Source organism: Dysgonomonas sp. ZJ279 (genome assembly GCF_011039205.1).
Classification (GTDB): domain Bacteria; phylum Bacteroidota; class Bacteroidia; order Bacteroidales; family Dysgonomonadaceae; genus Dysgonomonas.
Map to the genome: position 1 here is coordinate 1 of NZ_JAAKEL010000001.1, position 56,138 is coordinate 56,138.

General features: G+C 37.6%; 65 protein-coding genes (1 of these 65 running past the window's edge). 33 read left to right on the forward strand and 32 right to left on the reverse strand.

Translation table 11 applies throughout. The features are described 5' to 3' along the window. Nucleotides 1-137: 137 nt before the first annotated feature. Together G7Y57_RS00005 and G7Y57_RS00010 are read right to left on the reverse strand one after the other, a co-directional pair. On the reverse strand, nucleotides 138-884 hold the full coding sequence (locus tag G7Y57_RS00005) for a hypothetical protein (protein WP_165020127.1): 747 nt from the start codon (nucleotides 882-884) through the stop codon (nucleotides 138-140). Next, nucleotides 874-1,350 carry a terminase gpP N-terminus-related DNA-binding protein gene (locus G7Y57_RS00010; RefSeq protein WP_165020128.1) on the reverse strand — a complete coding sequence of 159 codons (477 nt, stop codon included), beginning with the start codon at nucleotides 1,348-1,350 and terminating at the stop codon, nucleotides 874-876. The genes G7Y57_RS00005 and G7Y57_RS00010 overlap by 11 nt, the downstream gene beginning before the upstream one ends. 181 nt (nucleotides 1,351-1,531) lie before the next feature. On the opposite strand from G7Y57_RS00010, the gene G7Y57_RS00015 reads away from it, so the two are divergent. The 19 genes from G7Y57_RS00015 to G7Y57_RS00105 all read left to right on the forward strand — a co-directional run bounded on the left by G7Y57_RS00015 (nucleotide 1,532) and on the right by G7Y57_RS00105 (nucleotide 16,208). Then, nucleotides 1,532-2,665: a Clp protease ClpP gene (locus G7Y57_RS00015; RefSeq protein WP_255491291.1), complete on the forward strand. Its 1,134-nt coding sequence runs from the start codon at nucleotides 1,532-1,534 to the stop codon at nucleotides 2,663-2,665. Nucleotides 2,666-2,699: 34 nt separating this feature from the next. Next, the gene (locus G7Y57_RS00020; protein ID WP_165020130.1) at nucleotides 2,700-3,605 is read left to right on the forward strand and encodes a hypothetical protein; all 906 of its coding nucleotides are present in this window, start codon (nucleotides 2,700-2,702) and stop codon (nucleotides 3,603-3,605) included. Nucleotides 3,606-3,638: 33 nt separating this feature from the next. Further along, nucleotides 3,639-3,968 carry a hypothetical protein gene (locus tag G7Y57_RS00025; protein WP_165020131.1) on the forward strand — a complete coding sequence of 110 codons (330 nt, stop codon included), beginning with the start codon at nucleotides 3,639-3,641 and terminating at the stop codon, nucleotides 3,966-3,968. After that, entirely contained in the window at nucleotides 3,968-5,209 is a 1,242-nt protein-coding gene (locus G7Y57_RS00030; protein WP_165020132.1) for a DUF2586 family protein, read from the forward strand. The genes G7Y57_RS00025 and G7Y57_RS00030 overlap by 1 nt, the downstream gene beginning before the upstream one ends. Next, nucleotides 5,209-5,622 (forward strand): hypothetical protein, encoded by a 414-nt coding sequence (locus G7Y57_RS00035; RefSeq protein ID WP_165020133.1) that lies wholly within the window; start codon nucleotides 5,209-5,211, stop codon nucleotides 5,620-5,622. Before G7Y57_RS00030 ends, G7Y57_RS00035 begins: the two co-directional genes overlap by 1 nt. A gap of 6 nt (nucleotides 5,623-5,628) precedes the next feature. Continuing rightward, entirely contained in the window at nucleotides 5,629-5,970 is a 342-nt protein-coding gene (locus G7Y57_RS00040) for a hypothetical protein (protein ID WP_165020134.1), read from the forward strand. A 213-nt stretch (nucleotides 5,971-6,183) separates the two neighbouring features. Next, on the forward strand, nucleotides 6,184-6,789 hold the full coding sequence (locus G7Y57_RS00045) for a DUF6046 domain-containing protein (RefSeq protein ID WP_165020135.1): 606 nt from the start codon (nucleotides 6,184-6,186) through the stop codon (nucleotides 6,787-6,789). 2 nt (nucleotides 6,790-6,791) lie between these two features. After that, entirely contained in the window at nucleotides 6,792-7,820 is a 1,029-nt protein-coding gene (locus G7Y57_RS00050; protein WP_165020136.1) for a hypothetical protein, read from the forward strand. A 91-nt stretch (nucleotides 7,821-7,911) separates the two neighbouring features. After that, entirely contained in the window at nucleotides 7,912-8,457 is a 546-nt protein-coding gene (locus tag G7Y57_RS00055) for a hypothetical protein (RefSeq protein ID WP_165020137.1), read from the forward strand. Next, nucleotides 8,454-8,774, forward strand: a complete 321-nt coding sequence (locus G7Y57_RS00060; protein ID WP_165020138.1) for a hypothetical protein — start codon at nucleotides 8,454-8,456, stop codon at nucleotides 8,772-8,774. Before G7Y57_RS00055 ends, G7Y57_RS00060 begins: the two co-directional genes overlap by 4 nt. Beyond that, on the forward strand, nucleotides 8,767-9,282 hold the full coding sequence (locus tag G7Y57_RS00065; RefSeq protein WP_165020139.1) for a phage holin family protein: 516 nt from the start codon (nucleotides 8,767-8,769) through the stop codon (nucleotides 9,280-9,282). Before G7Y57_RS00060 ends, G7Y57_RS00065 begins: the two co-directional genes overlap by 8 nt. Next, entirely contained in the window at nucleotides 9,260-9,772 is a 513-nt protein-coding gene (locus G7Y57_RS00070) for a glycoside hydrolase family 73 protein (protein WP_221412098.1), read from the forward strand. Before G7Y57_RS00065 ends, G7Y57_RS00070 begins: the two co-directional genes overlap by 23 nt. Next, nucleotides 9,769-10,158 carry a hypothetical protein gene (locus G7Y57_RS00075; protein WP_165020140.1) on the forward strand — a complete coding sequence of 130 codons (390 nt, stop codon included), beginning with the start codon at nucleotides 9,769-9,771 and terminating at the stop codon, nucleotides 10,156-10,158. Before G7Y57_RS00070 ends, G7Y57_RS00075 begins: the two co-directional genes overlap by 4 nt. After that, nucleotides 10,140-10,421, forward strand: coding sequence for a hypothetical protein (locus G7Y57_RS00080; RefSeq protein ID WP_165020141.1), 282 nt, complete (start codon nucleotides 10,140-10,142; stop codon nucleotides 10,419-10,421). The genes G7Y57_RS00075 and G7Y57_RS00080 overlap by 19 nt, the downstream gene beginning before the upstream one ends. After that, a complete protein-coding gene (locus G7Y57_RS00085) occupies nucleotides 10,418-11,281 on the forward strand; it encodes a hypothetical protein (RefSeq protein WP_165020142.1) in 864 nt (287 codons plus the stop codon). Before G7Y57_RS00080 ends, G7Y57_RS00085 begins: the two co-directional genes overlap by 4 nt. Beyond that, nucleotides 11,271-11,774, forward strand: a complete 504-nt coding sequence (locus tag G7Y57_RS00090; RefSeq protein ID WP_165020143.1) for a hypothetical protein — start codon at nucleotides 11,271-11,273, stop codon at nucleotides 11,772-11,774. Before G7Y57_RS00085 ends, G7Y57_RS00090 begins: the two co-directional genes overlap by 11 nt. A 73-nt stretch (nucleotides 11,775-11,847) precedes the next feature. Beyond that, the gene (locus G7Y57_RS00095) at nucleotides 11,848-12,645 is read left to right on the forward strand and encodes a tail fiber protein (protein ID WP_165020144.1); all 798 of its coding nucleotides are present in this window, start codon (nucleotides 11,848-11,850) and stop codon (nucleotides 12,643-12,645) included. A 4-nt stretch (nucleotides 12,646-12,649) separates the two neighbouring features. Next, a complete protein-coding gene (locus tag G7Y57_RS00100) occupies nucleotides 12,650-15,178 on the forward strand; it encodes a hypothetical protein (RefSeq protein WP_165020145.1) in 2,529 nt (842 codons plus the stop codon). 175 nt (nucleotides 15,179-15,353) lie between these two features. After that, nucleotides 15,354-16,208 (forward strand): DNA adenine methylase, encoded by an 855-nt coding sequence (locus tag G7Y57_RS00105; protein ID WP_165020146.1) that lies wholly within the window; start codon nucleotides 15,354-15,356, stop codon nucleotides 16,206-16,208. A gap of 43 nt (nucleotides 16,209-16,251) precedes the next feature. Here G7Y57_RS00105 and G7Y57_RS00110 read toward each other — a convergent pair whose 3' ends face one another. The 13 genes from G7Y57_RS00110 to G7Y57_RS00170 form a co-directional block, all read right to left on the reverse strand. Continuing rightward, nucleotides 16,252-17,538 carry an Ig-like domain-containing protein gene (locus G7Y57_RS00110; RefSeq protein ID WP_165020147.1) on the reverse strand — a complete coding sequence of 429 codons (1,287 nt, stop codon included), beginning with the start codon at nucleotides 17,536-17,538 and terminating at the stop codon, nucleotides 16,252-16,254. After that, on the reverse strand, nucleotides 17,535-17,909 hold the full coding sequence (locus tag G7Y57_RS00115; RefSeq protein ID WP_255491292.1) for a hypothetical protein: 375 nt from the start codon (nucleotides 17,907-17,909) through the stop codon (nucleotides 17,535-17,537). The genes G7Y57_RS00110 and G7Y57_RS00115 overlap by 4 nt, the downstream gene beginning before the upstream one ends. A gap of 3 nt (nucleotides 17,910-17,912) precedes the next feature. Continuing rightward, the gene (locus G7Y57_RS00120; protein ID WP_165020148.1) at nucleotides 17,913-18,539 is read right to left on the reverse strand and encodes an ATPase domain-containing protein; all 627 of its coding nucleotides are present in this window, start codon (nucleotides 18,537-18,539) and stop codon (nucleotides 17,913-17,915) included. A gap of 86 nt (nucleotides 18,540-18,625) precedes the next feature. Then, entirely contained in the window at nucleotides 18,626-19,219 is a 594-nt protein-coding gene (locus tag G7Y57_RS00125; RefSeq protein WP_165020149.1) for a hypothetical protein, read from the reverse strand. Beyond that, nucleotides 19,209-19,943 carry a DUF3164 family protein gene (locus G7Y57_RS00130; RefSeq protein ID WP_255491293.1) on the reverse strand — a complete coding sequence of 245 codons (735 nt, stop codon included), beginning with the start codon at nucleotides 19,941-19,943 and terminating at the stop codon, nucleotides 19,209-19,211. Before G7Y57_RS00130 ends, G7Y57_RS00125 begins: the two co-directional genes overlap by 11 nt. Then, on the reverse strand, nucleotides 19,909-20,139 hold the full coding sequence (locus G7Y57_RS00135; protein ID WP_221412099.1) for a hypothetical protein: 231 nt from the start codon (nucleotides 20,137-20,139) through the stop codon (nucleotides 19,909-19,911). The genes G7Y57_RS00130 and G7Y57_RS00135 overlap by 35 nt, the downstream gene beginning before the upstream one ends. A gap of 90 nt (nucleotides 20,140-20,229) precedes the next feature. Then, nucleotides 20,230-20,697 carry a hypothetical protein gene (locus tag G7Y57_RS00140; protein ID WP_165020151.1) on the reverse strand — a complete coding sequence of 156 codons (468 nt, stop codon included), beginning with the start codon at nucleotides 20,695-20,697 and terminating at the stop codon, nucleotides 20,230-20,232. Further along, nucleotides 20,687-21,625, reverse strand: coding sequence for an AAA family ATPase (locus G7Y57_RS00145; protein ID WP_165020152.1), 939 nt, complete (start codon nucleotides 21,623-21,625; stop codon nucleotides 20,687-20,689). Before G7Y57_RS00145 ends, G7Y57_RS00140 begins: the two co-directional genes overlap by 11 nt. Before the next feature lie 69 nt (nucleotides 21,626-21,694). Next, a complete protein-coding gene (locus tag G7Y57_RS00150; RefSeq protein WP_165020153.1) occupies nucleotides 21,695-21,889 on the reverse strand; it encodes a hypothetical protein in 195 nt (64 codons plus the stop codon). Between the two features lies 1 nt (nucleotide 21,890). Next, a complete protein-coding gene (locus G7Y57_RS00155; protein ID WP_165020154.1) occupies nucleotides 21,891-23,876 on the reverse strand; it encodes an integrase catalytic domain-containing protein in 1,986 nt (661 codons plus the stop codon). A gap of 65 nt (nucleotides 23,877-23,941) precedes the next feature. Next, nucleotides 23,942-24,154, reverse strand: coding sequence for a hypothetical protein (locus tag G7Y57_RS00160; protein ID WP_165020155.1), 213 nt, complete (start codon nucleotides 24,152-24,154; stop codon nucleotides 23,942-23,944). A gap of 1 nt (nucleotide 24,155) precedes the next feature. Further along, complete coding sequence (locus G7Y57_RS00165) at nucleotides 24,156-24,386, reverse strand: hypothetical protein (RefSeq protein WP_165020156.1); 231 nt, start codon at nucleotides 24,384-24,386, stop codon at nucleotides 24,156-24,158. A gap of 9 nt (nucleotides 24,387-24,395) precedes the next feature. Further along, entirely contained in the window at nucleotides 24,396-24,626 is a 231-nt protein-coding gene (locus G7Y57_RS00170) for a hypothetical protein (protein ID WP_165020157.1), read from the reverse strand. Between the two features lie 90 nt (nucleotides 24,627-24,716). Between G7Y57_RS00170 and G7Y57_RS00175 the strand changes: the two genes are divergently transcribed. Then, nucleotides 24,717-25,373: a helix-turn-helix transcriptional regulator gene (locus tag G7Y57_RS00175; RefSeq protein ID WP_255491294.1), complete on the forward strand. Its 657-nt coding sequence runs from the start codon at nucleotides 24,717-24,719 to the stop codon at nucleotides 25,371-25,373. 93 nt (nucleotides 25,374-25,466) lie between these two features. Here the strand turns inward: G7Y57_RS00175 and G7Y57_RS00180 are convergent, their stop codons facing one another. Both G7Y57_RS00180 and G7Y57_RS00185 read right to left on the reverse strand, forming a co-directional pair. Next, complete coding sequence (locus G7Y57_RS00180) at nucleotides 25,467-26,105, reverse strand: AAA family ATPase (RefSeq protein WP_165020158.1); 639 nt, start codon at nucleotides 26,103-26,105, stop codon at nucleotides 25,467-25,469. A 483-nt stretch (nucleotides 26,106-26,588) separates the two neighbouring features. Continuing rightward, entirely contained in the window at nucleotides 26,589-26,729 is a 141-nt protein-coding gene (locus G7Y57_RS00185) for a hypothetical protein (RefSeq protein ID WP_165020159.1), read from the reverse strand. Between the two features lie 864 nt (nucleotides 26,730-27,593). On the opposite strand from G7Y57_RS00185, the gene G7Y57_RS00190 reads away from it, so the two are divergent. The 4 genes from G7Y57_RS00190 to G7Y57_RS00205 are packed head-to-tail and all read left to right on the forward strand — an operon-like array spanning nucleotide 27,594 to nucleotide 32,844. After that, nucleotides 27,594-30,596 carry a glycoside hydrolase family 3 N-terminal domain-containing protein gene (locus G7Y57_RS00190; protein ID WP_165020160.1) on the forward strand — a complete coding sequence of 1,001 codons (3,003 nt, stop codon included), beginning with the start codon at nucleotides 27,594-27,596 and terminating at the stop codon, nucleotides 30,594-30,596. Next, nucleotides 30,574-31,419 carry a hypothetical protein gene (locus tag G7Y57_RS00195; RefSeq protein ID WP_165020161.1) on the forward strand — a complete coding sequence of 282 codons (846 nt, stop codon included), beginning with the start codon at nucleotides 30,574-30,576 and terminating at the stop codon, nucleotides 31,417-31,419. Before G7Y57_RS00190 ends, G7Y57_RS00195 begins: the two co-directional genes overlap by 23 nt. Then, nucleotides 31,406-32,116 carry a M15 family metallopeptidase gene (locus tag G7Y57_RS00200; protein WP_165020162.1) on the forward strand — a complete coding sequence of 237 codons (711 nt, stop codon included), beginning with the start codon at nucleotides 31,406-31,408 and terminating at the stop codon, nucleotides 32,114-32,116. The genes G7Y57_RS00195 and G7Y57_RS00200 overlap by 14 nt, the downstream gene beginning before the upstream one ends. 11 nt (nucleotides 32,117-32,127) lie before the next feature. Continuing rightward, entirely contained in the window at nucleotides 32,128-32,844 is a 717-nt protein-coding gene (locus G7Y57_RS00205) for a hypothetical protein (protein WP_165020163.1), read from the forward strand. 107 nt (nucleotides 32,845-32,951) lie between these two features. Here the strand turns inward: G7Y57_RS00205 and G7Y57_RS00210 are convergent, their stop codons facing one another. From G7Y57_RS00210 to pnp, 5 genes are all read right to left on the reverse strand, one after another. Continuing rightward, the gene (locus tag G7Y57_RS00210; protein WP_165020164.1) at nucleotides 32,952-33,860 is read right to left on the reverse strand and encodes a TraB/GumN family protein; all 909 of its coding nucleotides are present in this window, start codon (nucleotides 33,858-33,860) and stop codon (nucleotides 32,952-32,954) included. A 28-nt stretch (nucleotides 33,861-33,888) separates the two neighbouring features. Further along, a complete protein-coding gene (locus G7Y57_RS00215) occupies nucleotides 33,889-34,479 on the reverse strand; it encodes a hypothetical protein (RefSeq protein ID WP_165020165.1) in 591 nt (196 codons plus the stop codon). Between the two features lie 11 nt (nucleotides 34,480-34,490). Then, on the reverse strand, nucleotides 34,491-34,940 hold the full coding sequence (locus G7Y57_RS00220) for a sigma-70 family RNA polymerase sigma factor (RefSeq protein ID WP_165020852.1): 450 nt from the start codon (nucleotides 34,938-34,940) through the stop codon (nucleotides 34,491-34,493). A gap of 191 nt (nucleotides 34,941-35,131) precedes the next feature. Next, entirely contained in the window at nucleotides 35,132-35,773 is a 642-nt protein-coding gene (locus G7Y57_RS00225) for a DUF4136 domain-containing protein (RefSeq protein ID WP_165020166.1), read from the reverse strand. Nucleotides 35,774-36,110: 337 nt separating this feature from the next. Beyond that, a complete protein-coding gene (gene pnp / locus G7Y57_RS00230) occupies nucleotides 36,111-38,282 on the reverse strand; it encodes a polyribonucleotide nucleotidyltransferase (protein WP_165020167.1) in 2,172 nt (723 codons plus the stop codon). 247 nt (nucleotides 38,283-38,529) lie between these two features. Between pnp and G7Y57_RS00235 the strand changes: the two genes are divergently transcribed. After that, nucleotides 38,530-39,198 (forward strand): TonB-dependent receptor plug domain-containing protein, encoded by a 669-nt coding sequence (locus G7Y57_RS00235; RefSeq protein ID WP_165020168.1) that lies wholly within the window; start codon nucleotides 38,530-38,532, stop codon nucleotides 39,196-39,198. Nucleotides 39,199-39,259: 61 nt separating this feature from the next. Here the strand turns inward: G7Y57_RS00235 and G7Y57_RS00240 are convergent, their stop codons facing one another. After that, a complete protein-coding gene (locus tag G7Y57_RS00240; RefSeq protein WP_165020169.1) occupies nucleotides 39,260-39,841 on the reverse strand; it encodes a thermonuclease family protein in 582 nt (193 codons plus the stop codon). A 63-nt stretch (nucleotides 39,842-39,904) separates the two neighbouring features. Then, complete coding sequence (locus G7Y57_RS00245) at nucleotides 39,905-40,696, reverse strand: TrmH family RNA methyltransferase (protein WP_165020170.1); 792 nt, start codon at nucleotides 40,694-40,696, stop codon at nucleotides 39,905-39,907. Nucleotides 40,697-40,969: 273 nt separating this feature from the next. Between G7Y57_RS00245 and G7Y57_RS00250 the strand changes: the two genes are divergently transcribed. From G7Y57_RS00250 to G7Y57_RS00275, 6 genes are all read left to right on the forward strand, one after another. After that, nucleotides 40,970-41,629 carry a DUF5715 family protein gene (locus tag G7Y57_RS00250; RefSeq protein WP_165020171.1) on the forward strand — a complete coding sequence of 220 codons (660 nt, stop codon included), beginning with the start codon at nucleotides 40,970-40,972 and terminating at the stop codon, nucleotides 41,627-41,629. A gap of 160 nt (nucleotides 41,630-41,789) precedes the next feature. Further along, complete coding sequence (gene truA / locus G7Y57_RS00255; protein ID WP_165020172.1) at nucleotides 41,790-42,542, forward strand: tRNA pseudouridine(38-40) synthase TruA; 753 nt, start codon at nucleotides 41,790-41,792, stop codon at nucleotides 42,540-42,542. Between the two features lie 72 nt (nucleotides 42,543-42,614). Further along, a complete protein-coding gene (nhaA, locus tag G7Y57_RS00260; protein WP_165020173.1) occupies nucleotides 42,615-43,760 on the forward strand; it encodes a Na+/H+ antiporter NhaA in 1,146 nt (381 codons plus the stop codon). A gap of 6 nt (nucleotides 43,761-43,766) precedes the next feature. After that, nucleotides 43,767-44,666, forward strand: a complete 900-nt coding sequence (locus tag G7Y57_RS00265) for a DMT family transporter (RefSeq protein WP_165020174.1) — start codon at nucleotides 43,767-43,769, stop codon at nucleotides 44,664-44,666. 45 nt (nucleotides 44,667-44,711) lie between these two features. Continuing rightward, nucleotides 44,712-45,347, forward strand: a complete 636-nt coding sequence (locus G7Y57_RS00270; protein ID WP_165020175.1) for a DUF3256 family protein — start codon at nucleotides 44,712-44,714, stop codon at nucleotides 45,345-45,347. Further along, nucleotides 45,348-46,472 carry a YARHG domain-containing protein gene (locus G7Y57_RS00275; RefSeq protein ID WP_165020176.1) on the forward strand — a complete coding sequence of 375 codons (1,125 nt, stop codon included), beginning with the start codon at nucleotides 45,348-45,350 and terminating at the stop codon, nucleotides 46,470-46,472. It begins immediately after the preceding gene. Nucleotide 46,473: 1 nt separating this feature from the next. Here the strand turns inward: G7Y57_RS00275 and G7Y57_RS00280 are convergent, their stop codons facing one another. The 3 genes from G7Y57_RS00280 to G7Y57_RS00290 are packed head-to-tail and all read right to left on the reverse strand — an operon-like array spanning nucleotide 46,474 to nucleotide 48,401. Beyond that, the gene (locus tag G7Y57_RS00280) at nucleotides 46,474-46,758 is read right to left on the reverse strand and encodes a GNAT family N-acetyltransferase (protein WP_165020177.1); all 285 of its coding nucleotides are present in this window, start codon (nucleotides 46,756-46,758) and stop codon (nucleotides 46,474-46,476) included. An 8-nt stretch (nucleotides 46,759-46,766) separates the two neighbouring features. Then, nucleotides 46,767-47,354 (reverse strand): hypothetical protein, encoded by a 588-nt coding sequence (locus tag G7Y57_RS00285; RefSeq protein ID WP_165020178.1) that lies wholly within the window; start codon nucleotides 47,352-47,354, stop codon nucleotides 46,767-46,769. A 9-nt stretch (nucleotides 47,355-47,363) separates the two neighbouring features. Continuing rightward, the gene (locus tag G7Y57_RS00290; RefSeq protein WP_165020179.1) at nucleotides 47,364-48,401 is read right to left on the reverse strand and encodes a DUF2027 domain-containing protein; all 1,038 of its coding nucleotides are present in this window, start codon (nucleotides 48,399-48,401) and stop codon (nucleotides 47,364-47,366) included. Nucleotides 48,402-48,487: 86 nt separating this feature from the next. Here G7Y57_RS00290 and G7Y57_RS00295 point away from each other — a divergent pair, with 86 nt between their 5' ends. Together G7Y57_RS00295 and mltG are read left to right on the forward strand one after the other, a co-directional pair. After that, nucleotides 48,488-49,711 (forward strand): S-adenosylmethionine:tRNA ribosyltransferase-isomerase, encoded by a 1,224-nt coding sequence (locus G7Y57_RS00295; protein WP_165020180.1) that lies wholly within the window; start codon nucleotides 48,488-48,490, stop codon nucleotides 49,709-49,711. 8 nt (nucleotides 49,712-49,719) lie between these two features. Next, on the forward strand, nucleotides 49,720-50,739 hold the full coding sequence (mltG, locus tag G7Y57_RS00300; protein ID WP_165020181.1) for an endolytic transglycosylase MltG: 1,020 nt from the start codon (nucleotides 49,720-49,722) through the stop codon (nucleotides 50,737-50,739). Nucleotides 50,740-50,789: 50 nt separating this feature from the next. On the opposite strand, the gene G7Y57_RS00305 is transcribed toward mltG, so the two are convergent. The 5 genes from G7Y57_RS00305 to G7Y57_RS00325 form a co-directional block, all read right to left on the reverse strand. After that, nucleotides 50,790-52,205 carry an undecaprenyl-phosphate glucose phosphotransferase gene (locus tag G7Y57_RS00305; protein ID WP_185153905.1) on the reverse strand — a complete coding sequence of 472 codons (1,416 nt, stop codon included), beginning with the start codon at nucleotides 52,203-52,205 and terminating at the stop codon, nucleotides 50,790-50,792. Next, nucleotides 52,202-53,119, reverse strand: coding sequence for a CPBP family intramembrane glutamic endopeptidase (locus tag G7Y57_RS00310; RefSeq protein WP_165020182.1), 918 nt, complete (start codon nucleotides 53,117-53,119; stop codon nucleotides 52,202-52,204). The genes G7Y57_RS00305 and G7Y57_RS00310 overlap by 4 nt, the downstream gene beginning before the upstream one ends. 10 nt (nucleotides 53,120-53,129) lie before the next feature. Then, on the reverse strand, nucleotides 53,130-53,981 hold the full coding sequence (locus G7Y57_RS00315; protein ID WP_165020183.1) for an N-acetylmuramoyl-L-alanine amidase-like domain-containing protein: 852 nt from the start codon (nucleotides 53,979-53,981) through the stop codon (nucleotides 53,130-53,132). 2 nt (nucleotides 53,982-53,983) lie between these two features. Further along, on the reverse strand, nucleotides 53,984-55,651 hold the full coding sequence (locus G7Y57_RS00320; protein ID WP_165020854.1) for a formate--tetrahydrofolate ligase: 1,668 nt from the start codon (nucleotides 55,649-55,651) through the stop codon (nucleotides 53,984-53,986). Between the two features lie 135 nt (nucleotides 55,652-55,786). Beyond that, a protein-coding gene (locus tag G7Y57_RS00325) for an OmpH family outer membrane protein (protein ID WP_165020184.1) crosses the window boundary here: on the reverse strand, nucleotides 55,787-56,138 show its 3' portion. It continues 149 nt past the right edge of the window; only the last 352 of its 501 coding nucleotides appear in the window; its start codon lies beyond the right edge, outside the window; its stop codon occupies nucleotides 55,787-55,789.

The following is a 56,138-nucleotide window of genomic DNA, read 5'->3' on the forward strand; positions in this document are numbered from 1 at the left end:
ATTTTACCCTCTGTGTTAGTGTTTCATACACAAAGGAATTTATAATGTTAATATTTGTTAGTAAAATGCAGGGCTTTATTAGAAGCTCTAGCGGATTTTACTTAACCGGTGGTATACTTTTCAATTATTTTAGTGGACTACTTTTCAATTATATTATACAGTTTAGCCATAAATGAGTTTTTGTGTATCAGGTTATTGTTGAATACAAAACGTTCATGTCCTTTGTCAAAACAACCCCAAAGTGTACCAGTAATATAGTCTATACCTTCACGAATCAGCCTGTCATTATTGCATCGTTTGAGTGTATCTATATCATCACATCCAATGTAATCAGGTCTATGTTCACCATTTCTCAAACCTCGTGGATCCTGTCCAAAACCTAAAGCTGTAAATTGCACACCGCCTCTGGTTGTAAAGTTTCCTTTTGACCAATCACCGTGCTGAAATTGCTCACCATAATCATTAATGATCCTGTCATTGGTTTTTAAGCTAACTTGAATGTCAGCCAGTAGAGCTTTTGCTTTTTCTTCTGTTTCTCCGATAAGCAACATATACCAAATCTCCTTTTTGACCAGTGCCAAAAACAGAGGTATACCGAGCATAGTGTGTACAGATTTAGCAGATCCACGAAAGGCATCATTTAATAATTTGATGATGCTATTCTTAATAATCAGATCTGCTATTCGTTTATGAAATGGAGCACTCTCACAAGTTGCATAAGTAGGAAAATAATAAGCAAACCAGTTTAGATAATTAGCCTCCAACCTTTGTATACGTTTGAATTTCTCTTCTTGAGTTTCGTGTATATCAATGGTTGCAGCCTTTTGTATCCTTTTGGCATGCTCATCATAAGCCCTCTGTATCTTGTCGTAATTAGTTGCCATTCTCTTGCTCTATTTTGTGCATCAGGAACAATCGGTGATATTGTGTGTTTTCAGCAGCTAGTTTCGGATTCTTTTTACTAATGAAAAAATCAAGTTCCATCAATACATCACTACATACGGCTGGATTGGCTTTCTTACTGATATAGTCATAGGCTTTCATAATCTTACTAAGAGCATCAGCATCTACTTCTTTGATAGGATTACCTTCAGCATCTTTTCGTTCCTCACCCTTCATTACACGCATTGCAGCCTGTAGTAGTATTTTCTTTAGCTCAGAAGGTGCTGTAGTAAATAGATCCTTTGTCTCATCCCAGTTGTATTTATCACGCCAATCATAGATCGTTTTGATGTTACGTTCCAATTCATCAGCAATGGCTTGAGGCGAAATATTCTTTTCTGTATATAAATATTCAGCATAGCTTATTTCGCTCTGAGTAGCATTTCCTTTTGATGTCTTTTTAGCCATTTGTTGAACTTTTTACAAGCAAATTACCTGCAATAGGAGGTCTAAAACAAACACACCTTAAAGTCATTTTAAGGTTTCATAAAATGGCTTTATGATTCTATAAAATGGCTTTGAGAGTGATTTTGAGAGACTAAATAAGCACTATACTTTAGCGACATCGAATGAGTAAAAACATCAAATAATGATTATAAAAGAGCTCAATAAAAAACAAGCTGAAGTAAAGCTCTATGGTAACATAGGAAGTTGGTTTGCTGATGGTAACAGTTTCACGGCTCTATTAGAGGACTGCGAGGCTAGAGGCTATAAGGATCTGACTATACGCATGCATTGTTACGGCGGTTCTGTTTTTGAGGGTAATGTGATGTATAATGCTATGCAACGCTCAAAACTCAATATTACAATCATTATTGATGGTGTGGCTGCTTCTATGGGATTATATGTATTGCCAGCTATAGCTGAAGTGCATATAGTAGAAAATGGTTTTGGTATGGCACATCGTCCAGCAGCTGTTGAAGGTGGTGATGCTGATGCACACCTGGCATGTGCTAAACTTCTCCAGGATATGGAGAATAATTTTTTGAAAACACTTACAGAACGCACAAACTTAACTGCTGAAGATATCAAAGCGAAATGGTTTGATGGAAAGGATCACTGGCTCAATGCTGATGAGATGATTAAGTATGGATTTGCCAAAAAGAAGATCCCAGCCACTGCAAAAAGTATTCAGGTGCTGGATAGTGAAATTACACAAGAGTTGACAGCAGAAAGCATGTACAATCGTTTTGCTGCTTGTCTAGATATAAATTCAGATAATAATAAAAACGAAATTCAAATGAAACAATTATTAATCAATGCACTAGGTCTAGTAGGTGTAACAGCTGAAAGTACAGATGCTGAAATTGTAGCTGCTGCAAAAAAACAAAAAGAAGATCAAGCAACTGCACTAACTAATCTACAAGCTGAAGCTACTGCAAAAGCTACTGCAACTATCAAAACTATGCTTGATACTGCAAAAGTACCTGAAGGTGCATTGCGTACAAGCTACGAAGCTGTAGGTCTTGCACAAGGTGTGGATACACTTGCTACTATTCTTGGAGCAAAGTCAGGAGTTGTGACTCCTATGGCTAGCTACATCGTGCCTGAAGTGAAAACAACACTGGATGGTGGTGCAGTGGTAACACATGGAGCTGGAGCATCTGCTGTAAAACAAGATTGGAACTGGTATCAAGCAAACGATCCTGAAGCATTGGCAAAACTACCAGCTGAACAATTCAATGCTTTGTACAAAGCTGAATATGGAGTAGATCCAGCATAATAAAACGAATTACTAACAAATAAAATAAGAAAATATGCCTACTGTTTATAGAGAAGTCTGGACTGGTGAAGTGGTAAAAGGCTTTCAAGCTGGACTGAAAGATACATTTTTGGATGGTGTAAGAGATTACAGCCAGTATGTAACAGGAGATGATGAAGCACAAGTGATTCATGCATCTTACTTTGGAGTTGAACCTGATGTGTTAATTAATAACACAACCTATCCTATTGATGTGCAAGAGTTACATGGTAAAGATATCCCTATTTCGTTGGATAAGTACCAAACCAAAGCAACGCCTGTAACAGATGATGAGTTATATGCTTTGGCATTCAAAAAAATGGAAGCTGTAAAGCAAGCCCATTCTGATGTTTTGGTAAAGAGTCGTCTAAAAATGGCAATCCATGCATTTGCTCCCAATACCAATACTGTTGAACATCCTGTATTGAAAACTACAGGTGAAACTGTTGGTAATCGCAAACGTATGAGATGGGCTGATATTATTGCATTGCGATCTGCGTATGCTAAAGCTGGAATTGAAATAGAAGGCATACGTTTGGTTTTATGCCCTGATCATGTTAATGATTTGCTGATAGAAGAGACTTCAATGTTAGCTAAATCATACGCTAATTTTCAAGGAGGTGTCATTACTAATCAATTAGGATTGGAGTTTAGAGAATACTTTGCGAATCCATACTTCAATGTCGCAACTGGAGCAAAAGTTTCTTTTGGTGCTATCGTAAATGATGCAACTGACATGCAAGCTTCAGTAGCATTTCCTCTTGCAAAGGTTGGTAAAGCTACAGGAAAAACGAAGATGTATTTTTCTGAGTCTAAAACAGATCCTTTGACACAACGCAATCTTATCAACTTCCGAAACTATTTCATCGCATTACCTCTCATAGAAAAAGGGTTTGCTGCTATCGTTTCTGACATTGTATAAGAAAGTTTAAAACCACTTTAAAGAAAGTTTAAAATGAAAATAACAGACGAACAAAGAGCAAAAGCTCAAGAATTAGCAGAAAAGCTAAAAGTGAGTAAGCTATATGTAAATGACAAAGGAGAATATTTTACAAGTGAAAACTTGGCTCAGTTGTCAGTTGATGGTAACAAAAAGAAGTATCAAAAGTTAGACTTTGCTCCAGTAGCAAACGAGGAGGCTGATGATATTTTTGCTCAAATCAAAGCACTGCAAACAGTAGAAGAGGTACAGGCTATCCTGGATGCTGAAATAGAAGGTGCTGGAGATGCTGAACTAATGGATGCTTGTGAGGCTCGTATTAACGAACTAAAAGACGCTGAATAATGAGCTTGCGAGGTGTAACATTAAAAGAAGGTAGGATTGGTGCAAACGTTGCAGGTGATAGCCGTGAATTCGGCATCATCTGTAATGGTGTGGCAATTGCTGATAAAGTTCAGCTGGATACTGCTTACAAACTCTTACGCCCATCGGATGCTACAGCCATCGGTATAGATGCTGAATACGATGAAACAAACAAGGTAAGAGTGTTCAGGCATATCTCAGAATTTTATCGCCGTGCTGGAGAAGGTCGTGCATTGCATATAATGCTATTGTCTCAAGATATCAAGCCTGCTGATATGGGAGCCAAAGCTAAAATATTAGCCGTTGAAGCTGAAGGCAAAATATCAGATATGGTATTTGCTTACAATCCAGCTGCTGGTTATGTAGACACTTTGGTAGATGGTTTTAATGGAGATGTAAGAGCTGCTATTCCAGCATTCCAAGAATTTGCAGAATGGGCTGATGAGCATGATATGCCATTGCATACCATTTTTGAAGGTAGGGCTCTTGCTGATGATCTTGCTACTGTAATAGATCTAAGAGATATTAAAGTAGATGATATCGTATTGATGGCTGAAAAAGTTACTGGTGTATTTGGTCAAGATTGGAACTATGCAGATAGCCTTGATGATCTCGGTAAAAAGTTTGCTGATGTAGGTAATTATCTAGGTGTAATAGCTTCTCAAGCATGGAACCGTAATCCAGGAGAAGTAGAAACGCAAAATCTTAGTGATGCAACCCGTAAACTTTGGACTTCTGCTGGCTTGAGCAATCACAAAAAGTACAGCGAGGTATTTGAAAGTTTGGAAACGCTGAACGACAAAGGATATACTTTCCCTATCAAATATCAAGGTTTATCGGGTTACTGGTGGAACGATGGACATGTGTGTGCTCCTATCATTTTGGATGGTGAGGGTAATATGAACCAACACATGATCTATTACAGTCACACGATGGATGAATCGAAGCGTAATTTACGCCGTGTATTCCTTCCTGAAGTAAAGAAACCTGTACAGCTTGAGGACAAAAAGCTACCTAAAGGGATGCTTGGATACTACAATGCAACAGGTGATGCTGAATTCGATCGGATGGCTGGCAATGCACTTATCTCAGAGGGCAAAACATATACAGATGCTGATAGTGATCTGCTTATCGAAAAAGTGCTAAAAATAGACTTTGCCGTTGTGCCTACTGGCATGGTAAATGAAATTTTAGGAAGTATTAATCTTAAAAATCAAGCGTAATGGCACGTATAAAACGAATGGGTGAAGTCTATTCAGCTGGTGATGCAAAAGTTACTGTAGCTGGTATATATGACTTCGATCCGAGTGCTATATCCTACGGATACAAATACGCTCATGAATACCAACGAGGGCTGAAAAGAAAGCCTAGAGGCTGGAGAATGGGGGCTATTGAGTATGAGTCTAGTATGACTTTACCATTGGATATAGTTGCTGAACTAGAAAAGATGTTTGGAGATATCGCATTGATCAGACCATTTCCTGTCAACGTTACGTTTGCAAACTTCGAGAATGAAATGATCCATGACATCATTTGGATGAAATTCACAGGAAACAAACGAGATGTAACCAGCGATGGTGAACTAGAGAATGAGTTTGAAATGTTTGTGTTAGATATGAAACTAAATATAATTTAAAATAAAATGGCAAAAGAAGAAAAACTACCTGAAGGTATTACAGAAGCAATGATTAGCGATGCTAAAACAAAGCATGGAGCTGATAAAGTAAGAATACTATCCATCCCTGTTGATGATGATGCTACAGCATACAAAGATGTACTGGCAATCATACCAACAAGACGTATCATCGGTATGTATCAACGCTTTCAGGATAGCGATCCGCTGAAGGCTCAAGAGATACTGGTTAAAAACTGTTTGCTATCTCACAAAGATGAGATTATGGCTGATGATGGTTTGTTCTTTGGAGCATTGAACCTATTGGCTAAACTGATCCCAGTAAGAGAAGGCATCATAAAAAACTGCTAGAGCAACTTTCTGACATTCCTCCCATTGAGGATCTAGAGAGTTGCTTACAAGAAGGCAAAGTAGATGCTTTTTATAAGCAAACAGATGCAATGATCAGATTCTTTTTCAAAGAGAACCCTGATGAACTGGATGATTACGAATATGCTAAACGATACAAGGAGCTGATATGGCTAGGTAAAGAAGGTTTTTTAAGTGGTATAAAACTATAACGATATGTATTTTGATTTTGCAGGGAGGTACAGTACTGCTTTTGGATTTACTCCAGGACACATAAGCAATGCTCTTATAGAAGCTGGTTTCAATCGTGCTATTAAACAGCACCACGATACCAATTTTAAAGCATCTGTTTACGTGTTCGACAATAACACACATTTCGATGAAGTGATGCTGTATAACGATTCGGAGGAGTATCTATTTGCGTATCGTGAACTTGCTGAAGAATATAGTCAAGTGTTTGCCACGCCTCCGATACTTAGTTTACGAAGAGCTAAAAACTTAATCATTACACCGCTTGATAATAGCGATATAGAAGTAATCGAAAGATATTCTACAGAGCCTTATCAGATTACATTCAAGGGCTTGCTGATAGATATGGAAGATCACAATTTTCCACTAGACAAATTAGAAACTCTCAACAAGATATTTGAAGTAAACAGCATTTGGAAAGTATCAAGCGAGATACTGGCAGCTGTAGGTGTAGATTCAATCATCATTCAGGATATCAACATAGAATTTGTAGAAGGATATGAAGATACCATTGCATACACATTTGTAGCTAGAGCTACTAAATCAATCGAATATCAATTAATTAACGAATAAAAATGAAACGAATTTTAATAATACTGAGTGCCATGCTACTATTTATGAATATGACTGCACAAGTCCAGCTTGGTAATGTGTCGCTGAAGAATGTTAGCAGCTTTGAAATTGATGAGAACATCCTGGAGATGAGTAACACCGCAAAAATTGTGATACCTCGCAACTATGCAAAGCTAAAAGACAAAGCTATTCTGGAACAAATTCATGCAGGCGACAAAGTAACGCTTGATGTTGGTTACGATGGTGATTACAAGCGTGAATTTACTGGCTATATCCGAGAAATAGAAAGTGATATCCCTTTAGTGATCCATTGTGATGATGAAACATATCCACTCAGACAAACCAATTTTATAAAAAGTTATAAGGATGCAACATTAAAACAAGTATTGGCTGATATCATTCCTTCAGATATAAAATATGATTGCCCTGATGTGAGAATAGGAAAATACCAAATAGATAATGCCAGTGCGTTTGCCGTGCTTCAGGATCTGATGAAACATTACGGATTGTATAGCAGCTTACAGGAAGGAAAGATCAAGGTTGGTTTAGCCTATGATTTTGCCGAAAATACAGCCACCCATATTTACACCATCAATGCTCCAGCTGATAGACCATATCAGAAAAATGTAAGAAAGAACGATCTGAAATTTAAGCGAAAAGAAGATTTTAAAGTACGATACAAGGCTATTGCTCACAATGGGAAAATAAAAGGTAAAACAAAAAATACTGTTGTGATAGTCGGTAATAAGGAGAAAGATGCATCAGAGCGAACACTCAACTTTGCTGGTCCGATGACTGAGGCTGAATTACGTGAACGTGCTAATGCTGTAATGGCTAAAACTGTGTACGATGGCTATACAGGAGATATCACAGGCTTTGGTTTACCACGCACACATGCTGGTGATTCTTTGGAGCTTCGAGATAGTTTAGAGCCTGAACGTGCTGGCAGATACCTAATTGAAAAGGTAAATATATCGTATAGCTCATCATCAGGGTTCTCCAGGAAGAATACGTTAAGCTATAAGGTTTGATTTTAAGCCTTGAATGTGTTTTGAGGTGTCGATGTATAGGTAAGTAAGGTAAGATTGATTTAAAACGAGTTTAAAGGTATTTTAAAGTAAGATGTTACAACTGGATCAAGCAATACAAGAGGCTGTAAAGTCAATAGCTGGAAAAACCCAAATAAAAACAATTTGCTGGGGGGTGGCTAAAGATGTAACAGATATGAGCTGCACTGTAGAACGTGAAGAGGCTCCTGAAATATACGATGTATTGCTCAATGCGATTGATGATGACTTACAAAGCTATGTAACTGTATATCCTAAAGAGGGTAGCAATGTACTGGTAGCTATTATTGAAAATCTGAAAACAGAAGCTGTAATAGTTAGATGTTCAGAGGTTGAAAAAGTTAAAGTAAAGATAGGAGAACAAACATTATTGATAGATAAGAATGGCTTTGTTTTCAATGATGGAACGCATAAAGGTATGGTCAAACTTGTTGAAATGGTTGATTGGATGACAAAGATCTATACTGATATACAAACATTGACAAAACTCTTATCAACTCACCCTGTAGCGGGTTTTGGTTCTCCTCTTGCTTTAATATTCAATCCTACAGTACCTCCTCCCAATGTAGATATGTTTGAAAATAAAGATGTAAAGCAATGATAGGAATACTAGTAGACGAAAATAATGAGCTCCAGGTATCAGTGCAAAGAGATAAGCAAGGCTTAATTACTCAAGGCTTGGTACTGGGTAATATTGATTATCAGCGTTGCAAATTTATCATCATAGCTCAAAAAGGAGAATTCAAACAAGTGCCTACACTCGGATTAGGTATAGATATCTACCTAAAGAAACCAATTGCAGCACACGAAAAACAACGATTTATAACAGAACTAAAGTCTGAACTCTCATCCGATGGTGTTAAGGCACAAATCAGGATCGAAGGTAATGACATATCAAAATTTAGAATAGATGTATAGGATTACAAAAGAAATAGGACAATACATTGCAGATAAGATAATCCAGTATAGTATATCTATTGCAGGTGGCTTATTAGCAGCCTTTGAGGCTTCAATAGTTTATGTAGGATTATGTTATATCGCTATTGTTATTGATGTGATATCTGCATGGTGTTTATCTCGCAGGATTCACAAAAAGGATCCAAGCCTTTCGGATGGTAAATTCAAAAGCTCATATAAGTTTAGGATCCTAATAACTCTCATTGTTGTACAGCTGGCTATTATGGCTGGACACTACGTGGATACACTGGTAATGAATGGTGGTAATATGGCTCAAAACTTTGTGATTGTCTTTTTCTTATTCTACGAAGGTTGGAGTATTGGCGAGAACTGGAGTTCTGAGAATAGCAATCCTATGGCTAAAGTTTTTCAAAAGATAATGGTAAACAAAGCTGAGAGACATTTTAATGTTGATCTCAGCGAATTAAAGAAAGAGGATAAAGACAATGGCGAAAATGACACCCAGTGAATTTGTGAAAGCCTACTATTCGTATGCTAAACAAACAGAAGAAAAGACAGGTATTGATGCACGCTTTACATTGGCACAAGCTGCACTTGAGACTGGATGGGGTAAATCTGCTCCAGGTAATATGTTTTTCGGTGTTAAAGCATCAAAAGACACACCAGCTGATCAAAAACAACTAATCACTACTCGTGAGGTTTTGAAGTCACCAAACGTGCGTTTTCCTGAAGTTATATCTGTAACACCACGCTCTGATGGTAGATATGACTATAGAGTAAAAGATTGGTTTCGTAAATACGATACACCTGAAGGAAGTTTCACTGATCATACTCAGTTCTTCTTTAAGAACAAAAGGTATGCAAAGGCTCTTGAGTTCAAAATGGATCCATACAAATTTGCTGAAGAAATTGCAAAAGCTGGCTATGCTACAGATCCTAATTATGCAACCAGCTTGAAAGCTGTAATACGAACCATTGAAAAACATATTGAGAAATGAGAAAGCTAATTTATATGATACTATTCTGTACTGTACTGATGTTTAGCTGCAAGTCAACTGTATATGTACCAGTTGAGAGTATAAAGACAGAGTACCAGGATAGATGGCAAAAAGATTCGGTTTATCTACATGATTCAATCATGATCAAGATGAAAGGTGATACTGTTTGGCTGGAGAAGTACAAAACCCTCTATAAAGAAAAGCTTGTAAAAGATTCGATCTATATCACAGATAGCATTCAAGTACCTTATCCTGTAGTCGAATACAAAGAAGTTAATAAACTCACTAGCTTTCAAACAGTGTGCGTATGGTTTGGTAAGATCCTGATGGGCTTACTTGGTATTGGTTTAATAATATTGTTTTTGAAATGGAAACGATTGTTTTAGAAGGGCAAAGCTTATTTGATGTAGCAATACAAGAATGTGGATCCGTTGAGGGTGCATTTGCATTGGCTGTAGCTAATAATGTAAGTATATCAAATGAGCTACCTTCTAGCGAATCGCTTACAAAAACAGCTATTACTGCAAAAAGAGTAGTGGATTACTACAACCAAAAAGAATTAAAGCCTGCTACCTGGTCAACTGCTAAAGAGGCAAAACTTACAGGTATAGGATATATGACAATAGAAGAAAATTTCACAGTAAAATGACTATCGAAGCAATATATAACAGAATGACAGAAGCATTTATTAGTGATCCTGTAGTGATTGCTAAGTATGAGCTGGTAGAAGGTAAAACATTCAACGAGCAATTTTCGGCTGTTTCTATTGAGCGAATTATGTTTTATGATATTGCATCCAGTATGTTTTTCAACTATCAGGCATTCGACCAGCATGCTATTGATGTGAATAATATTCTTAGTCAGAAAAGAGCACACACACCCAATTGGTATGCTGGTATGGCTGTGAAGTTTCAGTATGGATATGATTTGGTAGAAGATACAGACACATACGATAATTCAGGATTAACAGAAGAGCAAATCAATGACTCTAGGATCGTAAAATTCGCAGCAGCTGTTCCAAGTATTAACAAAAGTATCCTATATATCAAAGTTGCAACTGGTAGCAACGAAGCTAAAAAGCCTTTAAGTGAGAATGAACTTACAGCTTTCAAAGCATACATAGAGCATATTCAGGATGCTGGTGTACACATTGAGATAATCAATGCTCCAGCTGATGAAATGTATATTGAGATGGATGTGTATTTCAACCCTCTCATATTAGACAAACAAGGTAAACGCCTGGATGGATCCAGTGATACTCCAGTACAGGAAGTGGTGAAAAAATATATACATAATCTGTTATTTAATGGATTATACACTAATGCAAAGCTTATAGATATGGTACAGACAGTTCATGGAGTTGAATTTCCTGAACTTAAAATAGCTGCTTCTCGCTATGGTCTATATGTCGATTTTAAAGAGATCGATGCCAAAGAAAAAGCCCATGCTGGATATTATACCATCAAGGATGAAAATTTACGATTAAGATTTTTGCCTTATGATCAATAGTGATTATTACAATATAGTATATACACGCATAGGAGTACTGTTACACCCTTCTTTCTTGAGAGATGAGTTAACGATTATACTTCTTAGAGCATTCTTATCTCCACTGGATGATTTGCATGCTCAATTTACCAGCCTAAAGAATGGCATTGATTATAAAAACTATTCTCAAGTGTGCTATATGCAAGCCATGATCAATAATTATTTTGATCCACTTGAAAGACGAATTAAGATAAAAAACTCTCATGTGGATCGGGATTCCTATTTGTTGTGGAAAGAATCAGTAAAAAAGCCTATTCGATTCTATAAGGAAGGATCGGAAAATTATAAACCCTTTGGCTGGAATATGGAAGGACAATTAGGAACTCGCAATTCTGATTTTGATATAGTATTACCTAAAGGATTTAGGCTATCTGAAGAGGAGGAAAATAAAATGAGAAATTTAGCAAATCAAAGCAAGTTAGCTTCTAAAATATATAGGATAACAAATGAATAAGATTAATTTTTTAGCAAAAGATGATTTTCCTGGATCATCAGATACATTGAATCGCTTACAAGAAGCTACAAGTATGGTTTCAATGCTTGCCTTGCTTGGAGGTTCTAATTATATACTATCAGGTTGTGATAAGAAAGATGGGAAAATTGAACCTGGTGTTATTGTTCTTGGTGGTGAGATCTTGCCCTTCTTGGGAGGTGATCAGCTTGAGTTTGTTTTTATCCAGGAAACAAAAAAGACCCTTGAGGCTTTTGATGAGCTATACCCTGAAGCGTATATAGATAGAGTAGCTGTATTTGCTGCTGATGGAAAGTTTAAGTGGGGTGATCTGAAACAAATACTGACTAATCAGCAAATCGAAACTAAGATTGATAGCTTGAGAGGAGAAGATCCTGGATTTGTAAAGAAATGGTCGGGACTTGTTGAGCGTTTGGACACTTCTCAATATTTGTTATGTGATGGCAGAACTGTGAATACTATTGACTATCCTGATTTGGCATGGTTCTATGGCAAAGAAAAAGAAGTTAGTTTCAAATTGCCTGATCTAAGAAAACGTTTTATTGTTGGTTATGATGGTGTTGAAGGTTCTGATTATGGAGCTATTGGTAACATCGGTGGAGAAGAATTTCATCCTTTAACTGAAGATGAAAATGGAGAACACAAACATATTATGCCCTGGGGTGAAAATGTGAATGTAGATTGGAACCCACCTTGGGGGTATGCACAAGAATACTTGACAGGACGTCGAGGTAGTAATGGAAATGATAGTGATAATGCTTGGGCATGGTCATCTCCTTCAGGTAAAGGTAAGCCTCATGAAAATAGACCACCATTCTATACTCTCGCCTATGTTATACGTGTAAAATATTGACAAAATGGAAAATTTAGATAAAATAGTAGGATATTTCGAGCCAGGTAAAACCCCAACTTATGAGGAGTTCAAAAAGTCATGGACTTCTTTTTGGCACAAATCTGAAAAACAACCGATAACACAAGTTTTAGGGCTGAATGATAGTTTAAATTCGTTAGACAACAAAAAAGCCAATAAAGAAGATTTAGCGAATGTTGTCGGCGGTCTTAACCCGATGGGTAGCGTTGAGAAATACACCGACTTAGCGGCAAAGCCAAAACGTAACAACGATTCTTATTTTGTAAAAGACCGACCCGACGAAAACGGCGACCCTTATATATTCCGTTATGATGCCGAGCTCGGCGAGTGGATAAATACTGAGCAAGTCGTTTATAAAGACGTGGCAAAGAAAATAGATATATCCGCCTCAATCATTGACATGTCGGGCTATACTGTGACTATCAAAGGTTTTTTAAACAATACGGGCGGCATAGGCAATTATGGTAATCTTATGTATTCGGCTAAATTGCCTTATAACAATGGGGTTATAAGAGTGTCGGGGCGGTCAAATATAAGTTGCCCGTATATCTTATTTTATGACGTTAAAGGCATTTTGCTTGGTGTGCTGAATAGTACGGCGACCAGTTTGGAAAAAGTTGAACGAATAATTGAAAAAGAAAAAATACCCGAAAATACAGTAACTTATGTTATTAACGGGTATGAGGGTGAGTCTTACGCCATTTCGACCACAACGAGCGATTTATCAGACAGACAATATTTAGATATTGCCGAAAATGTTTTAAATAATCTCAATATAATGCATCCAACTAGCCACCATGGTGAGGGCGTGGACGGTGGCGTAATTAGTGATGGTAATAAGAAAGTAACTATACCGATAGGGGCGAAAGGTAATGCTTCTTATCTGCAAGCTCATTTTTATGATAATGAATTAATTAAAATTATTAAGGATGCTTACATGTACGATATTAAATCGGTATATGGCGTAATTAAAATCAAGGTGAGTGATAATAAAATAGGTGATTATATATCAGGACATTTTCAAGTAGATAGTGTTCACACAAGTGTTGCTCGCCTTGTAGCCCGCTTAAAAGTTGGTAATTATATTTACTTTATAGTAAATAACTGGGGTGATTTGTCAACCTTGAAAACTCACATTAGATTGGGGGTTCAATTCTTTCCGAGCGGCAATACTTTTGAGCAAGATTTTGTATTTGAGTATGTAGGTATGACAGTTTTCATTCGCAATAATGAAATATATGCAAGATTGTTAGACGAAAAGGTCGCAGAGAAAAAGAATATAACCGAGAAAGTTTACGGTACGTCAAAGTATGCACAAAATGTGTTTCAAACATTTGTCGGCGGTTTGGCTTGTCTTAACACACCAACGGAAATGGCGGGTTATCTTAGAAATATATATGTAAGGTCAAATGGTGCGGGTTCGATGCGTTTCGGTATTGGTATAATAGACCAGCGTAGCTGGGCAATAATCAGAGATACATTTTCGGTTGATGTAGTTGCAGGCAATAATACGGTTGATGTATTCAGCCGAAAAATAACAATCAAAAAAGACGAGTTACTCTTTATTTATCTTGACAATGCTACTACAAGCCCTTGCTTTGGTGTAAATGCAGAAACCGACCCCGATTTATTGCTTTATAACGATAAGACCGCAAGCGGTGTATTATCAAGACTGGCGACAACTTACGGCGGGTATATTACCCTTACATGGGAAGTAATAACCATAAATAGTGAATATTTCGCTACAAAAAACGAAATAGAGATTGTAAACGGCGAAATAAAGGATATTAACGAGACAATTATACAGACAAAGGCACAAATCGGCACTGCACCCGATTATTTTGGAAATAAATATGAGTTGCGGGTTGTCAATAATGTTGTAGTGCCTATTCCGATGAGATATAAGAAATGCGTATGTGTCGGCAACTCTATTACTTATCACGGCAAAGCGACCGATTTGTGGTGGGGCGAATGGGGCATGGCGGCATCAAAAAAAGAGTATGATTATGTTTCGATTGTAGAAAAAGGTTTGCAAGTCGTTGACAATACAGCCACAGCAACCCGACTAAATGCAGCGGCATGGGAGCGTAATTTCAATATAGATAAAAATTCATTGTTTGGAGGTGTGGCGGCTGATACCGATTTAATCGTTTTTCGCTTTGCCGAAAATGTTGTTGATACAGCAAATTTTGAAAATGCTTTTGATGACTTGGTGTCTTACTTCTTTGCCAAATGCCCGAGAGCAAAGTATTTGATTACAGGTGTTTTTTGGAGAAATACAACTAAAGATACCGCTTTGATGAATGTTGCAACAAAGTACGGCATTACATTTATTCAACTTTCGGACTTAGATACGCTGGAGAATAAATGGAAGCTGGGCGACTTGGTTTGGGGCGATGATGGTGAGCAACATGCAATAATAAATATCGGCGTGGCTAATCATCCGAACGATAATGGAATGAAACATATAGGTAACAGAATATTAACGGCGGCGGGATATGAAACGATAGAGTAAAAAATCTCCATCTCCACAAGGCTAGTTTCTCAGGCATAGCCAAATGACAAAGGTGCATACACACCACGACAGGGACTATAAATCCTTGCTCGGTGTGTATGCACCTTTTATTTATACCTGAGAAACACAAAAATAGTAATTATTAATTTAAAGTGTGTTTAAAATGAATTTAAAGATGAGAAAGAAAGTATTTAAAACAGCTCCTTTACCATTTCAGGGGCAAAAAAGAAGATTTGCAGGCGGTTATGCTTTAGCGTTATCAGAACTGAGTTCCAAACAAGAAATAAAAGTAATAGTTGACCTATTTGGTGGTTCAGGTCTGTTGGCACATATTGCAAAAAGTGTTGTACCTGAAGCAAAAGTTATTTACAATGATTATGACAATTACAGCCAGCGATTGCATAATATTGATAAAACAAATCGATTACTGGCTGATATTCGTTCCATACTGATTGATGAACCAAAAGATGTAAAGGTAGATGGCAAAGCAAAATCTAAGATATTGGATCGTGTGCAGTTGGAGGATAAACAAGGATATGTTGACTATATCACATTATCAGCATCACTTTTGTTTTCAGCAAAGTATGCTGTTGATTTTAATGGCTTCAGTAACGAGACATTCTACAATAGAATAAAAGCTTCAGATTACGATTTTAGCCCTAATGAGTACCTGGCTGGATTGGATGTGGTATGCTATCATTATCAGGAGTTGTATAATAAATATAAAGATGTGCCAGGTGTGTTATTTGTTGTGGATCCACCTTATCTTTCAACTGATACCAGTACCTATCATTCAGATAAATACTGGAAACTTAGAGACTATCTAGATGTGCTGAATGTATTGATAGATACTAACTATATTTTCTTCACTTCTAATAAGAGCTCGTTAGTTGAGTTGTGTGAATGGTTGGATGATAATAAGAAATTCTGTAATCCTTTTGCCCGATCTGTTTTGAATACTCAAAATGTAACGCTCAATAAGGATGCTAAATACACAGATATGATGTTGTATAGGTTCTTGAAAGAATGAGAAAAGCCTCCAACTGGAGGCTTTCTTCATATAAGTTTATCCTTTATTGAATAGATTTTAAAATTGCATCAGCAATACCTGCCATACCTTTATCTCCAGGATGATTAGCTACACCTGGTGCTGTTGCACCACCTTCTGATATTAAATGCCATTTTCCATCATCACCAAACACCTTAGTATCAAGTGTACTTTTATTGTCAGGAGTATCTAAGTGATCTAAAGTAACCCATATACAATTATGTTTTTCTGCAACTTCTTTTTGAATAGCATCTTTTCTCTTATTTGTCCAAAAGTTTCCTGTTATTATGTAATTGGCTTTTGGTGATTTACCTTTCAAATATTTGACCAATTCATCTAATTCATCTTTATAGCTAGCATATACAGTTTCGTTACTAGGTACATTTTCGCCCAAACGAATAATAATTAGATCTTCATCACCTGCAAGATAGTTATCTAATGAATTTTTGTTAAACCCTTTGAAGTCTCTTTCCCATGCTGCTACATTTATTGCATGAAATGAAATGTCATTATTATACCTAACTTCTAGTGATCTGTTTAATACATGAATATAGTCATTTTCTTTTTTGGTTGCAGCCATACCCCATTCACCCCACCAAAAGGATGTAATAGAGTGTTTAGTTATGGAATTACCTAAAGCAACCCATTTTTTCACAGAACCTATTATCACATTTATGTTGCAACTAGCCGATAAAGTTCCATCTTTCGACTGTATTTTAATTGTTGTTTTTCCTGCTTTTTTAGCATTTATAGTGATTGAGTTGTTGTTAGACACTATTATATCAGCCACATCAGTAGAAGAATTTAGCCATTCATATTCTTTCGTTTTCAAGAATTCGTCACTAAATATAGGAGATAACTCTAATGTCTCATTCGTATTTATTGTTTCTTCTGCATTACTGAACGAAATGGATCCTTTGCCAACATTAATTTTACATATAGCAAAGATAGTACCATCAACAGCCTCTATTCTTACTATTGTATTTCCTTCCGCTATTGCTGTTATGTCTGCTGAGTTATCTTCATTAATGTCAACTTTAACAACATTCGGATCATTGGATAGCCACCTATACTCTTTGTCTTTAGTAGTAGTATCGAAAATAGGAGTTAATCTTGTTTTCTCTCCAATTAAAATTGAGACTTCATCTTTCTCAAATGTAATCGTTCCGCTACCAGAATGATCATCATCACTAGAGCATGCTGAAAACATAAATATTGATAGTAGTAATAGTAAATAAGTCTTTATCATAATTACGATTTGTTTTGATATTGATACAAATATAAATAACTTTTTAACAAGAACGGCTATCATTTGACAGCCGTTTTACTTTTATATTGCTCTTCCTGGTCGGTTGCATACTGATATATTTCTTTCCAAGATGGTAAGCCTCCTACCTGTTTATCATCTATATAGAGATGTGCATATACTTTCCTTGAGTTAGATTGATATTTCTTTATGTTTTCAGGCTCATGTTCATTGATTCTGTCAAATGGTATCTCTTGTTCAATCAGCCAATTTATAGCTTCAGTAAGTCTATCTCCATGCCTGCATGTCCAAATGATGAGATAGTGTCCATCTGCTTTTAGCTTATTCATGTACTTTACAGCTTCAGCTGCAATTTCTCCTATACTTGGAAAGTCTCCAGTGTGAAGAGTACCATCAAAATCTACTGCTATAATCATATTTCAAAACAAGGTTAATTGACGTTTATCTGCACTTTGAGGAGTAAAAAGTTGATACTTGACAGGTTGATCAAGATATCTACTTATTGCGTGAACACTTCCTCTTTTAAAGTATAGTTTGATATCTGAAGCATGAAGTAAATCAATGCCACTAGCTGGACTTCCTAATGCTTTTCCAAAGTCTATCATGACAATAGATAGTTGACGTTTGGCAAATAGTTCTTTCAATCGTTTAAGTTGCTCATTTGTAAAGCTCATATACTTAACCGAATCAATGATAATCAGCCTGTAATAGTTCTTTTCGATATAGTGGCACATTTCGTCAAAGCTGAAGCTGTCAGCTATCCAAAGTCTTTTGGCATCAATATCAAAATTATTGACTCTATCCTGGATAGTTTTGTTTGCACCCTCTTCATGCGAGTTGTAGAGGACTTTGCCAAAATTACGAGCAAAATAATCAGCAAATTGGAGCGTAAATACTGATTTGCCTGAGCCACTTTCTCCATAAAAAAGAGCTACAAATCTCTTTGCTGGTTCTCCCATCAAGTGAGCGTACTTAGGTTCAAGCTCCAAGTACTGGTACTTTTTCTCTTTGATGGCTTTGACACTAAAAATTCTTTTTTTAGCCATAAATATAAATTGTTAAAATGATTAATTGTTGTTCCTATGCAGGGAGTCGAACCCTGCCATGAACCATTATAGGATGAGTTATTGATTTATATGCGTTTTAAAGACTTTGCTGTTTCTCTTATAAATTCTCTCATTTCTCGAATTGTCAATTTATTCCAATTACAAAATGTCTTAGATCCTGCAATGTCATTAGTATGTTTTTTTCTCAAGTCAAGAGTAACAGATAAGCCATTAAAAATTGGACGAAGAGGAGCGAGTACATAAACATCTTCCCATTTGTTTGCCTTTTTCCATTTATCCCAGAACTCAAATTGATTATCATTATATTTCCAGTGAGGAAATTTGTCGGATTCTTCTAATGGCATGTGATATAGTCCGATATTCTCCCACCAACATAAACTTCCATCTTCAACTGATTTAAGGAGGTATTTGCGATATCCTAGAGTTTCTTCTTTTATTTCCAATAACCAAGACAAGTACCATTTTGTAAATGGAGCAGCCATTAAACGAACGAGACTTCCTATCGGTGGATTATCCGCAAATGCACCTGATTCAAAACCGCATGTTTTCCCAAATGGAGGCAAACACTTACCATCATACAAGGTGTTGGTGCAAAAGGTCATTACATAGTTCAATATCTCTAGCCTTGCCCGATTGAACGTTTCTTGTTTATTGTTCATGGCTTGTTTCCTTTTCCTCTAGCAACTCATCAGCCACACTCATAGACAATGGTAGACTTCTTTCTTTGCCGTTTTCGTCTCTGTACTTCACATCAATAAATTGACATGTAGGTACTGGTTTATAAGCTTCTTTGATGATATTGATTCCTTCAGTGAATGTTGGATCATTCCTTTTTACAGCTAATTGCTCAAGCTCCAGTACTCTGCTGGCTTTCAGGTTTCCTTTGCGATCCTTTGATATCAACTTCATAATAGTATCAAGCAGATCTGCACTGTTTTCGTCTTTTGCCAACGTTCTGAGGTACTCTTTTACTTTAGTGATGCCAATATCAACTGTATCAGCCCAGCCATCATTGACACGATTACCAAGCTTTATGCTAATTTTACCATCTTCAGTAGTTAGCGTATCAGATTGTCTATCAGATTTGGTTTTGTAAAGCTCATCTTTCATGTCGATGATGTTATCAAAACCGCTAAACACATCTCTTTTTGTTGAGATCAACAAATTGGATATCTCCTGTAACTTTCCAAAAAATGTTACAATAGCCTCATCTTTCAGGCTCTTGTAAGTTTCTCTTTCCTGTTGGATCCGTAAAGCTTCAGCTTCTTTACGTTCTTTCATCTGAGCTTCTAGCGATGCTAGTTCTTCAGGTGAGAATTGGTTTAAATCGACTTTTGTCATATTGCTATTATTTAGAATTAGTAATTTGTTCAATTTCAGCATCAATCTCATCTAATTCTTTTTGAGGATTGATGACATTGAGCATATTATTGTACTGCTGATAACTGCATAGCAATACAGGCTCAATATGTTCTTCAAATACACGACTACGTACAGTGGTATTGTTTTCATACTTTACCATTAGGTCTTGAGCCAATATGCATTTACGCAAATAAGCTCTTCTTCTACCTAATTTCATTTTCATTATTTTACTCATAGTCTGTATTACAATTTGTGAGTGTGCAGGAGTCGAACCTGAAGCGTTACCATCTAACACACACCCTTTGTTTCAATTAGCATTGAAAGCTATCTTTGTCAGTTTCTTAGTAGCATCGGCTTTATCCTTTGCTAAAATCGCCTCCAGTTTAGGGATTAATAGATCCATCTCATCGGTATCCATTTCACCAAGCGTTTTACCAGCTATTTTAGGATTACGCATAAACTTGTTCACTACAGCCCAGCTTGTGGTATCTATTCCTAGCTTTTGCAGTCTCAAGAGTATGGCAGATCGGCGTTGCTTTAATTCTCGTTCGATGATCAGCCTTGTCTTATCATCAGGTTTTGCAGATTGACTAATAGTTCTTTGCATATCATTAATCATCTTTCTGTAGTCTGATGGTCGCTTCTCAAGGAACTCAGATAAAGAAGTTGTCAACTTGTAGCTATACTTCCATACAAGCTCATCTTTATCGGCTCCTGGCATACTAGCCAGTAGTACAAAAAACAGGCTATGTGGATTGTATCTTTTAGTAGACATTGCTTTTCAATTTTAAACGTTCACGTTTTACTCCTCTTTTAATCACACGTTTATCTTTAACTACAAGAACTGTTTTACCTTTCATCTCACCCTCTTCGATGGTTACTCCTACTGGTTCAGCAGCCTTAAATATTTCTTCCTGGAGTGATTTGTCGGTGATACCATTTGCCTCGCAGATCCTGCGTGTGTCTGCCAGTGTTGCACCAAACAAATGGATGTATCGGCGACCAAAACGGCTATCAAGTTCATCGTAACCTTTTTTATTCAGCCTCACACCTCTTTTTATCTCAACTTCAAGATTTTCAGTACCTAAAATTGCCATACCTAAAACATCTTCATTCTCATTGAATAGGTGAATGAATGTACGAAGTGCTGAAGGTCTGAGTGAGTTAGCCTGGTCAATAATAAATAGTGGCTTCAGGTGTGCTATTTTCTTAACAGCTGAAGATATGCTATCAATCAGTAGGCTCACTGATGCATATCCTTTCGGTTCTTCAGCTCCCAGTTCCTTCATCAGTTTGAGTAAAAATGCGCGTCCAGCCCATTCTTTACAGTTGATTTTGAATACACCTTTAGTTTTGAATTGGCTCAAGAAGATATCAGCTGTAGCAGTTTTGCCACTGCCAGCATTGTCTGATATACCCAAAAACATACTTTCTTGTTTGGCATCATTCAATACTTCAGCTACGATCTTAAAGTCAGTTACATTGCTTGCAATATTCCAGTTGTTATTATCGAAGCTGTAATCTAATGCCAGTGCTATTTTCATATACATATCATCACCTTTAGCGAGATATGTACCACTTAACATTTGAGATATGGTAGCTTCTGAGATACCACACTTTTTCGCTACTGCTTTGTAGGATCCCAATCTTACTTTTTCTGATTCTATCAATTGCAGAATCTCATTTTTTTGTATATTTGTCATATTCAATTGAGTTTAAAGGCTCTTTAAAGTCGGTTCAAAGTGGCTTTATTGAGCCTTTTGGTTTATATTCTATTTTGTATATTGAGGAAAATAGTAGGACATCCAAGCTTTAAAATCTTTCAGCATAGCTTCACATCTTGCTTTTTGCTCCTCTGTTGTTTCCTTATCAATATCATCTATCACAATATGATCTCTATTTTGGAGTTCTTGCAGGCTTTTTAGTCTACGATCCATATATCTTTCTGCACTTTTTGTTAGATCCATATTAATATTGATGTTTAGCGGTTATTACTACATCTCCTTCATCCCATTCCTCAAGTAAAAAAGCAGATTCAGAATCTTCATAAGTATGCTTTGGAAGTATTCCTCCTTGCATCATATTTACCTCACTTGCTTCATGTTGAATAGCTACATCTAGCTCTGTATCTTTGATTTTGGCACGTTTTGCTTTGCGATCGGTGTCGACTTTTGTCGCTATTGATTTTAGTCTACCAACAGCACGCATATCTCTATCGGGTCCGAATTGTTGTGCTGGTTCTATTCCAGCAAACGAACCTACATACTCATCACCATCATAGAGGTGTACAGTATCTAAGTTTTCGTAATCAAAGCAATTGGTGAGTTTTACGCCTGTATATTTGGCTATTACATCACAATCATCAATACCATAGTAATAATGTGCATTGTCGATTTGTGTATGTATCATATAGTTAAATATGGATACTTGCTTATTCAGTCCGAATAAGAAGCACCAATCATGATCTGTTATTGGGTAAGTATTAGGTTTGTCGCTTTCTTCATGTAGTTCCATCGGCGACTGATCAATACTTTTAAACTTAGTTGAATATTCAGAAAATGGAGTATTTAGATAGCTATTAACTATTTTGTCGGTTTCTTTGCAAGCATCATCATAGTTGAAATGATTTTTGTTAGCCCATTGACGCATAGATTGTACATATTCTTTACTTCTATGTGCATGCCTGCGAGTAGATTTGATACCTTGACCATAATATAGATCACTATCCATCATAAACACGTCCTGTAAGGTTCCCCACCAACGCTCAATGTTTGCTTTACCATCAGCCTTATAGGCTATAGTCATGCGAGTACCTTTTGCACGCATATAAGTCTCTATGGTTTGCCATTCAGTTGTGTTGTGTCCTGGAAAGCGGTCGTATACGAATTCATAAGGAAGGTATCCAGCTGTACGAACTGCCATAGCTAAAGCGTTAATCACAGCATCAGCCGTTTCTTCATAGCAATACTCCCAGCCTAATGGCATACCACTCATTACATCACGAACTGCGATAATATATAAGAACTTTTGCCCTGTTACCTTTTTGCCTTGTTTGTTGATATATGTGGCTTTGTGGTCTATTATATTGACACGTGTACCATCTATTTGCCAGCAGTCACCAGCAAATACAGCCGTTTTAGTTGGTATAGATGGTATATATTTACGATTAAATCTACTGTTGGATCCGTATCTTTGTTGTGTGAGATATTGTGTTTCAGGATCAGCTAAAAAGTTGCTTATCCATCGTACTGATGGGTGATCTATGCCTGATTGCAAACTCATACGCTTTACTTTTCGGTGTATGAATGCTGCTGAATAGTTCTTTTGGCTTTCAATAAACGTTATTAACCATGCCTTGATCGTTTCATCATTGGCAAACTTTGTACGATGGTTATTGCCTTTGTTTTTAGCAAATACAAGGTCTGTGATCTTACTGGTGTTGTGATATTCTTGCACCTTGTCTCTTACATTTCTCCATGTTTTTGGCAGATGCTTCAGATCCTGAAGTTTTATTTCATCAGCCAGTTCATCAAAAAATGCAGATTTTGCAAACGATACTTTATTATTGATAATGTACTTGTTAGCCTCGTGAATAATAGCAGCTGCTAAAGCTAGATCTTCATCATTCTTATATAAACCTAAAAAGTCCTTTGTCGTGTCCTCTTTAGCTGTATTAATAAGGCTAACAATATCAGTGTCATATCTAACAGCTAGCATCTGCAAATTATCCCTTGTAGGTAAGTTACATTTGGAGCTGGCAGGGATGTTAGCATATTTGAAATATGATGTATTGTGTAACTCCACATTTTGCCACGATTCAGAAGTGCCTTTATTAGCCCTGCTTTTAGCTACTCGCAAATAGCCAGCGCTAATGCCAGCATGATCTAGTATATACTCTTGTGAGAGGTATAAACTAGATTTGTAGCTAATAATATCGCCTGTATTCACGTTCATTGTACTTACTTTAAAATTGTTCCTATGCAGGGAGTCGAACCCTGCCATGAACCATTATAGGATAGTTAAATAACCTCGCCTTGAGGTGTGTAACTGGTAGTACCTGATGGGGTTGTTATTTGGCATAACCAAAAGCCTTCAGGTGTGGCTTCATTCGCCCAATACTCTATTTGATCAAAAGGGGTGTCATCTGCTAGTTCAGCTTCCGATACTTTCGTTAAATCCTCCAATCGAGGACAAAATGGGTTTTTGTTTCTCCAGGTTACTTTTACTTTCATATCAATTATTTTTAGAGTTGTTAGCTTCTATGTGGTGTAAATAGAGGTTGAAATGATGTAGTTTCATATATCCTACTTCTGTTTCTGTTATAAGTTCAGCATGTTTATATACGCTAGCTATGCCATGTTGTACATAAATGCTTATGTCCTTGTTCATACTGATAATCATCGAACCATCTGCTTTATGGTCTGTTGTCCAGTCGCCTGCTGTTTGGTAGATAGGTGTTTCCATGTGATATAGTTAATTGGTTGCAAATACTTGGTTAAGCTCCTCTTGTGTTTCAAAGAATGTTTTGGAAACTTCAGATACCTCTTTAGTCATCTTTCTGTTACCATTCAGCATAGATCTAACATAGGCTGGAGATATTGTTTCTTCTCCACGTTCAATACGCTGCTTGTTTACTATGGATGCTATTCGTACAGCATCACCATGTTGTCTCATGTTTTTAATACTGTCTGTTAACTTTGTCATAATCAGAATTTGTTTAACTTTGTTTCGATAATGATACAAAGATATAGAAATATCGCAACACAGCAAATTAATATATAGAAATATCGCAATATGATTGATGATTTATTCGATCGCCTTGACAAATTCATGTCCTACAAAGGATTAAATGATAATCAGATGACAATACAGGCTGAGCTCTCTGTTGGATCTTTGGGTAAACAACGCAAAGGGGCTAGAGGTTTGTCAAGTGAAAGTATTGCGAAAATACTACATTCATATAAAGAGCTTGATGCTAATTGGCTATTGACTGGTGATGGTGAGATGCTGAAGGAAGTCGTCCATAAAGTGCCTATAATACAAAAAGAGGAAATCAAAGAAGAAACACGCCCACGCATACCAATGGATGCTGCTGCTGGCTCGCTAACTATTGCATCTGATGGTATCACTATCAATGATTGCGAGCAAATACCTATAATACGTGCATTTGCCAGGTATGACTTTACTATTTTTGCACGTGGTGATAGTATGCTACCCGAATATCATTCAGGTGATGAGCTTGCATGTGTGTACATAAAAGATACTTCTTTTGTACAATGGGGGCGTATTCATGTAGTAGACACAGCACAAGGCATACTTGTGAAACGTATATTTGATGGAGGTGATTGTATTATTTGCAAGTCAGACAACCCTGATTATCCTGAATTTAAAGTAAGCAAGTCCGAGTTTTATAATGTTGCACTTGTCATTGGAATGTTAAGGAGATATTAAGGTATACATATAGATATAATGAACGCCCAAAGTTATGGGCGTTTTGTTGCTCTCTATTGATAACAATAATGTTTATATTGAATTGCCGACAAGCTAACAAAAGTGTCTGTATTGAATTGCCGATTGATAACGTTTTGTGTGGGTGAAAGTGCTTATTTGGTTTTGCCGATTAAGATATTCAAACTTAAGGTCACACAGTTTGTCCATCAATGGTTTTGCCGATTTGGCACTATCCGTGTCGGAGCTTATCAGTTTGGTCATATTATCTATTATAATAATCTTTGCCCCTGTTTTGTCGATAAGCTTGATAATAGATTCGATAAAGAAGTCGTCGTAGTGTACACCCTGAGGTAGTGAAAACTGACGTTGAAAGTCTATCCTGTAAAGATTATCGTTAAACTTATAATGATTGTCGTAGTTCTGTGAGTAACGGTTCTCGAACTGTTTTTCAGATAACTCAAGATCGAGGTACAGTACCTTCTGTTTGCTGCTGATCTCGTTGGCTATCTGCACCGCAAATATAGATTTACCTACACCCGTATCGGCAAACAGGAAGGTAATCTCTTTTTCGAATATCAGTGAATGGAACAAATCGCGTGGTACTTTCTGTTTACTCGCATCTTTTATACATTCGTTGGCTGTCCGTATATAAAAGAAACCTGCTTCTCTGCTTCGGTCTTCCGCCTCACGTTTTTTTAGGTCATCTACTACTGAATCTAAATATTCAAACATATTGTCATTTATTATATTAGTTAAACTTTTCCTTGTTTAAATCATAGATAAATGAGAAGAAAAATCTTTTGAATATTTGGTGCGTAAATGCGTAAAAGTGCGTAAAAAATGTACATGTTTACGCATTTACGCACCTTACGCAGTCTGAGCTAATGTTATACTATCCGCTCTGTCATTCCGAAACGCAGTGAGGAATCTCTCCTTCTATTGCAATAAACTAGATGACAGATGCTTCCTGTTGTCAGCATAACAGAGAGGCAATCTTGTTATACTTCTCTACGTTCCTCCTCTTGAGGGAGTTGAGGAGGGGTTACCTATATATACTCTGTCATCCCGACTTGCAAAGAGGGATCTGCTCCCAGATAATATAAAGTATATAATAGATTCCTCACTACATTTCGAAATGACAAAGAGAGTAAGAAGTGGTGTTTGTTTACTGCGTAAAGTGCGTAAACATGTATATCTTTTACGCATTTACGCACTTTACGCATCAGCTAGGCTTTCGATATATGGCACTGCATATACATATTTCAGGCTATCTGCCAGCTTACGGTAATCACTTTGAGAATAAGTGGTTAATGATATAAATAAAAGTAGAATTGTGATTATTTGTGTTTTTCTCATCTGGGTTTTATTCTATTTGACAGTTAAATATACAATTAAAAATTTGATTGTTTTAAATAACTATTTGTTGTAAATTTTTTTCTTGAAATTATTTGATTATTTTTGTACCGCAAATTAAAAAAACCACCTGTACATTTTGCTTTTACAAGCATAATATCCGTTGATGCCTTTGTTGCATTGACCGATTACCTAGAAGAAGGATAAGCCCGATGAAAGTCGGGCTTAACTGCGCCAAATTTCTGGTTGCGTCTATTTGACTCCCTGTTTTTTTCTCCCCGATATGAAGTCGATAAAGTTGTGTAACATACATAGCTTTTGCACGTTTATGCACTAGGCAAATATGACTTCTCTCTTTGTCATTCCGAAACACAGTGAGGAATCTATTATATACTTTATATTATCAGAGAGCAGATCCCTCTTTGCAAGTCGGGATGACAGGGTATATATAGGTAACCCCCTCCTTACCTCTCCCAAGGGGAGGAATGTAGAGAAGTATAACGTAATTGTCTCTCTGTCATGCTGACAACAGGAAGCATCTGTCACCTAGTTTATTGCAATAGAAAGAGAGATTTCTCACTGTGTTTCGGAATGACAGGGTATAGCCAATCCCTCCTTAGAGGGTATATGCGTAAAGTGCGTAAATGCGTAAACATGCACATTTTTTTACGCACTTTTACGCATTTACGCACCTACGAAGTTTACAATATGCTATTAATACCAAATATTGACAAGGGTTGTAAGTCAACTTTTTTGTGTTAATCTATGTTTACTAATTGGGCTAAAGTTTTCCGCTAAATATATTCCTGTTAAATTTGTATATTAGCTATGCAGTATTTTAGCATAAATTATCATCAACTAGAACACATGAAGAAACTTATTTCAATTATCATATTACCCCTGTTTTGTTTCGTAACACTTACCGCCAAAGATCGCTCAAAGACCATTCCGGCATTATACCAATCTGCCGATAAGGCAAAAATGAATCAGTGGGTCGATTCGGTTTTCGATCGTTTGACGATGGACGAGCGTATCGGGCAACTATTTGTTGTGGTCGCCGACGGGAGCAGTTCGACTTCAAACACAGCGAAGATAGAAGGACAGGTGCGCGATCTCAATCTGGGAGGTGTCCTGTTCTCGAAAGGTACACCTACCGATCAGGCAGAACTGACTAATGCCGTTCAACGTGTGGCTAAAGTTCCTTTGATGATTTCTCTCGATGGCGAGTGGGGCTTGTCGATGCGCTTGCAGAATACAACGCAGTTTCCACGAAATATGATGTTAGGTGCTATACAAAACGACTCCCTGTTGTATTACTACGGGATGGAAGTAGCACGCCAATGCCGCCTTATGGGTATTCAGGTAAACTTTGCACCCGACATGGATGTGAACAGCAATCCTAATAATCCTGTAATCGGCAACCGCTCGTTTGGCGAAGACCCCGAACGTGTGGCGCAGCAAGGAATCATGTATTCCAAAGGACTCGAAGCAGGAGGCGTAATGGCTGTATCGAAACATTTCCCCGGACATGGCGATACATCGAAAGACTCGCATTATACATTACCACTTATCCCACACAGCAGAGAACGATTGGATGAGGTGGAAATACTCCCTTTCGACAGATATATCAAAGCAGGGCTGTCGGGTATTATGACTGCCCATCTGAATATTCCGGCATTAGACAAAAAGACGCAGCCGAGTTCGCTGTCGGAAAATGTGGTGACAGATTTGTTACAAAACGAATTAGGTTTCACGGGATTGATATTTACCGACGGCTTACAGATGAAAGGTGTTTCGGGCGAAGATAACCATTGTGTCAGAGCCTTGCTTGCAGGCAACGATATCTTGCTCGGCCCGATGTATCCTGCCAAAGAATACGAAGCCGTTAAAAAAGCGGTTGCAGATAAGACGTTGAGCGAAGAACTGATAAACGAAAAATGCAAGAAAGTGCTTGCTTACAAATATATTCTGGGCGTGAATAACGTAAAGCCTGTCGAAACAAAGGATTTAGAAAAGCAGCTGAATACCCCTTATGCCGATTGGTTGAACAGGGAACTGAACAAGAGTGCAATTACGTTATTGAAAGACGATGTGTCGATCGTTCCATTAAAGAAACTCGACGAACGCAAAATAGCAGCGATAGCCGTAGGTGCGACATCCGACAGGACATTCCAGAATACACTGAAAAAATATGCAGATGTGACACTGTTTACAGTTGCCGACAACGAAGGTCTGCTTAAACTAAAAAAAGACTTAGAGTCATATAATACAATTATAGTATCTGTTCATAACAATAAAGGAAATGCAGATGCAGCAATAGGAAACATCAGCGAGGGAAAGAATCTGATTCTTACCTTCTTTGTTGTACCGTACCGAATGACATCTTATTCGCAGTCTGTCAAGAGTGCCGATGCTGTTGTATTGGCTTACGAAAATACGACACTGGCTCAGGAGTTTGCAGCGCAGGCTATATTCGGTGGAAATGTGGTGAACGGTAAAATTCCGGTATCGGTAAAAGGATTGTTTAAAGTGGGTAACGGTGTCGATACGAAAAAAGTAAGACTAAGTTATAACCTTCCCGAAGCAGTGGGTATTCAATCCAATAAGCTGGATAGCATAGAGTTTATTGTAAATGAAGGAATAAAAGGGCAGGCTTTTCCCGGTTGTCAGGTATTGATAGCCAAAGACGGTGTAGTGATTTACGATCGCTCGTTCGGTTCGTTTCAGTACGATGGCAAGCGCTCCGTTACGAATGACGATATTTACGATATAGCTTCTATGACCAAAGCATCGGCAACCATCCCTGCTATAATGAAGCTCTACGATGAAAAAAAGATAACACTCAACGATCCTCTCAGCAACTCTGTGCCTGCACTTAAGGGTACGGACAAGTCAGATATAACGGTAAGACAGGCACTCTTTCACGAAACAGGGCTGACATCTTTCATCCCTTACTATATGGATGCGATAGATAAGACAAGTTATGCAGGCAAGCTGTTCGACCGAAGCGAGGGTTCGCCTTTTCTGGCAGAGTTCGATGCCAATACATGGGCGCGTACCGATTATAAGTATAAATCGAATCTTGTATCGTCTAAACCGCAAGATGGTTTCTTGCCTTTAGCCGATGGCTTGTATGTCAATCGGGCTTATAAAGACACTATTCTGTCGTCTATTGCAAGTTCCACATTGCGAAAAAGAAAGTCATATTTGTACAGTTGTTTGAACTTTATGCTACTCAAAGAGGTTATAGAAAAGGAGGCAAAGGAAGATTTGAACGCTTTTGTTCAGGATAATTTCTTTCGTGGACTGGGAGCAACAACAACGACTTACAATCCGTTGACCAAGTTTGATAAAAGCCAGATTGTACCCACCGAGCAGGATGACTTCTTACGCAAACAACTCCTGCAAGGATATGTGCACGACGAAGGAGCGGCATTCATGGGTGGAATATCGGGCAACGCAGGTTTGTTTTCGAATGCCAACGATTTGGCGAAGCTCTATCAGATGTGGCTCAATAAAGGCGTTTATGGCGATGAACGATACTTGTCTGAAAAGACATGTAATTTATTTACATCTACCCAAAGCCCAACGTCGCGCAGAGGTCTGGGTTTTGACAGACCCGAACCGCGAACAAGCAAATCGAGCCCGACGAGCATAAGTACTCCAATGAATACTTATGGTCATACGGGATTTACAGGGACCTGTTTTTGGATCGATCCCGATAATAAGTTAATATATATATTCCTGTCGAACAGAGTATATCCGAAACGCACCCATAAAGGAATTACCGGTTTAGCGATTCGCTCTCGCATTCAGGAAGAAATTTATAAAGCAATAAAGACAAGTAATGGCGCAACTACAATTAACTGATTCGCTGAAATTATTCTTTGATGATGATAATCAGTATATCTGGAATCTTATTCTTAGTAATAATACAGATGTTTTGTTGGCTCATCTCTCGGGAGAACAAGACCAGCCAAAGAGAACATTGGATATTATACTGGGAGAACTATTCTCGGTAGGTGAGAGCTTTACGTTGGAAAACCATGACTTTGTAACGATTCAGCCTGACAATAGTTCCCTTTTCAATAATTTAGTGAAGCTGCTTTATGCTTTAGATATAAACGGTGAGTACGACGATGTCAGCCTGAAGGTTACCGACAAGCTGTTCTTGTCGCTCGAAGACATTGTAGCCAATGTACAGAAAGAAGCCAACGACTATCCCGAAAATCCGATAGGTGCTTTGGTATGGATGGAAGCAGCAGGAATACGCTCGGCTTTTACCAACTATGCGTACTATTATAAACTGAAAGAAGAAGCGCAGCGGCAACTGGACGTTACTCTTATGAAAACGAAGATTACGCTGGCTATTATGGGGCATTACAAAAATATGGTTGGCCCCGATATGATAGAGTCTGCACAACTGATGGAGCAGGTAGGTAATACCGAAACGGCAATGGCTCTCTACGCCGCAGTGAAGTCTGATTTCGAGAATGTACTCGATTGGTTTATGGATAACCCGCAAACGGGAGCCAACCAAGAGGATATAATAACCCTCGAATCTCTGAGAGCTGCATATCAGGCACTCGACAGATTGAATAATTCGGACGAATACTCGCAAGAGTACCCATTGATAGATGAAATATTGAGGAGAGAGTATATTGAAGACGATGAATCGGATGATAAAGAATAATAGGGTGAATAAATATTGGGCGATAGTTCTTTTCTTGATTTTTATATCAGGAACAACTTCACCCCTGCAAGCACAGCAGGCAGGAAAAAAACTGTCTACAATCGAAGCACATTTGCAGAAAAGCGGTATGGTAAATATTCATACCCTAGATTCTACTATTCGTGTAGAATTGAAGTATGCAACGACCGATAATTTCACTAATGTGATTCTTTACGATACACTTAGTAATGCATATCTGCATCCTTTAGCCGCTAAGAAGCTGGCAAAGGCTCAGAAATATCTGAAGGAGCTTAATCCTAAACTGACGCTTTTGGTCTACGATGCTGCCCGTCCGTTGAGTGTGCAGCGTAAGATGTATAAAGTGGTGCAGGGTACTCCGCAAGCGCCTTATGTGGCCAATCCTTCACGAACAGGGTTGCACAATTATGGTATGGCAGTCGATCTCACTATCTGCGATCTGAATGGGAAACCATTGGAGATGGGTACACCTTTCGATCATCTTGGATATGCTGCGCAGATCAATAAAGAGGCAGAACTTGTGCAGAAGGGTATTATTACACCTGCACATGTGAAGAATAGGGAACTGTTGCGCAAAGTAATGGTATCGGCCGGATACCAGACTATAAGGGGAGAGTGGTGGCATTTTAATGCCGTACCGTTAACGGAAGCAAAACAATCGTATAAAGTAATTCAATGATTATTATGATTATGAAAAGAGTGTATTTATTTTTATGTGTATTCTTTTCGTTGAGCCTTTACGCTCAAACTGAGTCCGCTCAATTTGCGATAGTAAAAGATTCGATAAGAGGGTCTGCAAAGCTTTATGAAAGAATGGCCGACGAGGGTCAGGTGAAGGCGACTATGCCGAATGGTTCGGTCTTATTTCTCTATCAGGCAGATAGGGATGTACTGCCATGGCGAAAGGCCGATTATTATACAGCGACAGGGGATATAGAGTCAGGTTATGTAAATAGTAATTTTACGGAAGATGTTCGCGATCAGGAGTTAATAGAAGTAGAACGCTTGTCGGCTCATGGTAATATCTCATTCAGGAACGATTCTATACGTGTAGTTGTTTCTACATCGAATGTTGCAGCGGGCGACAGAACGATTAAGGAAGGTGCTGACGGTCGCCGCATGGTAGGCACAAAACAAGCTATGGGCGTTGTCAATTCGTTCCCTACAAGACGTTATCAATCGATAGTAGTAACTGTAAAGGGAAGGAGTACAACAATACCAAGAAGTCTGTTCGATTATTTGTTCGAACCGATTCTTGAAAATACGTCTGTCTTTTACGATCCTATCAGCAGAATGGTATATATCAGTGCTACTAACGGATCGGGTTCTGCCGTTTATAATGTTTTATGGTCGGTAGACAATCGTGGCAAATCTCAGGTATATGTCCGATCTGGTCAGTTATTTTAAATTTGATATAAGTTTATTCTCTTGAAATAAAAAAGCGAAGCCTCGTAATTATCACAATTACGGGGCTTCTTCATAGTAGTGTTTATATCTAATTGTTGTTAGATTCCTTATTTTACAGCTTCCACTGTATATCCCAATTTCGATAATTGATAAAGAAGTCCTTCTTCGCCAGCCAGATGCAATGCACCTACGGCTATCATACTGGGTTTGTCTTTCATTATGGCAGGTAGTTCACCTATCCATTTGTTGTTTCTGTTTTTCAGTAAAGCATCTTTGTGAGATTTCGATGTCGGGCATGGATCATTCGGATCATTTAATGCTAGATTGTACATCCCGGTCAGGTTTCCTGCATAATAGTAATCGTTTAGCAGGTCTGCCGTTTCTTTTTCGAAGCTGTTATTACTTACCGTACATATCAATACTTCTATCTGTGCCTCCATTGGTTCGGAGTCTAATAGTGCATGAACCTGATCTTCGATGCTCTCCAGTCCGAGTATTGTTTTACCATTATCATTTGCAGTACGTTGTAGATATTCGTCGATAGACTCTTGTCCCATTTTATATTCAGGATATAGCTTTGTGTATAAAGCCAGGCTGTATAGTGTCGATAAAATGCCCGGTCTCATTCTGCCTACCTTGTCAAGACCTACACCTAATACCTCATTCAAGCCTTTGTCGAGTATTTCATAATCTTCTTTCGATAAGAGTGTATGATAAGTTTCGCTGTCAGGCATCATTGCTACTTTTAGCAGTTTGGCTTGCATTTCTGCCTCATTACCCATAAGTATTTCTCCTACTACCTGATTGGTTGCGTTTAAGGCTTCTTTCAAGCCCGATATGCTGTCTGTAAAGCTTACAGGAGCCAGATGATGAGTACCTACTATATACGAAGGCCGTGTAATGCCGTTACCCGATATTTTCCATAATAGCGAGCCGGAAAGCTTATTTATATCCTGAGCCGAAGCTATTGTTGCTGTAAATATCAGTAAGACTAAAGTGATGAATGCTTTTTTCATTATAACTTTTGATATTAGATGATTAATATTACCCGTTGTCCTGCTCGAAGTCTTTAATTTCGGCTATTGATTTCTCTATCTGACTTATGTTTTGCATATAAATATAGCGGTAAATTACATATACAATATATGCGCAAGTTAATATTATAATAAAAGTTGCACCTATTGTTATTAAAGAATACATTATTGGGTTGTTCTCATTCGAAGCTGTTGTATAACGTTCGTATACAACGATACCGGTAAATGCGATGCACCAGATTATTCCTACTATGATTTCTCTCAGAATGTACCTCTTATATTTTGTAATAGCAATCGATGTCTCTAATATGCTCATTTCTGATAGATTTATTTTTTTCAGAAACCTATATTTGTATATTTGCCATGTCAATCCACAAATAAAACTTATTAAACAGAAGATCATTAAATAATATGGCTTTTCGAATATGGCGATTATCGGTACGCATAAAGCAGCAATGATTAAAATCCATTTTTCGAATGTCATTAAATTCTCTAATGCATTCTTGCCTCTGTTATCAAGCATTCTTTGAATTTTCTCTTCGCTTATTGTTGGCTTTATTTCTCTTTCCTGCCAACTCTTTTTTATATTGTCTAAATCCATAATAGATAGTGTTACTTGTTCGACATCTGTTTCATCTTCTCTTTAGTCCTATTTAGCTTTGTGGCTACGTTGGTTACGCTTAACCCCGTAATCTCTGCTATTTCTTTATAAGACTTATCGTCAAGATAGAGTAGAACCAATGCCCGTTCTATTTTTCCCAGTCTGTTTATGAGACTATACAATTCTTTTATCTGGTCGTTGTTGTCAGTTATATCGGGTATGTCGATCGCAATATCAACTATGTTGATATTTCTCGTGCTACGTCGATAGAACGATACGCATGTATTCAGAGCGATGCGGTATATCCATGTCGAATATTTGCTCTCACCCCTGAATGAAGGATATGATTTCCAAAGGTTGAGTACAATTTCCTGATAAAGGTCTCCTATGGGATATTCTTTATCAGTGTAAAAAGAGGCAACCTTGTAAATGATACCTTCGTTCTGCTGTATCATCGTCATAAACTGCTTATCCAACTTTTACCGTTTTTTTGATTTACAATTGTTGTTTTCTTATCAGTCGCATATCTGTTTATATAATCACAAATTTAACGAGAAAAATGAATTTACACTATTAATCTATTGTTTGCATAAGATAAGAAAAGCCGCCCACAAAGGAGCAGCTTTTTCTTTAATTTTCTGTTATAGTGATTTTACTTAGACTTCACTGTTGAATTTACGATTGTTGCAGGAGGGAAGCTTGCAAGCATTTGAGTAACATATTTCATAATTCTTGCATCTGCATCGCGTCCGAAGTTCTTATCGATGTCGCGGTTACCTGCTGCATGCCAAACAAGTGTGTTTTGTTTAGCATCTATCAAGTCTATCAATAACGATCCTTTGTGATAAATATCTACATTGTGTTGAGTACGAGATACGCTAGATCCACCCATCATCATAGGGCCACCCCACATGTAAGGTCGGTGGAATCCACCCATCATCATACCACCCATACCCATGCCGCCCATGCCCATACCCATACCGGTAGTCATAGTGGAACTGGAATGAGATTCTCTCGATTCAACAAAAGCTAAGGCATTTACCAATAAATCAGGATTTTCCGATTCGGTAAGTCCTCTTTCTATCAAAGCTGCTTTTATTGATGAGTAGATACGTGTTCTATTCAAATCTGTGATAGTTTGAGCTTCAGTGTCTAGCTTATAGATACCGAATGTTTTATATTTCGAGAAGTCTACACTACGATCATAGTCGGTAGATACGGTCAGTGACGATTTACATGAGGTAAATATCAGTACGCTAAATAGTACTAGCGAAAAAAACTTAAATGCTCTCATAATTTTATAATTTTCTTTTTTATAAATCCTAATATTAATTCTATTTGCTTCTATATTAATTAACAAAAAAAGGCGTTTATTGTTTCGCAATATTTACGAATTCATGTAAATCTTTTAACTTTTACTTTCTATAACATAACTTTAATGTATAATGTTCATCGATTGTTGGGTAATTATCTAATTTATAATAGGTAGTGTGCGTTAGAAAGAATATGCGGAAAAGCTCATATGTAATATTGGGCTATGCATCTTTAAAAATTAACAGTACTGATAAGGCAAAAAAAGAGGCTGAACTCTTATTGAGCCAGCCTCTTTATATGTGAATAGAATTAACTATTTAAGCTTCGGGGTTGTTACCGTTATCTTGTTTGATAATTGGTCTTTCAGGTCTTGGAGGACGAGGAAGGAGAACTTTGCGAGATAGTTTGATTTTACCCGATTTCGCATCGATATCTACAAGTTTCACCTCGATGATATCACCTTCTTTTAGTCCTGCATTTTCCATATCTTCGATACGATCCCAAGAGATCTCAGAGATATGAAGCAAACCATCTTTGCCCGGTAGGAATTCGCAGAATGCACCATAAGGCATTATAGAGCGAACTTTAGCCTCGTATACTTCACCTATTTCAGGGACAGTAACGATGCCTTTTATCTTAGCCATAGCAGCATCGATAGCTACCTTGTTGTTTGCTGATATTTCAACACGTCCGTATCCGTCAATTTCTTCGATAGTAACTACAGCACCGGTTTCTTCTTGGATACCTTGAATAATCTTTCCACCAGGTCCGATTACAGCGCCAATAAATTCTTTACCGATAATTACAACTTCGATACGCGGAGCATTTGGTTTGAAGTCGTCTCTTGGTTCAGCGATTGTTTCAAGTACTTTACCTAAGATGTGAAGGCGACCTTCACGAGCTTGGTTCAATGCTTTCTCAAGAATTTCGTAAGATAGACCATCTACTTTTATATCCATTTGAGTAGCAGTGATACCGTCTCTTGTTCCACATACCTTGAAGTCCATATCACCTAAATGATCTTCGTCTCCCAAGATGTCAGATAGTACAGCAAAGTTTGTACCTTTTTTCTCAGAGATAAGTCCCATTGCAATACCTGTTACCGGTTTTTTGATTTTAACACCTGCATCCATAAGGGCAAGAGTTCCCGCACATACAGTAGCCATAGACGATGATCCGTTCGATTCAAGAATCTCAGATACAATACGTATTACGTATGCATAGTCTGTAGGGATCATTGGTTTAAGTGCTCTGTGGGCAAGATTTCCGTGTCCTACTTCGCGACGACCAACACCACGTTGTGGTCTAGCGTCACCTGTTGAGAATGGAGGAAAGTTGTAATGTAGAAGGAATCTCTCTCTACCATTGTTAAGAACATCGTCGATGATTTTCTCATCCATCTTTGTTCCTAAAGTAACAGTTGTAAGCGATTGAGTTTCTCCACGAGTGAAGATAGCCGATCCGTGAGCTCCCGGTAGATAATCTACTTCGCTCCAGATAGGACGGATTTCGGTAGTCGAACGTCCATCAAGACGTTTACCTTCGTCAAGGATAGAACGGCGCATAGCTTCTTTCTCAACGTCATGGTAATAACGTGAGATAAGAGAACCTTTTTCTTTTAGTTCTTCCTCCGTAAGAGTTGCTTTATATTCGTCAACGATCGCAGCAAAGTTATCGCCACGTTCGTGCTTGTTTGTGTTGCATGATGTTGCTACAGCATATGCTTTGTCGTAACATTTAGCCCATACGTCTTTGCGTAGGTCTTCATCATTTGTTTCGTGGCAGTATTCACGTTTTTTAGTCGTACCGCAAGCTTCCATTAGTTCTAATTGAACTTGGCATTGTACCTTAATAGCTTCGTGTGCAACTTTAATCGCCTCAAGCATTTCTGCTTCCGACACTTCTTTAAATTCACCTTCTACCATCATAATATTATCCATAGTAGCACCTACCATGATATCCATATCCGCTTTTTCAAGTTGATCGAATGTCGGATTAACCATAAATTTGCCATCTATACGAGCCACTCTCACTTCCGAGATAGGTCCGTTGAAAGGAATATCAGATACGGCAAGAGCTGCTGAAGCAGCAAGACCTGCAAGTGCATCAGGAATATCTATTCCGTCTGAAGAAAACAATATAATATTAACAAATACTTCAGCGTGATAGTCATCTGGGAACAATGGGCGAAGCACACGGTCAACCAAACGACATGTCAGAATTTCGTAATCTGAAGCACGTCCTTCTCTCTTTTGAAAGCCACCGGGAAAACGGCCGAATGCCGCAAATTTTTCCTTGTATTCTACTTGTAGTGGCATAAAATCTACATCCGGTTTAGCGTCTTTTGCTGCACACACTGTTGCTAGCATCATGGTGTTACCCATGCGTACCATAACAGAGCCGTCGGCTTGTTTTGCTAATTTTCCGGTTTCAATGGTGATAGACCTTCCATCACCTAAATCGATACTTTTTGTAATCGGATTCATCATAATTTCTTTTTTTCTAAACTTCTTAAAATCGCACAAATGTACACAAAGTTTTTCATATATAGAGGGCTGATGCTGTAAAAGATAGCTGTGTAAAAGAAAGTAATAAGCATTTCTGAGGGTCGTTGGTGATTTTTATTTCAGAAGTCAAATATTAAGTAAAATTATTTTATCTTTGAGATATAACCTGATACGTAACTGGTTATATCCGGTGTTTTTTAACCTATTCTCCATTTAACCTAATCTGACTATGAAAAAGCTACTATTAATCTGTTTTTACATTCTCTCGGTGTTAGTAATGAAAGGCAAGGATATTTCGGGTACAATTTCCGACAATAAAGGGAAGCCGAAGAAGAATTTAGTCGTCAAGATTAAAGGACAATTCAATCAGGTAGAAACACTCAAAGACGGTACATTCTCTTTAAGTGATGTTAACGAAAGAGATACTTTGGTTATTAAAATATCGACTTATACGGAGGCTTTAATTGCGGTAAAAAATAAAGATGTATTTAATATTGTTCTTGATAAGAAAACATTCGATGTCGATAATGGTGCTGAAAAAACAACTCATGAATATTCCTATAAGAAGCGCGCACCCAGAGGAGATAAAATGACTCGGGAAGAAATCGTAGACTCGGGACTTAATCAAGTATCAGAACTTATAAAGAGGAGATTTGCCGGGGCAAACGTTTATACAGGGGTAGATGGCGCGATTGGAATCCGTTTTAGAGGAGATAACTCTATAAATTTGAAAAGTGCGGCGCTTATTATAGTAGATAATACAGAATATTCAAGCCTTGCTGATGTCGATTCGTCACTAGATATTCAAACTATAGAAAGTATAGAGGTAATAAGAGATGGTGCTGGCTATGGCACACGGGGAGCAAGTGGGGTTATTATAATTAAAACGAAGAAATAGTTACCTATGTGTTAATCTCTAGTCTCTAATGCAATGTTTATAAGGTGTATACTGAAAGCTATTAATTGTTCTTTCTGAAATCCCAAGGTGCTACCGGATTTTTCATGCTCCAAATATTTATTTTACGGTGGCGTGCATCCTCTTCCAGTTCAAGATAGCGTGGCGATTTATTATACTTATATCGCCATGCCAGTCCGTTTTTAAGCAGTTCTTCATTTATATTTATACCATCAGCATGTACTACCCCTAATATGCGTTGATATTGGTCTCTGCCAATTATGTCTACAGTGATGTGTTTATCTATACACAGGTCTTTTGTGAAGTTGGTTGCTTTAGTCCCGAAGTCTTGCCCTGTCTCTGGGCAGTCGACCCCATCGAGTCTTATTTTATGATGCGCACCTAGACTATCTAATAAGACTACTGTGTCTCCGTCCGATATACGGATAATTTTACCGTTAAGCTTATCGTTGGGTTTTACAATTATTGCTTCTGTCTGCTTATTGTCAGGTGTCTCGGTCGGGAAAAGATCTAAGTCATATATTTTCGATCCGCCGAAGAGAGTAACTAATGCTATGATAATTGCAAGTATAGTGCGAATATTCTTCTCTACACCCGACTGTTTTTTTCTCTTTCTTTTTGCCATTTATATTTATTGGTTGACGCGATATCTGGTTGGATAGTTTGTGTATCTACGTTTGCTTTTTACTTAAAATCCACGCTGTCTCATCGCTTCAAAAGTTAGTACGGCAGTAGACACCGATACATTTAGTGAGTCTATTTTTCCTCGCATGGGTATTTTGATTCTCGCATCGGCATTGTTAAGCCATGTAGTTGTTAAGCCATCCGCTTCTGTCCCCATAATAATAGCTGATGGTTGGGTGAAGTCAGTATCCTGATACCATTGCGATGCTTGCAGTTCGGCTGCATACGATTTTATGTTCTTTTCTTTAAGGAAACCAAGTGCTTCATGTGAGGTGCAAATGGCAGTTTGTACAGTGAAAGAACAGCCTACACTAGAGCGTATAGCATTCGGATTGTACAGATCTGTAGTAGGATCGCAAATGATAACGGCATCTATTTGCGCGGCATCTGCTGTGCGAAGAATAGCACCTAAGTTGCCCGGTTTCTCCACAGCTTCGAGTACGATAATGAAAGGGTTGTCCGATAGTTTCAGGTTATTGAGATCGTGCGCTTTTGGTCGTGCTAAGGTTAGAAGTCCATCCGAACCTTCACGATAAGCAACTTTGTCGAAAACGGCTTGAGACACTTCTATTACTTTGTTTTCACCTACCGAATTAAGTACATCAGGATAGTCGGTTTTTGTAAAAAGTTCGGGGCACACATACACCGATTCTATAATATAACCTGCTGATAAGGCAAGAGATAATTCGCGTGCTCCTTCGATAATAAAAAGGTTTTGTTCGTGTCGCTCTTTGTTTTTTGCGAGCTTCACTATATTTTTTATTTTCGGATTTTGCAGGCTGGTTATCCTTTCCATATCTATTGATTGTTTAGCTTAATGTAAATCGTTAAAACACTATTGTTTACTTATCACAGACTTTTATGTTGTACATAGATGGTTAATAAAATGATCTGCGACCTCAAAAATACGGATTAATTACAGACTAAAGTTCAAATTTCTTACCTTTGTGTCCGAAATAAATATGACAAGGTTAAAAATATATATTGTCCTTTTATTTTGCATGACTATTTGCTGTATATCTTCGGTACGATAGTCGTAACAAACTTATAAAAGCAAAAGATAAATTTTATGAAATACTCCTATATCGCTCTATCTGCCATTCTATTACTTATCAGCTGTGGGTCAGCAGATAGCAAATCGGGAAAAGATGAACCTGTTGAAGCTAAAAGATACTCTCGATTCAGTGGTAATTATAATAAGACATTCGGCGATTTGCACGAATTACATATTGCTGCAGCGATAGAGAATGGAGTAGGGCCTTTTGTTTCGAGAAGCGATACAGCTTTGTATATGGATGATTTGGTAAGGATTCCTAACGAGCTGGAAATATATAAAACCGATAAGTTGAAGCATTCTATGCCTTTTCTTGTGCCTAAAGCAGCAGCGTTATTATCTGATATCGGGCTTAATTTTCGGGATTCTCTTATCAGGAAGGATATGCCGCTTTATAAACTTATTATTACCAGCATTACCCGTACCGACGATGATGTGAAAAGCTTGTCGAGACGTAATGGTAATGCGAGTGACAATTCGGCTCATCGCTATGGCACGACATTTGATATAGCTTGGACGCGATTCGATAAAGTAAATCAGACAGACGAACGTACGTTGGATGACGGTAGGCTTAAAGCCGTGCTTGGACAGGTGCTTAACGATTTACATCAGCGTGACAGATGTTATATTAAACATGAGCGAAAGCAATCGTGTTTTCATATAACAGTACGATGATAATTATATGTGAGGAGTAATCTTTATTAATATTTTCTTTGTCATCCCGAAACGTAGTGAGGGATCTGGCATATAATTTACATTGTATTAAGAGAGTTGTAGTAGATTTCTCCTTTTAGTTCGGAATGACAGTGTTTTCCGGAAACATTAACTAAATGAAATGAAAAGATACTTTCTATATCTATCCTATAATGGTGAAAACTATTGCGGTTGGCAAATCCAACCGAATGGCCTTGCTGTGCAGGAAGTGGTAGAGAAGGCCTTGGCTACCCTTTTGCGCCAACCAACGCCCATAGTTGGAGCAGGACGTACCGACGCAGGGGTTCATGCACGAATGATGGTAGCGCATTTTGATAGTGACTGCGAGGGTCTGGACTTAAAACGCTTGACGAGTAAACTCAACAGTATTTTACCCAAAGATATTGCAATCTATAAAATAGTAGAGGTAAAAGCTGATGCTCATGCACGATTCGATGCTGTATCACGACTTTATAAGTATTATATAACAACAGCTAAAGATCCTTTTCTGCATAAGCTGAAATACAGAGCGATAGGCGATTTGAATGTAGAGGCAATGAATGCCTGTGCAGATATTTTATTCGAATATGTAGATTTCACCAGTTTCAGTAAACTGCATACCGATGTAAAAACAAACGATTGTCAGATAATGTATGCCCGCTGGGAGCAGGATGGCGATGATTATGTATTTACAATCAAGGCTAATCGCTTCCTTCGTAACATGGTTCGTTCTATTGTAGGTACTTTGCTCGAAGCGGGTCGTGGTCGGTTAGATACTGACGGTATGCGTCGCATTATTGAGGCAAAGGATAGAGGCGTTGCAGGGACTTCTGTCCTGGGGCATGCCTTGTTTTTAGAAGATGTGGAGTATCCGGATGATATATTTGAAATATAAAAATAATAATAACTATGTATGCTTATTTTCCTGTCTATAACTGCCTGTGAAAATTAAAATAATGATATAACAATGAGAATAAAACATACGTTGACAGATTTTATTGAAAGCGAGAAATCGGGAGGCTTAGTCCTGATTGTTTGTACGCTTATTTCAATCCTTTTGGCCAATTCGAGCATAGGTCAAAGTTATCTTGCTGCCTGGCATTTCGATTTGGGAGGACATAGTATTGAGCATTGGATAAACGATGGGCTAATGGCTATTTTCTTTCTCTTGGTCGGACTCGAGCTGGTTGAGGAGATTTACGAAGGTCAGTTGGCGAGTCTGAGGTCTGCACTTTTGCCTATCTCGGGAGCATTGGGTGGTATGCTTATTCCCGCAGGTATTTACATTGCATTGAATGTGGGTACGGCTACAACTTCGGGTTTTGGTATTCCTATGGCTACCGATATAGCATTTGCGCTGGGGATACTCTCACTGCTTGGCAGTCGGGTGCCTGTTTCGTTGAAGATATTCTTAACAGCATTGGCTGTGATAGACGATTTAGGAGCGATTATTGTGATTGCTATATTTTATACCTCTTCTTTGGCGTGGACAAACCTATTTCTGGCATTAGGAATATTTGCGGCATTGATGATTCTCAATAAAGTATTTAAGGTTAAAAACCTGATACCATATATTCTTGGTGGTATCGTGATGTGGTATTTTATGCTGCATTCGGGTATACATGCTACCATAGCCGGAGTGTTACTTGCCATTGCCATTCCCTATGAGAAGAAAACAGGAAATTCACCTTGCCACCGCATGCAGCGTTGGTTGCACTATCCTGTCGCCTTCATCATACTTCCTCTGTTTGCGTTGGCCAATACAGCCATCGTGCTAGAAGGTAATTGGGATAAAGCGTTGGGTGAACCGTTTGCACTGGGTATTATACTCGGTTTGGTAATAGGTAAGCCGCTAGGGATAACGCTCTTTGCATTTCTTTCTATAAAGTTGAAGCTATGTAAATTACCAAAGGGTTTGAGATGGAGAGATATGATAGGCGTAGGTATGTTAGGTGGTATCGGTTTCACTATGTCGATATTTGTTACCTTGCTTGCCTTCGACGACATACATATTATAAATGAAGCAAAGCTGATGATTCTTTTAGCCTCACTTGCTGCCGGTATATTAGGATATACATGGCTAAATCGTGTGCTTAAAGAGAAAAAGGACTAAGAAAATATGTGGTTAGCATTAGCATTTGGTTCGGCATTCTTTTTGGGATGCTACGATATTAGTAAGAAGAAATCGTTGACGGGCAATGCCGTAATTCCGGTATTGTTTTTCAATACACTTTTCTGTACGCTCTTACTGTCTCCGCTTTTTATTATATCGCAATTATCGCCCGGCACGTTGCAGGGTACAATATTCTATATTCCTCCTATTGCATTAGAGACACATGGTTATATAGTTCTCAAATCGATATTGGTACTGTCATCATGGATATTGAGCTATTTTGCGATAAAGCATTTACCATTGACAATTGTAGGGCCTATCAATGCTACCCGCCCTGTGATGACACTTGTCGGCGCATTGCTTATATTCGGCGAGCGGCTCAACTTTTATCAGTGGATAGGGGTAATTATAACGATTGTTTCATTTTTCTTATTGTCTCTTTCAGGACGAAAAGAAGGTATTAAGTTTCACCGCAACAAATGGGTGTTTTTTATTCTTTTTGCTGCTATGCTTGCCGCAGCCAGTGGATTGTACGATAAATTCCTGATGCAGCGATTTAGTTCTACCGCTGTGCAATTTTGGTACAATTTATATCAGTGGCTTCTGATGGTTGTTATATTGCTTGTCTTGTGGTATCCCAAACGGAAAATATCCTCGCCGTTCGAGTGGCGGTGGAGTATTATCCTTATATCGGTATTTCTCACCATTGCCGACTTCCTTTATTTCTATGCTTTGACCGACAGTGAAGCTATGATTTCCATTGCATCGATGGTAAGGAGAAGCAGTGTGTTGATTTCTTTTGCAGGAGGTGCGCTTCTCTTCAATGAAAAAAACTTAAAAGGCAAGGCAATAGATCTTGTTTTAATAATTATAGCAATGTTTTTCCTATATTTGGGGACTAAATAAGGTCTTTGGGCTAAACATATATAAACGGTTACAATTAACAATAGGATGAAGAAAATAATAATAGTTCTGGCATTTCTTTTTACAGGCATTTCTGCTATGGTGGCACAAGATATGACAACAGTTTTTTTGTCGGTTCCCGATGAAGTGCTTTTTGGCTTGGAGCCCGAACAAAAGGACAGATTGCTGTCTAATCCGGAGGATACTGCAACTGTGTCAGTAGAAAGCGCACTCTATGCCAAAATCAAAAGAAAAGCAATATCGCCTAACTATATTTGGTTACAGACATCGGAAAAAGCAACTACCCAGATTAAGCTATTGCCGCTTATTAACGACTCTAAGATTATATGTGTAGTAAAAACTGTTTGTGGAAATATCTGTGATAGTCAGGTGAAATTTTATACATCTAAGTGGGTCGAAATAGATCAGACTGGTTTTATGCCAAAGCCAAATGTCGATTGGTTTATAAAAGCTGATGCAGATCGTAATAGCCAAGAGTTTAAAAATGCTTATGCTGCTTTAACTATGAATCCGATGAAGATAAAACTATTTGCGGACAATGATAGTTTATCAGTTAAATACGAGATCAAGAATTATTTATCAGAAGACGACTATAATAAGATACAGCCATTCCTGATAGAAGAACCTAAAGTTCTGGTCTGGGATAAAACTTCGTATAAATAAATGAAAAATAGCCTTACACTATTTACTTTACTTCTGTTCTTTACTATTACCTCGTTTGCAAATGACGGAGCCTATTATATCAGTGGAAACCATTTGATTCCGATGATAGAGACTGATATTTCTGTCAAAAAAGAAATACTGACTATCAAACGGAGGAATGAAAAACAGGTTGATGTCACAGTTTATTATGAATTTTACAATCCAAAAGATGCTAAAAGTCTGACTGTCGGATTCGAGGCTTTCTCTCCATCGGGTGATGTTGACCCCACTCCCAAGAATGGGCAGCATCCTTATATGAATAACTTTACGGTAGAGATGAACGATGTGATTCTTCCTTATAATGTTTCTATTGTAAGCGATAGTCTATATAATAAGAATGGAGCGATCAAAGGGCTGACGGAATCGGAGATTGAAGAGCGTAGTTATGAGGGATATTCAGATTTCTATTATGTTTATCACTTTACAGCAAATTTCATACCGGGATTAAATATTGTAAAGCATACTTATACTTGCGACCTTTCGGGAGGAGTCGATTACAAATATAGTTTCGATTATATTCTATCTGCTGCTATGAGATGGGGCAATCACCAGATAGACGATTTTACACTTATTATTGATATGGGTGAGTTTCAGGATTTTTATATTAATAACGCTCCTTTTGGCAAATCCTCTAAATGGACTCTTGCCGGTACTGGTAATATGCAGAAAGATGTTCCGAACCCATTTGGGTATGAGGAATCAGAAGGAATTTCACTTCTGTATACTCGCTTCTTTGTTTCAAAAGGGCAAGTTGTATACCAGAAGATGAATTATAAAACGAGAGATGAGTTAACGATATTTTCTCGTCGTGTCAATGGCTTATTGGTATTCGATTATAGAGAAGCTCAACTTCCCTTTTATATAGATAATAACGAATCGATGGAGTATATAGAGCCGGCCGATGAAATATCGAAAAAGATATTACGTAATCTGCCTTTTGCCCGTCGTGGATATATTTTCACTGCACCACAAATACAAGCCTACTATCTGACACAGGCGTGGTACACTCCCGATCCGAACTATAAAAGCACATTCGACAGCCTTACGAATGAAGAGCAAAAGTGGGTGAATTATTGGTCTAAATAAATTATCTGCCAGCTACAATATCTGCGTACTCCGGATGCCGTTGTATATAGATTGCAGTGTAGGGGCATATTGGTCTTACCTTGTAATTGTTTTCACGGGCATAATCGAGAATAGTCTTTGTCAGAACGGCGGCGATGCCATTTCCTTCCAGATTTTTCGGCACTTCGGTATGTGTAATACTTAGGCAATTACTCCCGTTGTCAATATAATCTACGAGTGCTATTTGATCGCCAATGTGCGTTTCAAATCGGCTTTCTTTTTGATTGTGTATGACTTTTATATCCATAATAATTGTTATTTACCTCCACCAAAACTGAAATTGACAGGAAAATAGGTTGGAGAAGTTATGGGTGTATTACCAATCATAAATGTTGGTTTTAATTTCACTGAAACATTCGATTTTTGAGAGCCTATACCTACGAAGTTCTTAGCAATTTCAACGATTGTTTCTTGCGAATTGGTTCGGGCTAAAGTAGCCAGATCGACACCAATATTAAGAGGCAAAGATTGAGATTCGCCGGCAGCTATATTTAATGTTTCGTTGACAGCTCCTTTGGTAAATTCTATGTCGTCGATGCTGATAACATATTGTAGACCGTGAAGTATGGCTGCCGATTCGTTAGGATTTTTTATATTCAGATTGAGTGTAAAATCGAGTGGGATAGAGGATGCATTGCCCGATAGTATCGATGTTATTTTCGGTATTTGGGTGATAGATACACCATTCGATAGATTCATACCGGAAACTTTTATTCCTGAAATCGATTTATAGCTATATTCACATTTAGTGATATTGTATGCGCTTGTTAATTCTTTTTGCACACTATTACAACCGATTAATACGGTGGCGATCATTAGGAAACCTAAGATTCTTTTCTTCATTATTCTGTTTTATTTTATTGTAACCATTGTTGCTCCGTATCCGTATTCGCGGAATGAAGCATCCTGTGTATAGGCGGTTTTGTATTTGTTCTTTAGCTCTTTTAGAACAGCGTTCTTTAAAATACCATCGCCTTTACCATGAATAAACACGATCTTTTGTCCTTTATTGTGCTTATTCTCGTTCATTACTTCATTGAATTTCTTCAACTGATATTCGAGTATATCTCCAGAAGATAAACCATTAGTGTTGTCTAAAAGTTCATCGATATGCAGATCGATTTCGATAATTGTATTCTTCTCATTCTTCACTATTGGCTGTACACGTGGGCGGGGAGTCTCTTTTTCGAGCATTGCCCTTTCTAAATCTTCAGTCGAAATAATCAACTCTTTTTCGGGTAAGTCGCGTTTTACAATAGGATATATTAGCGCATTTTCGTCGAAATAATCATTGTCTTTAAAGCTGTGCAGCTTGTAGAACTTAACGGTATCTATACGTAATTCGATAGACCCCGGATTCTTCAATGCGAAAGGCTTATCTTCCTTATAAGCGAAGAACTGGAAGCAGATATGTTCCATGTCGTTTAACTCGGCTTTGTCAAAAGCTTCGAGAAACAACTTTGTGTTAGGTTCTATTACAGCTGCTTTACGGCTTGCCCATCCTGCATCCGATCGGCTCATGTAGTTGAACGACAGGTAATAATTGCTGTCATTCACCAAGTAGCATTCGTAATCGGTTGTGCTTAGATTCTTTATATCGTTGGGCAGATAAGCAAGGCAGATGGTTATCTGTTCTCCTTCCTTTGTTTCCTCTATTTTATATTCTTCCTTGGGTTGAGTGGTTGCAGTTCTGGTAACTTCGGCATTTGGTTTTGTCGATTGTCTTACCTGTGCGTCGTTCGCCGGTTCGATAACGATGCATTCCCGCATTAATATTGGGATCTCGAAACCGTCTTCATCTTCTACCAAAACTATGTCTTTACCTCTGAAGCCACTAACAACGCCGCCTCCTGTAGTATTTAGAAAGCGAACTTTATCTCCTGTTTTCATAAATCTTAATTTATCTTGTTAAGCCTCGTCTAGACTTTTTTATTCACACAAAGTTGACTATTTTTGTCGGATAAAAAAAGTAAAAAGTGGAAATATCAAACCCTCGGGAAATACGCATTGATGATTACAATTACAATCTGCCCGACGATCGTATTGCGAAATACCCTCTGGCTGAACGAGACAGTTCGAAGCTGCTGATCTATAGACAAGGTGCGATGACTGATACTTGTTTCAAAACATTGCCCGATCATCTTCCAGCCGATAGCCTTATGATATTTAATAACACTAAGGTTATTCAGGCACGTATGCATTTTAGAAAGCAGACAGGGGCACTGATCGAGATATTCTGCTTAGAGCCTTATCAACCGAACGATTACTTATTGAATTTTCAACAAACTGAACGATGCTCGTGGATATGTCTTGTAGGCAATCTCAAGAAATGGAAAGAGGGCGAATTGATAAAAGCACTCACTGTACACGATTGTGAGATTCTGATAAGGGCACGCAAACTACAATCGCATGGTGATTCTCACATTATAGAGTTTGAATGGGATAACATAAATATCTCATTCTCCGATATTCTGGAATGTGGTGGCGAACTGCCTATACCTCCCTACTTGAACAGGGATACAGAGGAAAAAGACAAGGAGACTTATCAGACCGTTTACTCAAAGATAAAGGGTTCGGTAGCGGCACCTACGGCAGGTCTGCATTTTACCGATACTGTTTTTTCAGCATTAAAGGAAAAAGGAATAGTAACCGATGAGGTGACACTGCATGTAGGGGCGGGGACTTTCAAACCTGTTAAATCGGAACAGATAAAAGATCATGAGATGCATTCTGAGTTCATTTCGGTTCGTAAAGATTTAATAGAGCGTCTGCTTAATCATAAAGGTAAGGTTATTGCCGTGGGAACGACATCTGTGCGTACACTCGAAAGCCTTTATTACTTAGGTGAGTTGTTAGAGAATGATCAGCCTGAAGAATTGACTGTCTCACAATGGCAACCATACTTGCACACTAGCAATAGATTATCTAAAGAAAAAGCGTTAAAAAATATACTAGCCTACCTAGATAGCAATAAATTAAATACCTTGATTGCAAATACACAGATTATAATAGCACCGGGATATGAGTTTAAGATAGTGGACGGTGTAGTGACAAACTTTCATCAGCCTAAAAGTACATTGTTGCTGTTGGTATCGGCGTTTGTCTCGGGTAATGATTGGAAGAAAATATATGAACATGCACTTAACAACGACTATCGCTTCCTTAGTTATGGTGACAGTTCGTTATTATTGAAAGACTAAATTTATTTATGAAGAAGAAAATAGGAATTGTTATCGGCGTTCTGTTATTGATTGGTATCGCTGTCGCAGGATATGTTTATAGTATTATTTCCACGGGATTCAATATTAAGGAAACGGTGTATGTTTATGTCGATTCTCGCAAAGATTACAATGCTTTGTTGGAAGAGCTGGAATCAACAACAAAGGTTCAGAGTATAGGCAGCTTTGAGAAAGTCGCTTCTTTTTTGGATTATAAAACAGCGATGAGAACAGGTAAGTATGCCGTTACACCGGATATGACTGTTTTAGATTTAGTGAGAAATCTCCGCAATGGTCATCAAGTACCTGTTAAAATTAAGTTTAATAATATACGGACAAAGGAAGATTTAACGGAACGTATTTCAGAGCAACTCATGTTTACGAATGATGAGCTGTTATCGATTCTCAATGACGAGAAAATTTGTGCCGACCTCGGCTTCAATCCCCAGACTATCATTGCTATGTTTATACCTAATACTTATGAATTTTATTGGGATGTAAAGGTTGATGCTTTTCTGGCGAAGATGAATAAAGAATATCAAAAATTTTGGACACAGGAGCGGCTTAATAAGGCTAAAGGAATTGGATTATCGCCAATTGAAGTTTCGACTTTGGCATCTATCGTAGAGGAGGAATGTACCTATTCGGACGAATATCCTATGGTTGCAGGTTTGTATTTGAACCGTTTGCACAGAGGTCAAGCATTGCAGGCCGATCCTACCGTGAAATTTGCAGTGGGAGACTTTAGTTTACGCCGCATATTGAACAAGCATCTCGAGGTAAATTCACCTTACAATACATACTTGAATACCGGATTACCTCCGGGACCAATCCGTGTACCGTCTATTAAGGGTATAGATGGTGTCTTAAACTACAGCAAACACAATTATCTATACATGTGTGCTAAAGATGATTTTTCGGGAAGGCATAACTTCGCAGTGACCTTTGGCGAACATCAGCAGAATGCAAATAAGTATAGGCAAGCACTTAATGCACGTAGTATTTATTAAGTTTCGAGATTTACTTATTATCAGTAGATTGTCTTTTTGTTTGAGAAGTCTTAGTATGCCTTTTCTTCTCCTTTAAAGACATTCATAACGGTTTTGAATATAATCTTAAGATCAAGGAAGAAAGACCAATTTTCGATGTACCACACATCTTTCTTTACACGGCCTTCCATATCAGCTAATGTTTTTGTTTCACCTCTGAATCCGGTAACTTGTGCCCATCCTGTGATGCCTGGTTTTACTAAATGGCGAACCATAAATTTCTCTATGAGCATTGAATATAAAGCAGTATGCTTAAGCATGTGAGGACGAGGTCCTACTACAGACATGTCTCCCATTAAAACATTAAAGAATTGAGGTAATTCGTCGATGCTGGTTTTTCTCATAAACAAGCCGACTTTGGTTATTCGGGGATCTTCTTTTGTCGCGCTGATACTATTTGCTGCAGCGTTAAGACGCATCGACCGAAATTTATAACAGTAAAACTCCTTACCTTTGATTCCGGTTCTTTTTTGTTTGAAAAATATAGGACCTGGAGATGATATCTTAATTATTGATCCAAAGATCAGATAGATCCAAGGGAATACTAATACCAGAATTAAGATCGAGAATACAAGATCAAAAGTTCTTTTTATAAATTGATTAGACTTATGTTGTAGAGGTTCGTATCTAAGGCTAAGAATTGGAATCGTTTCCAAAGAATGAAGAGCAAATCTTCTTTTAATATATTTATAAAACTCTGGAACCAAAAAGAAACGAATCATGTTCTTTTCGCAAAAGCTGATCAGTTCTAATATTTTTGCATCTTGATTCCCTGGTAAAGTACAGTAGATTTGCTCAATTTTTTCTTTTTTTGCAAATTCTTGAATCTTAGATGTATCACCTAAATAATTGGGTAGGGCATCTATATTTGCAATATTATCATCGAAAAAGCCAAGTATTCTATATCCGAAATCACTACCGACGAGTTCATTGTATATCGCAATCCCATTAAGACCTCCGCCAATGATAATGACTCTTCTGTAATTATACCCTTTTCTCCGATATGCTTTTAGTATGAGACGGAACAAAATATGAGAGATACAAAATAGCATGCCTAGGATAAGGAAGCTTATCAGCCAAGGTAATATAGGAATAGATAATATATCAAATAAGGAAAAACTACCTGTTACGATAACTATATATAGAGCTATAAAATATGATGAGCTTTGAATAATCTTATCTATAGAAATAATATTTGACGATATGTTGAAGCGTACGAAGGTAGATGCTACAAAATATGATAGGTTTATTAATAATATAGCTTCAATCTTTTTTTCGTAAGAAAGAGATATTTCAGGAATAAATTCTTTGCAAAAAAGAAAATATAGCATGAAGAAAAATGAATTGATGAGGATAAGATCTCCAAAACGGATAATCCAATCAATCAGGTATCCATAACTCTCTCTTCTTTCGGACATTTCTTTCATGATAAACTAGTATTAGTATTTTGTATTTGCCGTCCTCTATTGACAAAGATATATATTATAGTGCAACAAACAATAACGCTAACTAGAGCTAGCCATTTATGGTCTTCAATACCCATATATTCCATATTATCGTATTGCGGTGTTCCAAAGTATATCTGCGATAAAATAAGATTAATAGCATTGTGAATAGTGTGCGCTATAATTGGAATCCACAAATTACCTGTCCAGAGGAATAGATAGCCTAATAGGGCTCCGGCAATCATTCGTGGGAAGAAACCATAGAACTGGAAATGTATAGTACTAAAAATGATAGCTGTTATCCAAATGGCAATATGTTTATTTGAAACTATTTTTTTTATGATTTGCTGTAAGCAACCCCTGAAAAATAGTTCCTCTGCAATTCCGGCTAAAACGGCTATGATAAATAAATTTGTTAAGATTCCTGATATGGATTTATCCGCAAGAAACATTTCAATAATCTTTTTCACCGCATCTTCTTTTTCTCTCATCCAATTTTCTATAGTAGATAACGATTCGGGAAAACTAATTTGTTGATTGTAATAACTTGTTAGTTGCAATATTGGTTGAACAGCAACAATAAGAGTAAGAGCCAAGAGCACAAATTTATAACCTGGTGCAATATTTATTCTCAAGAAAGACATTGGATCATTCTTAAAAAGATATGCAAATATAAATGCAGGGATAATGAATATGGAGACTGTTTGTACTACCTGAGCTGTTTTTAGAAATGATATAGATTGCGACAGAGCAGCGATCCCATCTTCTTGTGCGAAAGCCAAACTGGTTATTGATATAAGTACAATGCCTATCATTAGTCCCAGAATAGTTAATAATGAAAGGAATAATAATTGTGACCATCCTCCCATTCTATAAAAGATCTCTTTATTAATCATTTCAATAATGTTAGTTTAGTCGTAATATAGTTATGCCATTGCACGTTTTAGATTCTGCACAATATTCATCTAATGATTTGCTTTCTATAATAATTTTCTTTGCACGGCTAGATGCATGGATAAATCGAAGAATGTTGTTGCTTCTATATGCAATTCCCATGTGAGAGTAGTCTAGTCCATTTATATTTGTTCCAAATAGAACAATATCTCCATCTAAAATGTTTTCGTCACCAGATGATATAGCATCAGAAGGTATAATCTTATAATTATTTCTTTCGTTAATTTTGTTTTCAATACCTCTCAATTCCCTTATATTGATGTTGTTATTTTTTAGTTGACTATAAAGCTGAGGATGAGTTGACATATAGTTAATTTTCTTAGAGCTAATCTTTCCACCCAAGTCAATACTTATATCTTTAAATATTTTCTTTTGTTCATTCTCATATATCCAGTCACTCGAATAATGCAAGCGAGAGGAATAGTCATCGATTACTCCGTTTCTATAACGTATAGAAGTTAGTGTCTGGCAATAATTAGAAAAAGATAAATCATCGGATTTGATCACTTTTGATAATGCAATACAAGTTTCAACAAATGTAGTGCAATCAAATTCATGTAAATTTATTACAAGGTTTTCTTTTGTATTACCTTCCAAAGTCGATGCTACGTAAGGTCTGCCTATAAAGAATTTGGCTGTTCTTATAACTAGCTCGTTAATTGGTTCGTTCTTATATGGGGAAACCTGTTTGATATACGATTCGTAAGTTAATGAGTCCGCTTTACTATATACAATAGTTGCATTTGCTATATTGGGAGATAGAGCAAGAAGCAGTATTATTATGGCAATATTAGCAATTTTCATATTTAACTCAAACCTTCAATTTGTCCATTTACTAAATCTATATGATTTGCTTGCGGATCTTTAGGCAATCCTGGCATACGCATTATGCTGCCAGCTATTGCAACAATAAATTCGGCGCCGTTATTAATTACAATATCATTGATCGTAAAAGTGAAATCTCTGGATACCCCATATGCATGTGCGTTGTCAGAAAACGAGTATTGGGTTTTGGCAATACATACTGGGTAGTGTTCTAACCCCAGTCTATTTATTAGAGATAGTTTCTTTTTTGCTTTATCGCTAAATTTAACAGAATTGGCTCCATAAACACTTGTAGCTACTTTGCTTATCTTCGTTTCGATGGAATCGTTGTTGTCGTAAGTGAATCTAACTGCTTCAGACGGAGTTTTTTCAATAGCAGCAACAACGGCTTCTGCTAACTCAATGGCACCCTCTCCACCTTTCATGAATGCTTCATTGATAGCAAATCCAACTCCGACTTGTTTGCAGTGTTGTTTGATCAACTCAATCTCATTTTCCGTATCAAAGCCATATTTATTAAGGGCGACAACAACACTTTGTCCGAAAGATTTCATATTATCAATATGCTTATCCAGATTGGCAAAGCCCTTGGTTAACCCTTCTATATTTTCTTTTTTTATGTCTTGGATTGGGACATCACCATGCATCTTTAATGCTTGTGTTGTAGCTACTATAACAGTTAATTTAGGTGATAAACCTGACTTTCTGCATTTAATATTGAAGAATTTTTCCGCTCCCAAATCAGCTCCGAATCCAGCTTCGGTAATTGTATAATCAGCATGGCTCATAGCCATTTTCGTAGCAATGATAGAGTTGCACCCATGTGCAATATTAGCAAAAGGGCCTCCATGTATAAAGGCAGGCGTATTTTCGGTTGTTTGTACCAGATTAGGGTTGATGGCATCTTTTAGCAGTACTGTAATAGCTCCTGCTACCTCAAGATCTTTTACTGTAAAAGTATTTCCGGCTGCTGTATATCCTAAAATAATATTCTCAATACGTCTTTTCAAATCATCTATATCTTTCGCCAAGCAGAGGATTGCCATAATCTCAGATGCTGGTGTTATCTCAAATCCGGATTCTGAAGGGATACCATTTTCCGAACCGTTTAGTCCGGTAACAATATGTCTCAAACTTCTGTCGTTTACATCGAGAACTCTCTTCCAAACAACTTCTTTCAGGGATTTATCTGTTCCTCTGTTACGATACAGATAGTTATCTAAAAGAGCAGTGATCATATTGTGAGCCGATGTAATAGCGTGGAAGTCTCCTGTGAAATGTAGATTTATATCTTCCATCGGCAACACTTGTGCATATCCGCCACCTGCTGCTCCGCCTTTCATCCCGAAACATGGTCCTAAAGAGGGTTCTCTAAGAGCAACCACGGTCTTCCTCCCTATTTTGTTTAGTCCAAGTGCAAGACCAATCGAGATTGTTGTTTTTCCTATGCCGGCTTTTGTAGGGGTAATGGCAGTAACGAGGATAAGATTATTTTTATTAACTTTTTGTTCGTCGATTAGAGAAATCGGAACTTTTGCGATAAACTTCCCGTAATTATGTAAATTGCTCTCAGCTATGTTGAGTTGAGAGCCAATGCTAGATATGTTTTTTAATTTAATACTTCTGGCAATTTCAATGTCTGATTTTATTTCCATAGTTTTGAATCAGGGTTCAATATTTTATTATGACCATAAAGATACATATTTTATCTTTTGGTGTTTGTAGAAAACAAAAAGAGAATGGTTAATTACCATTCTCTTTTTATATCTCATATAGGTAAAAGATTATTCTTTGATACCTAATTTTGCTTTTACTTGTTTATTTGCATCTGCAGCATGAGCTCCGATATGTAAAAACATAGCAGCATCGGCAATGTAAGTATAGTTGTTTTCGTCGCCTACTTCTTTAATTGCTGTTCTCAATTTTTGTTGAAGGGGTGCATATTCCTCTTGTTGAGCTTTTTCAAGTTCAGCCTGGCTTGTTTGCACGAAACTTTCGTATCTTTCTTTCAATTGATCTATTTGTTTTTGGCGATCAGCAGCCAAACTTACGGTTGGTTCCTCAGTTGATTCTTGGAATTTCTTGATTAGTGCAGCATATTCATTTTCAATAGCAGCAGCATTTTTTTCCATAAGA

Excerpts from the sequence above, each read along its gene's own strand:
- G7Y57_RS00005 (WP_165020127.1), bottom strand. The coding sequence starts at position 884 with ATGGCAACTAATTACGACAAGATACAGAGGGCTTATGATGAGCATGCC.
- G7Y57_RS00010 (WP_165020128.1), bottom strand. The coding sequence starts at position 1,350 with ATGGCTAAAAAGACATCAAAAGGAAATGCTACTCAGAGCGAAATAAGC.
- G7Y57_RS00015 (WP_255491291.1), top strand. The coding sequence starts at position 1,532 with ATGATTATAAAAGAGCTCAATAAAAAACAAGCTGAAGTAAAGCTCTAT.
- G7Y57_RS00020 (WP_165020130.1), top strand. The coding sequence starts at position 2,700 with ATGCCTACTGTTTATAGAGAAGTCTGGACTGGTGAAGTGGTAAAAGGC.
- G7Y57_RS00025 (WP_165020131.1), top strand. The coding sequence starts at position 3,639 with ATGAAAATAACAGACGAACAAAGAGCAAAAGCTCAAGAATTAGCAGAA.
- G7Y57_RS00030 (WP_165020132.1), top strand. The coding sequence starts at position 3,968 with ATGAGCTTGCGAGGTGTAACATTAAAAGAAGGTAGGATTGGTGCAAAC.
- G7Y57_RS00035 (WP_165020133.1), top strand. The coding sequence starts at position 5,209 with ATGGCACGTATAAAACGAATGGGTGAAGTCTATTCAGCTGGTGATGCA.
- G7Y57_RS00040 (WP_165020134.1), top strand. The coding sequence starts at position 5,629 with ATGGCAAAAGAAGAAAAACTACCTGAAGGTATTACAGAAGCAATGATT.
- G7Y57_RS00045 (WP_165020135.1), top strand. The coding sequence starts at position 6,184 with ATGTATTTTGATTTTGCAGGGAGGTACAGTACTGCTTTTGGATTTACT.
- G7Y57_RS00050 (WP_165020136.1), top strand. The coding sequence starts at position 6,792 with ATGAAACGAATTTTAATAATACTGAGTGCCATGCTACTATTTATGAAT.
- G7Y57_RS00055 (WP_165020137.1), top strand. The coding sequence starts at position 7,912 with ATGTTACAACTGGATCAAGCAATACAAGAGGCTGTAAAGTCAATAGCT.
- G7Y57_RS00060 (WP_165020138.1), top strand. The coding sequence starts at position 8,454 with ATGATAGGAATACTAGTAGACGAAAATAATGAGCTCCAGGTATCAGTG.
- G7Y57_RS00065 (WP_165020139.1), top strand. The coding sequence starts at position 8,767 with ATGTATAGGATTACAAAAGAAATAGGACAATACATTGCAGATAAGATA.
- G7Y57_RS00070 (WP_221412098.1), top strand. The coding sequence starts at position 9,260 with ATGGCGAAAATGACACCCAGTGAATTTGTGAAAGCCTACTATTCGTAT.
- G7Y57_RS00075 (WP_165020140.1), top strand. The coding sequence starts at position 9,769 with ATGAGAAAGCTAATTTATATGATACTATTCTGTACTGTACTGATGTTT.
- G7Y57_RS00080 (WP_165020141.1), top strand. The coding sequence starts at position 10,140 with ATGGAAACGATTGTTTTAGAAGGGCAAAGCTTATTTGATGTAGCAATA.
- G7Y57_RS00085 (WP_165020142.1), top strand. The coding sequence starts at position 10,418 with ATGACTATCGAAGCAATATATAACAGAATGACAGAAGCATTTATTAGT.
- G7Y57_RS00090 (WP_165020143.1), top strand. The coding sequence starts at position 11,271 with ATGATCAATAGTGATTATTACAATATAGTATATACACGCATAGGAGTA.
- G7Y57_RS00095 (WP_165020144.1), top strand. The coding sequence starts at position 11,848 with ATGGTTTCAATGCTTGCCTTGCTTGGAGGTTCTAATTATATACTATCA.
- G7Y57_RS00100 (WP_165020145.1), top strand. The coding sequence starts at position 12,650 with ATGGAAAATTTAGATAAAATAGTAGGATATTTCGAGCCAGGTAAAACC.
- G7Y57_RS00105 (WP_165020146.1), top strand. The coding sequence starts at position 15,354 with ATGAGAAAGAAAGTATTTAAAACAGCTCCTTTACCATTTCAGGGGCAA.
- G7Y57_RS00110 (WP_165020147.1), bottom strand. The coding sequence starts at position 17,538 with ATGATAGCCGTTCTTGTTAAAAAGTTATTTATATTTGTATCAATATCA.
- G7Y57_RS00115 (WP_255491292.1), bottom strand. The coding sequence starts at position 17,909 with ATGATTATAGCAGTAGATTTTGATGGTACTCTTCACACTGGAGACTTT.
- G7Y57_RS00120 (WP_165020148.1), bottom strand. The coding sequence starts at position 18,539 with ATGGCTAAAAAAAGAATTTTTAGTGTCAAAGCCATCAAAGAGAAAAAG.
- G7Y57_RS00125 (WP_165020149.1), bottom strand. The coding sequence starts at position 19,219 with ATGAACAATAAACAAGAAACGTTCAATCGGGCAAGGCTAGAGATATTG.
- G7Y57_RS00130 (WP_255491293.1), bottom strand. The coding sequence starts at position 19,943 with ATGCTGAAATTGAACAAATTACTAATTCTAAATAATAGCAATATGACA.
- G7Y57_RS00135 (WP_221412099.1), bottom strand. The coding sequence starts at position 20,139 with ATGAAATTAGGTAGAAGAAGAGCTTATTTGCGTAAATGCATATTGGCT.
- G7Y57_RS00140 (WP_165020151.1), bottom strand. The coding sequence starts at position 20,697 with ATGTCTACTAAAAGATACAATCCACATAGCCTGTTTTTTGTACTACTG.
- G7Y57_RS00145 (WP_165020152.1), bottom strand. The coding sequence starts at position 21,625 with ATGACAAATATACAAAAAAATGAGATTCTGCAATTGATAGAATCAGAA.
- G7Y57_RS00150 (WP_165020153.1), bottom strand. The coding sequence starts at position 21,889 with ATGGATCTAACAAAAAGTGCAGAAAGATATATGGATCGTAGACTAAAA.
- G7Y57_RS00155 (WP_165020154.1), bottom strand. The coding sequence starts at position 23,876 with ATGAACGTGAATACAGGCGATATTATTAGCTACAAATCTAGTTTATAC.
- G7Y57_RS00160 (WP_165020155.1), bottom strand. The coding sequence starts at position 24,154 with ATGAAAGTAAAAGTAACCTGGAGAAACAAAAACCCATTTTGTCCTCGA.
- G7Y57_RS00165 (WP_165020156.1), bottom strand. The coding sequence starts at position 24,386 with ATGGAAACACCTATCTACCAAACAGCAGGCGACTGGACAACAGACCAT.
- G7Y57_RS00170 (WP_165020157.1), bottom strand. The coding sequence starts at position 24,626 with ATGACAAAGTTAACAGACAGTATTAAAAACATGAGACAACATGGTGAT.
- G7Y57_RS00175 (WP_255491294.1), top strand. The coding sequence starts at position 24,717 with ATGATTGATGATTTATTCGATCGCCTTGACAAATTCATGTCCTACAAA.
- G7Y57_RS00180 (WP_165020158.1), bottom strand. The coding sequence starts at position 26,105 with ATGTTTGAATATTTAGATTCAGTAGTAGATGACCTAAAAAAACGTGAG.
- G7Y57_RS00185 (WP_165020159.1), bottom strand. The coding sequence starts at position 26,729 with ATGAGAAAAACACAAATAATCACAATTCTACTTTTATTTATATCATTA.
- G7Y57_RS00190 (WP_165020160.1), top strand. The coding sequence starts at position 27,594 with ATGAAGAAACTTATTTCAATTATCATATTACCCCTGTTTTGTTTCGTA.
- G7Y57_RS00195 (WP_165020161.1), top strand. The coding sequence starts at position 30,574 with ATGGCGCAACTACAATTAACTGATTCGCTGAAATTATTCTTTGATGAT.
- G7Y57_RS00200 (WP_165020162.1), top strand. The coding sequence starts at position 31,406 with ATGATAAAGAATAATAGGGTGAATAAATATTGGGCGATAGTTCTTTTC.
- G7Y57_RS00205 (WP_165020163.1), top strand. The coding sequence starts at position 32,128 with ATGAAAAGAGTGTATTTATTTTTATGTGTATTCTTTTCGTTGAGCCTT.
- G7Y57_RS00210 (WP_165020164.1), bottom strand. The coding sequence starts at position 33,860 with ATGAAAAAAGCATTCATCACTTTAGTCTTACTGATATTTACAGCAACA.
- G7Y57_RS00215 (WP_165020165.1), bottom strand. The coding sequence starts at position 34,479 with ATGGATTTAGACAATATAAAAAAGAGTTGGCAGGAAAGAGAAATAAAG.
- G7Y57_RS00220 (WP_165020852.1), bottom strand. The coding sequence starts at position 34,940 with ATGACGATGATACAGCAGAACGAAGGTATCATTTACAAGGTTGCCTCT.
- G7Y57_RS00225 (WP_165020166.1), bottom strand. The coding sequence starts at position 35,773 with ATGAGAGCATTTAAGTTTTTTTCGCTAGTACTATTTAGCGTACTGATA.
- pnp (WP_165020167.1), bottom strand. The coding sequence starts at position 38,282 with ATGATGAATCCGATTACAAAAAGTATCGATTTAGGTGATGGAAGGTCT.
- G7Y57_RS00235 (WP_165020168.1), top strand. The coding sequence starts at position 38,530 with ATGAAAAAGCTACTATTAATCTGTTTTTACATTCTCTCGGTGTTAGTA.
- G7Y57_RS00240 (WP_165020169.1), bottom strand. The coding sequence starts at position 39,841 with ATGGCAAAAAGAAAGAGAAAAAAACAGTCGGGTGTAGAGAAGAATATT.
- G7Y57_RS00245 (WP_165020170.1), bottom strand. The coding sequence starts at position 40,696 with ATGGAAAGGATAACCAGCCTGCAAAATCCGAAAATAAAAAATATAGTG.
- G7Y57_RS00250 (WP_165020171.1), top strand. The coding sequence starts at position 40,970 with ATGAAATACTCCTATATCGCTCTATCTGCCATTCTATTACTTATCAGC.
- truA (WP_165020172.1), top strand. The coding sequence starts at position 41,790 with ATGAAAAGATACTTTCTATATCTATCCTATAATGGTGAAAACTATTGC.
- nhaA (WP_165020173.1), top strand. The coding sequence starts at position 42,615 with ATGAGAATAAAACATACGTTGACAGATTTTATTGAAAGCGAGAAATCG.
- G7Y57_RS00265 (WP_165020174.1), top strand. The coding sequence starts at position 43,767 with ATGTGGTTAGCATTAGCATTTGGTTCGGCATTCTTTTTGGGATGCTAC.
- G7Y57_RS00270 (WP_165020175.1), top strand. The coding sequence starts at position 44,712 with ATGAAGAAAATAATAATAGTTCTGGCATTTCTTTTTACAGGCATTTCT.
- G7Y57_RS00275 (WP_165020176.1), top strand. The coding sequence starts at position 45,348 with ATGAAAAATAGCCTTACACTATTTACTTTACTTCTGTTCTTTACTATT.
- G7Y57_RS00280 (WP_165020177.1), bottom strand. The coding sequence starts at position 46,758 with ATGGATATAAAAGTCATACACAATCAAAAAGAAAGCCGATTTGAAACG.
- G7Y57_RS00285 (WP_165020178.1), bottom strand. The coding sequence starts at position 47,354 with ATGAAGAAAAGAATCTTAGGTTTCCTAATGATCGCCACCGTATTAATC.
- G7Y57_RS00290 (WP_165020179.1), bottom strand. The coding sequence starts at position 48,401 with ATGAAAACAGGAGATAAAGTTCGCTTTCTAAATACTACAGGAGGCGGC.
- mltG (WP_165020181.1), top strand. The coding sequence starts at position 49,720 with ATGAAGAAGAAAATAGGAATTGTTATCGGCGTTCTGTTATTGATTGGT.
- G7Y57_RS00305 (WP_185153905.1), bottom strand. The coding sequence starts at position 52,205 with ATGAAAGAAATGTCCGAAAGAAGAGAGAGTTATGGATACCTGATTGAT.
- G7Y57_RS00310 (WP_165020182.1), bottom strand. The coding sequence starts at position 53,119 with ATGATTAATAAAGAGATCTTTTATAGAATGGGAGGATGGTCACAATTA.
- G7Y57_RS00315 (WP_165020183.1), bottom strand. The coding sequence starts at position 53,981 with ATGAAAATTGCTAATATTGCCATAATAATACTGCTTCTTGCTCTATCT.